The organism is Geoalkalibacter ferrihydriticus DSM 17813 (assembly GCF_000820505.1).
GTDB lineage: Bacteria > Desulfobacterota > Desulfuromonadia > Desulfuromonadales > Geoalkalibacteraceae > Geoalkalibacter > Geoalkalibacter ferrihydriticus.
The window spans coordinates 173,015-230,685 of record NZ_JWJD01000005.1 but is presented as its reverse complement, the minus strand read 5'-3'; the positions used below and the strand labels follow the sequence as shown (position 1 = coordinate 230,685).

52 protein-coding genes and 2 tRNA genes (2 of these 54 running past the window's edge) are annotated in these 57,671 nt (G+C 60.7%); 16 read left to right on the top strand and 38 right to left on the bottom strand.

All coding sequences use genetic code 11. The features are described from left to right. Positions 1–179, top strand: partial view of a cytochrome b5 domain-containing protein gene (locus tag GFER_RS13195; protein ID WP_052446398.1) — the 3' portion only. The gene continues 91 nt to the left of window position 1, outside the view; the window shows 179 of its 270 coding nt (coding positions 92–270); the start codon falls outside the window, past its left edge; it ends in the stop codon at positions 177–179. A gap of 209 nt (positions 180–388) precedes the next feature. Beyond that, the gene (locus tag GFER_RS13190) at positions 389–1,222 is read left to right on the top strand and encodes an alpha/beta fold hydrolase (RefSeq protein WP_040100122.1); all 834 of its coding nucleotides are present in this window, start codon (positions 389–391) and stop codon (positions 1,220–1,222) included. Between the two features lie 220 nt (positions 1,223–1,442). Here GFER_RS13190 and GFER_RS13185 read toward each other — a convergent pair whose 3' ends face one another. Together GFER_RS13185 and GFER_RS13180 are read right to left on the bottom strand one after the other, a co-directional pair. Then, positions 1,443–1,742 (bottom strand): CcdB family protein, encoded by a 300-nt coding sequence (locus GFER_RS13185; protein ID WP_040100121.1) that lies wholly within the window; start codon positions 1,740–1,742, stop codon positions 1,443–1,445. Then, positions 1,742–1,990, bottom strand: coding sequence for a type II toxin-antitoxin system CcdA family antitoxin (locus GFER_RS13180; protein WP_040100120.1), 249 nt, complete (start codon positions 1,988–1,990; stop codon positions 1,742–1,744). The genes GFER_RS13185 and GFER_RS13180 overlap by 1 nt, the downstream gene beginning before the upstream one ends. Positions 1,991–2,226: 236 nt before the next feature. Between GFER_RS13180 and GFER_RS13175 the strand changes: the two genes are divergently transcribed. Then, positions 2,227–2,748 (top strand): NUDIX hydrolase, encoded by a 522-nt coding sequence (locus GFER_RS13175; RefSeq protein WP_040100119.1) that lies wholly within the window; start codon positions 2,227–2,229, stop codon positions 2,746–2,748. A 4-nt stretch (positions 2,749–2,752) separates the two neighbouring features. Then, positions 2,753–3,613, top strand: a complete 861-nt coding sequence (gene nudC, locus GFER_RS13170; protein WP_235264094.1) for an NAD(+) diphosphatase — start codon at positions 2,753–2,755, stop codon at positions 3,611–3,613. A gap of 311 nt (positions 3,614–3,924) precedes the next feature. Here the strand turns inward: nudC and ald are convergent, their stop codons facing one another. Beyond that, entirely contained in the window at positions 3,925–5,028 is a 1,104-nt protein-coding gene (ald, locus tag GFER_RS13165; RefSeq protein WP_040100118.1) for an alanine dehydrogenase, read from the bottom strand. A 173-nt stretch (positions 5,029–5,201) separates the two neighbouring features. Between ald and GFER_RS13160 the strand changes: the two genes are divergently transcribed. From GFER_RS13160 to GFER_RS13135, 6 genes are all read left to right on the top strand, one after another. Continuing rightward, positions 5,202–6,269: an AI-2E family transporter gene (locus GFER_RS13160; protein WP_074669565.1), complete on the top strand. Its 1,068-nt coding sequence runs from the start codon at positions 5,202–5,204 to the stop codon at positions 6,267–6,269. Positions 6,270–6,438: 169 nt separating this feature from the next. Next, the gene (gene rpsA, locus GFER_RS13155; protein ID WP_040100117.1) at positions 6,439–7,659 is read left to right on the top strand and encodes a 30S ribosomal protein S1; all 1,221 of its coding nucleotides are present in this window, start codon (positions 6,439–6,441) and stop codon (positions 7,657–7,659) included. A gap of 117 nt (positions 7,660–7,776) precedes the next feature. Next, positions 7,777–10,284 carry a glycogen/starch/alpha-glucan phosphorylase gene (locus tag GFER_RS13150; RefSeq protein WP_040100116.1) on the top strand — a complete coding sequence of 836 codons (2,508 nt, stop codon included), beginning with the start codon at positions 7,777–7,779 and terminating at the stop codon, positions 10,282–10,284. Further along, complete coding sequence (locus GFER_RS13145) at positions 10,284–11,222, top strand: ABC transporter ATP-binding protein (protein WP_052446397.1); 939 nt, start codon at positions 10,284–10,286, stop codon at positions 11,220–11,222. The genes GFER_RS13150 and GFER_RS13145 overlap by 1 nt, the downstream gene beginning before the upstream one ends. Next, complete coding sequence (locus GFER_RS13140; RefSeq protein WP_040100115.1) at positions 11,219–12,013, top strand: ABC transporter permease; 795 nt, start codon at positions 11,219–11,221, stop codon at positions 12,011–12,013. The genes GFER_RS13145 and GFER_RS13140 overlap by 4 nt, the downstream gene beginning before the upstream one ends. A gap of 110 nt (positions 12,014–12,123) precedes the next feature. Further along, positions 12,124–12,531 carry a bacteriohemerythrin gene (locus GFER_RS13135; protein ID WP_040100114.1) on the top strand — a complete coding sequence of 136 codons (408 nt, stop codon included), beginning with the start codon at positions 12,124–12,126 and terminating at the stop codon, positions 12,529–12,531. A gap of 3 nt (positions 12,532–12,534) precedes the next feature. Here the strand turns inward: GFER_RS13135 and GFER_RS13130 are convergent, their stop codons facing one another. Genes GFER_RS13130 through GFER_RS13120 form a run of 3 tightly spaced genes read right to left on the bottom strand, consistent with a single transcriptional unit; the run spans position 12,535 to position 18,348 of the window. After that, positions 12,535–15,804, bottom strand: coding sequence for an efflux RND transporter permease subunit (locus tag GFER_RS13130; protein ID WP_040100113.1), 3,270 nt, complete (start codon positions 15,802–15,804; stop codon positions 12,535–12,537). Next, entirely contained in the window at positions 15,801–16,955 is a 1,155-nt protein-coding gene (locus tag GFER_RS13125; RefSeq protein ID WP_040100112.1) for an efflux RND transporter periplasmic adaptor subunit, read from the bottom strand. The genes GFER_RS13130 and GFER_RS13125 overlap by 4 nt, the downstream gene beginning before the upstream one ends. Continuing rightward, on the bottom strand, positions 16,939–18,348 hold the full coding sequence (locus GFER_RS13120) for a TolC family protein (RefSeq protein ID WP_139172163.1): 1,410 nt from the start codon (positions 18,346–18,348) through the stop codon (positions 16,939–16,941). The genes GFER_RS13125 and GFER_RS13120 overlap by 17 nt, the downstream gene beginning before the upstream one ends. 312 nt (positions 18,349–18,660) lie before the next feature. Here GFER_RS13120 and GFER_RS17860 point away from each other — a divergent pair, with 312 nt between their 5' ends. The 4 genes from GFER_RS17860 (at position 18,661) to GFER_RS17855 (ending at position 24,282) form a co-directional block, all read left to right on the top strand. After that, complete coding sequence (locus tag GFER_RS17860) at positions 18,661–20,337, top strand: ATP-binding protein (RefSeq protein ID WP_052446396.1); 1,677 nt, start codon at positions 18,661–18,663, stop codon at positions 20,335–20,337. Positions 20,338–20,357: 20 nt separating this feature from the next. Next, positions 20,358–22,040 (top strand): sigma-54-dependent transcriptional regulator, encoded by a 1,683-nt coding sequence (locus tag GFER_RS13110; RefSeq protein WP_040100110.1) that lies wholly within the window; start codon positions 20,358–20,360, stop codon positions 22,038–22,040. Positions 22,041–22,301: 261 nt separating this feature from the next. After that, positions 22,302–22,520 carry a hypothetical protein gene (locus tag GFER_RS13105; protein ID WP_040100109.1) on the top strand — a complete coding sequence of 73 codons (219 nt, stop codon included), beginning with the start codon at positions 22,302–22,304 and terminating at the stop codon, positions 22,518–22,520. Beyond that, positions 22,513–24,282, top strand: coding sequence for a methyl-accepting chemotaxis protein (locus GFER_RS17855; protein ID WP_052446395.1), 1,770 nt, complete (start codon positions 22,513–22,515; stop codon positions 24,280–24,282). The genes GFER_RS13105 and GFER_RS17855 overlap by 8 nt, the downstream gene beginning before the upstream one ends. A 101-nt stretch (positions 24,283–24,383) precedes the next feature. Here GFER_RS17855 and GFER_RS13095 read toward each other — a convergent pair whose 3' ends face one another. Both GFER_RS13095 and GFER_RS13090 read right to left on the bottom strand, forming a co-directional pair. After that, on the bottom strand, positions 24,384–24,728 hold the full coding sequence (locus GFER_RS13095; protein WP_040100108.1) for a hypothetical protein: 345 nt from the start codon (positions 24,726–24,728) through the stop codon (positions 24,384–24,386). A gap of 264 nt (positions 24,729–24,992) precedes the next feature. Beyond that, positions 24,993–27,032: an ATP-dependent helicase gene (locus tag GFER_RS13090; RefSeq protein ID WP_040100172.1), complete on the bottom strand. Its 2,040-nt coding sequence runs from the start codon at positions 27,030–27,032 to the stop codon at positions 24,993–24,995. A 453-nt stretch (positions 27,033–27,485) separates the two neighbouring features. Between GFER_RS13090 and GFER_RS19530 the strand changes: the two genes are divergently transcribed. After that, on the top strand, positions 27,486–27,608 hold the full coding sequence (locus GFER_RS19530; protein WP_268746210.1) for a hypothetical protein: 123 nt from the start codon (positions 27,486–27,488) through the stop codon (positions 27,606–27,608). A gap of 38 nt (positions 27,609–27,646) precedes the next feature. Here GFER_RS19530 and GFER_RS13085 read toward each other — a convergent pair whose 3' ends face one another. From GFER_RS13085 to GFER_RS13070, 4 genes are all read right to left on the bottom strand, one after another. Continuing rightward, the gene (locus GFER_RS13085; RefSeq protein ID WP_040100107.1) at positions 27,647–28,567 is read right to left on the bottom strand and encodes a TIGR01212 family radical SAM protein; all 921 of its coding nucleotides are present in this window, start codon (positions 28,565–28,567) and stop codon (positions 27,647–27,649) included. A 48-nt stretch (positions 28,568–28,615) separates the two neighbouring features. Continuing rightward, positions 28,616–30,067, bottom strand: a complete 1,452-nt coding sequence (locus GFER_RS13080) for an SLC13 family permease (protein ID WP_040100106.1) — start codon at positions 30,065–30,067, stop codon at positions 28,616–28,618. Beyond that, positions 30,067–30,861 (bottom strand): hypothetical protein, encoded by a 795-nt coding sequence (locus GFER_RS13075; protein ID WP_040100105.1) that lies wholly within the window; start codon positions 30,859–30,861, stop codon positions 30,067–30,069. Before GFER_RS13075 ends, GFER_RS13080 begins: the two co-directional genes overlap by 1 nt. Positions 30,862–31,134: 273 nt before the next feature. Then, entirely contained in the window at positions 31,135–31,902 is a 768-nt protein-coding gene (locus tag GFER_RS13070) for a lysophospholipid acyltransferase family protein (RefSeq protein WP_040100171.1), read from the bottom strand. Between the two features lie 138 nt (positions 31,903–32,040). Here GFER_RS13070 and GFER_RS13065 point away from each other — a divergent pair, with 138 nt between their 5' ends. After that, positions 32,041–32,886, top strand: a complete 846-nt coding sequence (locus GFER_RS13065; protein WP_052446394.1) for a formate/nitrite transporter family protein — start codon at positions 32,041–32,043, stop codon at positions 32,884–32,886. Between the two features lie 34 nt (positions 32,887–32,920). Here the strand turns inward: GFER_RS13065 and GFER_RS17850 are convergent, their stop codons facing one another. The 26 genes from GFER_RS17850 to GFER_RS12940 form a co-directional block, all read right to left on the bottom strand. Next, positions 32,921–33,469: a Z-ring associated ZapG family protein gene (locus GFER_RS17850; RefSeq protein ID WP_052446393.1), complete on the bottom strand. Its 549-nt coding sequence runs from the start codon at positions 33,467–33,469 to the stop codon at positions 32,921–32,923. A 173-nt stretch (positions 33,470–33,642) separates the two neighbouring features. After that, positions 33,643–33,840, bottom strand: a complete 198-nt coding sequence (locus GFER_RS13055; RefSeq protein WP_040100104.1) for a hypothetical protein — start codon at positions 33,838–33,840, stop codon at positions 33,643–33,645. 4 nt (positions 33,841–33,844) lie between these two features. After that, entirely contained in the window at positions 33,845–35,071 is a 1,227-nt protein-coding gene (nqrF, locus tag GFER_RS13050; protein WP_040100103.1) for an NADH:ubiquinone reductase (Na(+)-transporting) subunit F, read from the bottom strand. 240 nt (positions 35,072–35,311) lie between these two features. Then, the gene (locus GFER_RS19795; protein WP_082048073.1) at positions 35,312–35,437 is read right to left on the bottom strand and encodes a DUF2845 domain-containing protein; all 126 of its coding nucleotides are present in this window, start codon (positions 35,435–35,437) and stop codon (positions 35,312–35,314) included. Between the two features lie 167 nt (positions 35,438–35,604). After that, a complete protein-coding gene (nqrE, locus tag GFER_RS13045) occupies positions 35,605–36,216 on the bottom strand; it encodes an NADH:ubiquinone reductase (Na(+)-transporting) subunit E (protein ID WP_040100102.1) in 612 nt (203 codons plus the stop codon). 3 nt (positions 36,217–36,219) lie between these two features. Continuing rightward, positions 36,220–36,837 carry an NADH:ubiquinone reductase (Na(+)-transporting) subunit D gene (locus tag GFER_RS13040; protein ID WP_040100101.1) on the bottom strand — a complete coding sequence of 206 codons (618 nt, stop codon included), beginning with the start codon at positions 36,835–36,837 and terminating at the stop codon, positions 36,220–36,222. Beyond that, positions 36,830–37,609 (bottom strand): Na(+)-translocating NADH-quinone reductase subunit C, encoded by a 780-nt coding sequence (locus GFER_RS13035; protein ID WP_040100100.1) that lies wholly within the window; start codon positions 37,607–37,609, stop codon positions 36,830–36,832. The genes GFER_RS13040 and GFER_RS13035 overlap by 8 nt, the downstream gene beginning before the upstream one ends. After that, positions 37,596–38,756, bottom strand: a complete 1,161-nt coding sequence (locus GFER_RS13030; protein WP_052446392.1) for an NADH:ubiquinone reductase (Na(+)-transporting) subunit B — start codon at positions 38,754–38,756, stop codon at positions 37,596–37,598. Before GFER_RS13030 ends, GFER_RS13035 begins: the two co-directional genes overlap by 14 nt. After that, a complete protein-coding gene (locus tag GFER_RS13025; RefSeq protein WP_040100099.1) occupies positions 38,756–40,102 on the bottom strand; it encodes a Na(+)-translocating NADH-quinone reductase subunit A in 1,347 nt (448 codons plus the stop codon). Before GFER_RS13025 ends, GFER_RS13030 begins: the two co-directional genes overlap by 1 nt. 62 nt (positions 40,103–40,164) lie before the next feature. Next, on the bottom strand, positions 40,165–40,620 hold the full coding sequence (locus GFER_RS13020; protein WP_040100098.1) for a ferritin family protein: 456 nt from the start codon (positions 40,618–40,620) through the stop codon (positions 40,165–40,167). A 119-nt stretch (positions 40,621–40,739) separates the two neighbouring features. Further along, positions 40,740–42,155, bottom strand: a complete 1,416-nt coding sequence (locus tag GFER_RS13015) for an NADH-quinone oxidoreductase subunit N (protein WP_040100097.1) — start codon at positions 42,153–42,155, stop codon at positions 40,740–40,742. After that, a complete protein-coding gene (locus tag GFER_RS13010) occupies positions 42,152–43,657 on the bottom strand; it encodes a complex I subunit 4 family protein (RefSeq protein ID WP_082048072.1) in 1,506 nt (501 codons plus the stop codon). Before GFER_RS13010 ends, GFER_RS13015 begins: the two co-directional genes overlap by 4 nt. Before the next feature lie 7 nt (positions 43,658–43,664). Beyond that, on the bottom strand, positions 43,665–45,527 hold the full coding sequence (nuoL, locus tag GFER_RS13005; RefSeq protein WP_040100096.1) for an NADH-quinone oxidoreductase subunit L: 1,863 nt from the start codon (positions 45,525–45,527) through the stop codon (positions 43,665–43,667). 2 nt (positions 45,528–45,529) lie between these two features. Further along, entirely contained in the window at positions 45,530–45,835 is a 306-nt protein-coding gene (nuoK, locus tag GFER_RS13000) for an NADH-quinone oxidoreductase subunit NuoK (RefSeq protein WP_040100095.1), read from the bottom strand. Next, entirely contained in the window at positions 45,832–46,350 is a 519-nt protein-coding gene (locus GFER_RS12995; RefSeq protein WP_040100094.1) for an NADH-quinone oxidoreductase subunit J family protein, read from the bottom strand. Before GFER_RS12995 ends, nuoK begins: the two co-directional genes overlap by 4 nt. Positions 46,351–46,427: 77 nt before the next feature. Further along, the gene (gene nuoI, locus GFER_RS12990) at positions 46,428–46,958 is read right to left on the bottom strand and encodes an NADH-quinone oxidoreductase subunit NuoI (protein WP_040100093.1); all 531 of its coding nucleotides are present in this window, start codon (positions 46,956–46,958) and stop codon (positions 46,428–46,430) included. Positions 46,959–47,155: 197 nt separating this feature from the next. Continuing rightward, positions 47,156–48,151: an NADH-quinone oxidoreductase subunit NuoH gene (nuoH, locus tag GFER_RS12985; protein WP_040100092.1), complete on the bottom strand. Its 996-nt coding sequence runs from the start codon at positions 48,149–48,151 to the stop codon at positions 47,156–47,158. Continuing rightward, positions 48,144–50,555: an NADH-quinone oxidoreductase subunit NuoG gene (nuoG, locus tag GFER_RS12980; protein ID WP_052446391.1), complete on the bottom strand. Its 2,412-nt coding sequence runs from the start codon at positions 50,553–50,555 to the stop codon at positions 48,144–48,146. Before nuoG ends, nuoH begins: the two co-directional genes overlap by 8 nt. Before the next feature lie 317 nt (positions 50,556–50,872). Continuing rightward, entirely contained in the window at positions 50,873–52,207 is a 1,335-nt protein-coding gene (locus tag GFER_RS12975) for a complex I 51 kDa subunit family protein (protein ID WP_040100091.1), read from the bottom strand. Continuing rightward, positions 52,204–52,740, bottom strand: a complete 537-nt coding sequence (nuoE, locus tag GFER_RS12970; protein WP_052446390.1) for an NADH-quinone oxidoreductase subunit NuoE — start codon at positions 52,738–52,740, stop codon at positions 52,204–52,206. The genes GFER_RS12975 and nuoE overlap by 4 nt, the downstream gene beginning before the upstream one ends. A 31-nt stretch (positions 52,741–52,771) precedes the next feature. Continuing rightward, entirely contained in the window at positions 52,772–55,156 is a 2,385-nt protein-coding gene (locus GFER_RS12965; protein ID WP_040100090.1) for an NADH-quinone oxidoreductase subunit B/C/D, read from the bottom strand. Next, positions 55,153–55,614 (bottom strand): NADH-quinone oxidoreductase subunit A, encoded by a 462-nt coding sequence (locus GFER_RS12960; RefSeq protein ID WP_082048071.1) that lies wholly within the window; start codon positions 55,612–55,614, stop codon positions 55,153–55,155. The genes GFER_RS12965 and GFER_RS12960 overlap by 4 nt, the downstream gene beginning before the upstream one ends. Before the next feature lie 149 nt (positions 55,615–55,763). Further along, positions 55,764–56,216 carry a ribonuclease HI gene (rnhA, locus tag GFER_RS12955; RefSeq protein ID WP_040100089.1) on the bottom strand — a complete coding sequence of 151 codons (453 nt, stop codon included), beginning with the start codon at positions 56,214–56,216 and terminating at the stop codon, positions 55,764–55,766. A gap of 70 nt (positions 56,217–56,286) precedes the next feature. Beyond that, positions 56,287–56,364 (bottom strand) — tRNA-Glu (locus GFER_RS12950). A 4-nt stretch (positions 56,365–56,368) separates the two neighbouring features. Further along, positions 56,369–56,444 (bottom strand) — tRNA-Lys (locus tag GFER_RS12945). A 107-nt stretch (positions 56,445–56,551) separates the two neighbouring features. Continuing rightward, a protein-coding gene (locus GFER_RS12940) for an adenylosuccinate synthase (protein ID WP_040100088.1) crosses the window boundary here: on the bottom strand, positions 56,552–57,671 show its 3' portion. The gene runs 176 nt beyond the window's last position; 1,120 of the gene's 1,296 nt are visible here — the last part of the coding sequence; its start codon lies beyond the right edge, outside the window; it ends in the stop codon at positions 56,552–56,554.

The window sequence follows — 57,671 nt, the reverse complement described above, 5'->3', positions numbered from 1 at the left end:
GCGACTGGTGGACGGACGGCGACCATCAGGGCGCCCATCAGGCCGGCGCCGATCTGACCCAGGAGCTGGCCGGCGCCCCCCACGTGCGCGCCGTCATCGAACGCTTCCCCGTCGTCGACCACATCGCAGAACCCGATCCACCAAAAAAGAAGGGGCTGTTTGGGTTTTTGAAGAAATGAATCTGTTAGTTGTCAGTGGTCCGTTGTAAAAACCTCACCGACAAACCGGCCCACATTGTTACCCGCCTCTAATTCCACTGACAACTGACAACTGACAACTGACAACTGACAACTGACAACTGACAACTGACAACTGACAACTGACAACTGACAACTGACAACTGACAACTGACAACTGACAACTGACAACTGACCAAAGGCCCCCTCCTATGCACACAACCATAAACAATCTGCGCATCGCCTACACCGACGAGGGCAGCGGTCCGGCGGTGGTTTTGATTCACGGTTTTCCCTTAAGCCGCGCCATGTGGCAGCCGCAAGTCGCGGCCTTGAGCGCGGCGGGCTTTCGTGTCGTCGCACCGGATCTGCGCGGGTTCGGCGACAGCGAGGCGCCGCGTGAAGGGTACTCCATGGACCAGTTCGCCGACGATATCGTCGCCCTGATGAACCATCTCGGCATCGGCCGCGCGGTGGTGGGCGGCATGTCCATGGGCGGATACATTTTGCTCAACCTGCTGAAACGCCATCCCCGAAAAGTCGCCGGTGCTGCCTTTCTGCTCACGCGCTGCAATGCCGACGATGCTGCGGGCAAGACCCGCCGCGCAGAACTGGCCGCCAAGGTGCGCGCCGGGGAGCGTGCTCTGGTGGAGAAGGCGTTTGCTGACATCCTTTTCGCGCCGCGCACCCTCAAGGAGCAACCGCAGATCGTGGACACAGTGCGCTCCTGGATACAAAAGACCTCCATCGCGGGGCTGGCCGGGTCCCTCGAAGCTATGGCACAGCGCCCCGACTACTGCGCACGCCTGGGGGAATTCGACCACCCGGCCCTGGTCATGGGCGCCGACGACGACCAGATCGTGCCGCCGGAAACCATCGGACCTTTTGCCACCGCGTTGCCCAACAGCACCAGCTGCGTCATCCCCGGTGCCGGACACATGGCCAATCTGGAGCAACCGCAGAGCGTCAACGCCTGCTTGCTGAAATTTGTGCGCCTGTGCAGTCAGCGGTTTGACCTGCGTGACAATAACGGCAGAGATGTCTAAATTTTTGGCATGAGCCCTGGGGGGAGAGAAAAAGAACTAGGCAATGGGACACAGATCAAATCTGATCAAGGCGGATTTTAAGGGCGGGGAAAGCAATCCAGCCAAAAGCCTTAATTCGGCACAACTATTGCTTAACGAAAACCAAGGCGATTCACGCCTTACTCACTTGATTGGGGAGTTTCGCCGGCCGCGAAGCTCCCTCTTTTTTTGTTTGCGACGATTAAAAACCCTGCAGGAGAAAGTCGATGGCTGCGACGATTTCATGGCGATGCTGACGTAGATCGGTCAGGGGCGTATCAAGAATGCCCGCGGGGACAGCAGCCATGAATTGGGTGGCCATAACCAAGCTTTCCCCTGCAATAGCAAAACAGGGATTGAGATGTTGTGCGGGTTGAGGCGCCTGCGCCTGAGGCAGCAATGGAACAACGAGCCGCGTATTGAGATGACAAAGAATGTCAGCTTGCACGTCCAGCAAACAGCCCTGCCCTTCCTTGTTCAGATAAACATCAAATCGCGCCATTAAAACCCCCGGTATCGCGCCAGGGGAAGACCATGCCGTTCGACGTAGTCATTCGAACTCTCCAAAGCCGCGCGGTTTTGTTCCAGCCACAGCTCGCCGCGCCGCGCCGCGACCGCACGCGCCAAACCATCTTCAGCCGCGCGCGAAATATTCACTTTCAAATCTCGGGCCTCGGCCAGCAACTGCTCATTGATCGACACATTGGCGGCACGCCGCAAAACGCGTGACGTCTTTTCGACAACAGACATATTCACCCTCCATCCCTTATACACTTAAACATACCCATATCCCATGCACATATCAACAAAGAAAACCAACCGGGGACGTTGTTGCCACGTTTACCTATGTGCTGCCGAATTTCTTCTTTTCCTCGGTCTCAATGGAAAACGGCTGAAAAACCATCGAGATCCGTTTATACTTTGGAGCGCTTGTTTCTCTCGGCGTTAATGACCTCTCTCATCACTTCTCATCAGGTTGCTTGCCTATGCCCCGCATGGTCGAAAAGATATTTGAAGGACGCATCCTTTCCCTGAATCGCGAAGAACACGAACTGCCGGACGGACGCCGCGCGGTGTTCGAGATGGTGCGCCATCCCGGCGGCGCGACCATTTTGCCGGTGCTTGGGGATGGCCGGGTGCTACTCATCCGCCAATTTCGCCCGGCGGCGGGCGGCATGGTGTGGGAAATTCCCGCCGGACGCCTGGAGCCCGGCGAAAGTCCGCGGGAGTGCGTTGCGCGCGAGATTCAGGAAGAGATCGGTTATCGCGCCGATAAGATTGAGCCGCTTGGGGAAATGCTCACCGCCGTAGGGTTTTGCGACGAGGTGGTCTATCTCTTCCTGGGCTCGAATCTCGAACCGGTGGAGCGCGCCTTGGAGCCCGATGAGTACATCGAGGTGGTGCCGACGGAGTTCAATGAGGCGCTGGCCATGGTGGCGCGCGGCGACATCCCCGACGGTAAAACGCAGCTCGCTCTGCTGCTGGCGGCGCGACGCGGTGGGGAGTAAACCCGTGGCGCCCCTGCCCGATGCCTACCCATCCCCAGCCCACCTGCCCTTCAACGACACCTGCATCGGCGATTTCACGCGCGGTGCGCCCGACTGCGATCCCGGCGGCGACACCGGCTGGTGGCTGGCCCTGAACGGCACCGAACTCTTATTACGTGAGGAAAACGGACTCATCCAACTGCCCGCGGGGTCCTGCCCCATGCCGGCCGCCGACCCTCCCCTGTATCTGGGGCGTCTGTGCGGCCAGCCTCTGCGTGCCTTGCGTTTAGACCGCGATGCGAGCGTACCTGCGGGATTTTTTCTGGAAAGCCTGCTCGGAGCGCAGCCGCGCATGGACATCGCCCAACTGACGCTGGGCGGCATCGCCGCGCAGGTCCTGCACTGGCGCGACAACAGCCACTTCTGTTCCCGCTGTGGTCAGGGCAACCAACCCGTGCCCGGCGAATGGGGCATGAAATGCAAGAGCTGCGGCTACGCTCACTACCCCCACATTCACCCCTGTGTCATCGTCATCGTGCGCCGCCCCGGCGAGGTGCTGCTCACCCGCAAGGCCGCCTGGCCGCCCAATCGTTACAGCCTGGTGGCGGGATTTCTGGAGTTCGGCGAATGCCTGGAAGAGGCGGTGGCGCGCGAGGTTCTGGAAGAAACCGGCATTCGCGTGCAAAACATCCGCTACGTCGGCAGCCAGAGCTGGCCTTTTCCCAGCCAGCTCATGGCCGGTTTTGTCGCCGACTACGCCGGGGGCGAGATCAAAGTGCAGGAGTCGGAACTGGAAGATGCCAGGTGGTTCAGTGTCGACGACTTACCCGTTCTGCCGCCGAAGCGCAGTATTGCGCGGTATTTGATTGATGAATATTGTCAGTAGTCCGTGGTCCGTTGGAAAAACCAAACCCACAAGCCGCCCCACACAGTTAACTTGCCTCAATCCACCTGACACCTGACATCTGACGATTTTTCCAAAAAAAATCCCCCGAGTGGGGAGCTCGGGGGTCGCAATATCATATCTCTTATTTAGGGAATTGCCGTTTTGGAGGAGGTTTAATGGCAACAAAGAGATATCTGCGTATAAAAATCTTTTTTTTACCGCTGAGCCCGCGAAGGGCGCAGGGAAAACACCTGGAAAAAACCCTTATCCTCCCTGATCTTCCTGGAGTTTTCCGCGAACTTTGCGTTTTTTCAGGGCCAGTATTCCTGAAATTCCAGGTTTAGGGCCTCGGCTACCGGCCGGTTGCGCACAGTTCCACCCAGGGTGTTGACGCCGCGGCGCAGGGCTTCATCCTTGCGGCAGGCGGCGGCCAAACCCTGGTCGGCGATTTTGCGCAGGTAGGGCAATGTGCTGTTGGTCAGGGCGAAGGTGCTGGTGCGGCTCACCGCGCCGGGCATGTTGGCCACCCCGTAATGGATCACGCCATCGACCTCGTAGACCGGAGCGTCGTGGGTGGTGGGACGGATGGTTTCAACACAGCCCCCCTGATCGACGGCCACATCGACGATGACGCTGCCCGGATTCATGCGTGCCAGCAGCTCACGCCCAACCAGGCGCGGGGCGCGGGCGCCCGGCGTCAGCACCGCACCGATGAACAGATCGGCGTCGAGGATTTCGTCCTCGATATTCTGTGAATTGGACATCAGCGTACTGATGCGGTTGCCGTAATGGTCGTCGAGCCAGGCCAGGCGCGCCGGACTCACATCCATCACGCGCACATCGGCGCCCATGCCTGCGGCAATGCGCACCGCGTTGCGCCCGACGGTGCCGGCGCCGACGATGAGCACTTTGCCGGGTTTGACGCCGGGGGCTCCGGCCAGAAGTACGCCGCGCCCGCCGTTTTCTTTTTGTAGATAATGGGCGCCGACCTGCACCGCCATGCGCCCGGCGACTTCGCTCATGGGTTGCAACAGCGGCAGGCTGCCGTCGGCCAGCTCGATGGTTTCGTAGGCGACCCCGGCCACCTCGCGTTCGAGCAACTTCTGCGTCAGTTCGCGCGCCGGCGCCAGGTGCAGGAAGGTAAAAAGAATCTGTTCCGGACGCAGCAGGTCGTATTCAGCTGCCAGCGGTTCCTTGACCTTGACCATCAACTCGGCAGCGAAAACATCGGCGGCGCTCTCCACCAGTTCAGCGCCGACGCGCCGGTACTCCTCGTCGCCAATGCCGCTGCCAAGCCCGGCGCCGGCCTGCACCAGGACTTGGTGACCGTCTTCGACCAGGGTGCGTGCGCCGGCGGGTGTCAGAGCGACGCGGTACTCATGAGTTTTGATTTCCGTGGGAACGCCGATGACCATTTTAATTCTCGGTAAATTTTTTAAGCAAAAATAACGCCGTTCGCATCTGCCGTCAAGGGAAGACGCGCATCGAAGCCATTCTCTTCCTCGTGCTTCCTTCGGGAACACATTGACGTCCGTGCGCTTTTGTTGTCCAATGGCGGCAATTTCCAACCGACGAGGCGCTTTTCATCATGTCCGATCAAATGGCCTGGGGCCGCGGTTCGCGTTTTCTGCTCACGGCTGCCGCTTTCATCGTGGTGGTGGCGGGTATGCGCGAGGCGGCAACGCTTATTGTGCCTTTTCTGCTCGCTGTCTTTCTGGCGGTTGTCTGCAGTCCGACTTTTTTCTGGCTTACACGCCGCGGATTTCCGCCGATTGTCGCCGTGGCGACGATCATTCTGATCATCCTCTTTATTGAACTGCTGCTGGGCGCCATTGTCGGCGCCTCTATCGATACGTTTATCGAAAAGCTGCCGAGCTACCAGGAACGCCTGAGAGAAGAAGCGGCCGCTCTGCTTGCCCTCTTCGCGCACTTCGGCGTCGATCTTCCCCGCGAGCGCTTTCTCGAACTCATCGATCCCGGCGCGGCGATGGCCCTGATCGGAAAGATGCTGACCGGTCTCGGCGGCATGCTGACCAATATGTTTCTGATTCTGATCACCGTAATTTTCATGCTTTTCGAAGCTGGAAACTTTCCCGCCAAACTGCGCACCGCCTTTCCTCAGGCACAGACTCCGGTACAACAACTGTCCCGCGTAGCCGCAGGCATCAAGCGCTACCTGGCCATGAAAACTTTGATCAGCCTGGGAACCGGTGTCGCGGTGGGCATCTGGGTCGCCCTGCTCGGCGTCGACTTTCCCGTACTCTGGGCACTGCTGGCCTTTTTCCTGAATTATGTGCCCAACATCGGCTCGGTCATCGCCGCTATACCGGCGGTGCTTCTGACATTTATTCAGTTCGGCTTCCTGCGCGCCCTTATCGTGGTCGGCGGCTATGTCCTTATCAACGTGATTTTCAGCAATTTCATCGAGCCCAAAATCATGGGGCGCAGGTTGGGACTCTCGACCCTGGTGGTGTTTCTTTCCCTGGTCTTCTGGGCCTGGGTTCTGGGGCCGATCGGCATGGTACTCTCGGTACCCCTTACCATGACGGTCAAAATCGCACTGGAAAACACTCCGGATACGCGCTGGATCGCGGTGCTGCTGGGCGATGAACCGCGCACGGCGACAGCGAGTGAGAAGAAAGGTTCAAAAGCTTGACGGAAAATCAATGGGACGCAGATTTGCAGGATAAATGCGGAAAAAAACAACCCATCAACCCCCTCCTGCTGAGGGGAGATGATGTTTCAAGAAAAACAAAGATTTCAACCCCGTTTTTTCCGCTCTTATCTGCGTTCCCTTATTCTTGTTTTGAGTGAAGGAGTTCTCCATGACCGAAGAGACCAAAGACAACCACGACGCCGAGGAGCCCGAAGAGGATTTCGCCGCCATGCTGGAGGCAAGTCTCGGCGGCAAGGCCGCGCCCAGGCTCGAACCGGGGCAGAAAATCCGCGCTAAAGTCCTTGCCTTCAGCGGCGACTGGGCGTTTCTCGATGTGGGGCAGAAGGGCGAGGGAGTTCTCGACCGGCGGGAATTGCTCGACGATGAGGGACAACTGACCGTGGCTCTGGGCGACATGCTCGATGTCTACTTTCTCAGCCGCAGCGGCGGCGAATTGCGCTTTGCCCTGCGCATCGGCGGCGCGGCCGGCCGCAGCGACCTGGAAGAGGCCTGGAAGAGCGGTATCCCGGTGGATGGCCAGGTGGAAAAGGAGATCAAGGGTGGTTTTGAAATCCGTCTCGCCGCCCAGACCCGCGCCTTTTGCCCTTTCTCGCAAATGGGCTTGCGACGCAGCGAATCGTCCGCGGAATGGATCGGACGCACCCTGCCCTTTCGGATCAGCCAGTACGGCGAACAGGGCCGCAACATTGTGGTTTCACACCGGGCAGTGCTGGAAGAGGAGCGCGAGCAACAACGCGCGAAGCTGCGCGAAACCCTGCGCGAAGGGCAGACGGTGCGCGGGACGGTAACCTCCCTGCGCGATTTCGGCGCCTTTATCGATATCGGCGGCGTGGAAGGGCTGCTGCCCATCTCCGAACTCGCCTGGGGCCGGGTCGCGGACATCCGCGACGTGTTGCACGAGGGGCAGGAAATCGCGGTGTGCATCAAAAGCATCGATTGGGCTGAAAACCGTTTTTCCTTCAGCCGCAAGGACACATTGGACGACCCCTGGGCGCTCGTGGCCCGTGACTTTCCGGAAGGCTCGCTGCATACGGGAAAAGTGTCGCGCCTTGCGCCTTTTGGCGCCTTCGTCACCCTTGGGGAGGGCATTGACGGGCTGGTACACATTTCCAAAATCGGCGGCGGCAAACGCATCAATCATCCACGCGAGGTTCTTAAGGAGGGCCAGGATCTTGCCGTGCGGGTGGAAAAAATCGATAGCGCGGAGCGGCGCATTTCACTGGTTCCGGCGGCGCAAGAAAGCGCGGAGGCCGGCGAGGCGGATGTCCGCTCCTATCTCCAGGAGGAGCGTGGCGCGGGATTGGGCACGCTTGGCGATCTGCTGAAAAAGCCGCAGGAAAAGAAACAAAAAGGAAAGAAAAAGAAATAAGCCGCAACCGAAATTCATGGGCGTTGTCCCTTGACCTCATGCCCTTTTGCAGTAGGGTGTTATTTCGACATTTCGCTCCCTTATTACAAACGGATCAAAACAAAGGAAAAAATCGCCATGCCCCGACGCCATCTTGAATTGAGCCATCCGCAACCGGCGTTGACCGACGTACCGCCTCTGGGCAACGACGCGCAGAGTCTGGCGGATGATTTTCGCCGTTACTACGTCCATCACCTCGGTCGCGACCGCTATTGCCGCACCCCCCACTACCTTTACGAGGCCCTGACTCTGACTCTGCGCGAGCGGCTTCTGGAACGCATGCGCAACACCCGCTATGCCCAACAGGAAAGCGGCTGCCGCCAAACCTATTACATTTCCCTGGAATATCTCATGGGGCGCGCTCTGGGCAACGCTATTCTCAACCTGGGCTTTAACGGCGAGGCCGAAGGTGCGTTGCGCCGCTACGGACTCGAACTTGCGGAACTGGCCGAGTGCGAGGCCGATGCGGGCCTCGGCAACGGCGGCCTGGGGCGGCTGGCAGCCTGCTTTCTCGATAGCTGCGCGACACTGCAACTGCCGGTGCGCGGCTACGGCATCCGCTACCACTACGGCATGTTTCGCCAGAAATTCCGCAACGGCGAACAGGTCGAAGAACCCGACCACTGGCTGCGCGAGGGCAACCCCTGGGAAATCGAGCGCCCCGAGTTCGCGCAACGGGTGCGCTTCGGCGGGCGCAGCGAAGTCAAGCGCGGGCCCGAAGGGCGGCTCAACGCGCGCTGGATCGACACCACCGATGTGCTGGCGGTGCCCTACGACATTCCCATCCCCGGCTACCGCAACGGCACGGTAAACACCCTGCGCCTGTGGAGCGCGGCGGCCACCGACGAATTCAATCTCGGCGAATTCAACGCGGGCGCCTATCCCGAATCGGTGGCGGCCAAAAACGACGCGGAAAAGATCACCATGGTGCTCTATCCCAACGACGCCTCGGAAAGCGGCAAGGAGCTGCGGTTGCGCCAGCAGTACTTTCTCGCCTCGGCCAGCCTGCAGGACGTGCTTCAGCAGTGGATCGGCACCGTCGGCATCGACCTGGCCGATTTTTCCGCGAAAAACGTGTTCCAGCTCAACGACACCCATCCGGCAGTGTGCGTGCCCGAAATGATGCGCCTGCTTCTCGACGATCACGTGCTGAGTTGGGATGAGGCCTGGGAGATCGTTACCCACACCATGGCTTACACCAATCACACGCTGCTGCCCGAAGCCCTCGAAAAATGGCCGGTGCGCATGTTCGAGCGGTTGCTGCCGCGCCTGCTCGATATCATTTACGAAATCAACGCGCGCTTTCTCGCCGAGGTCGCCCAGCGCTGGCCGGGGGACAAGGAGCGTGTGCGGCGCATGTCCATTATCGAGGAGGGCGTGGAACCCATGGTTCGGATGGCTTATCTGTCCATTGTCGGCAGCTTCTCGGTCAACGGCGTGGCCGCGCTGCATTCGCGGCTGCTGACGCAAGGCCTGTTCCGCGATTTCTACGAAATGTGGCCGGAGAAATTCAACAACAAGACCAACGGCGTCACCCCGCGCCGCTGGATCGCCTCATCCAACCCGACGTTGACCAAGCTGCTACGCACCACCCTGGGCAACGACTGGGTGGCCGACCTCGACCAGCTGCGCCAACTGCAACCTCTGGCCGAGGATAGTGCCTTTCGCAAGCAATGGCTGGCCATCAAACGCGGCAATAAGGAGCGCCTGGCCGAGCTGGTGCAGGCCCGCTGCGGGGTCCGTTTCAATCCCGATGCAATGTTCGACGTCCAGGTCAAGCGCATCCATGAATACAAGCGACAACTGCTCAACGTGCTGCATGTCATTCACCTCTACGACCGCATCAAGCGTGACGATGCCCAGGATCTGGTGCCGCGCTGCGTGCTGATCGGCGGCAAGGCGGCGCCGGGCTACGCCATGGCCAAACGCATCATCAAGCTGGTCAACAACGTGGCGCAAGTGGTCAACAATGACCCCGCGGTGGGTGATCTGCTCAAAGTGGTGTTTTTCCCCAATTACGGCGTCACCGCCATGGAAACCATCTGCCCCGGAACGGATCTCTCGGAGCAGATTTCCACGGCCGGCAAGGAGGCTTCGGGCACCGGCAATATGAAGTTCATGATGAACGGTGCGGTGACTATCGGCACGATGGACGGCGCCAACATTGAAATCCGCGAAGAGGTCGGCGAAGAAAATTTCTTCCTGTTCGGCCTCAACGCCGAAGAGGTGGTTGAAACCCGCAGGCATTACGATCCTGCGGCGATCATCGCCGGGGATGAGAACCTGGCGCGAGTGCTGCAACTTCTGGAAAGCGGCCATTTCAACCAGTTCGAGCCCGGCATCTTCGACCCGGTTCTGGCCGCCGTCACCAGCCGCCACGACCCTTGGCTGACACTGGCTGATTTTAGCGACTATGTCGCAGCCCAGCAGCAGGCCAACGATGCTTTCCGCGACCGTGAAGGCTGGGCGCGCATGAGCATTCTCAACACCGCGGCCAGCGGCAAATTCTCCACCGATCGCACCATGCGCGAATACAACCGCGACATCTGGAAGCTTGAACCGATGGAGGCACTTGCAGTGAAGTGATGGCTGACGCCGGGGAACGTCCCGATGAGCGCTGGGTCATAGAAGCCGAAAACCTGGAGAAATACTACGGCACGTTCAAGGCGGTGGACGGCTTGTCATTCCGCGTGAAGCGCGGCGAATGCTTCGGGCTTCTCGGCCCCAACGGCGCCGGCAAGACCACCACCATCCGCATGCTCTACGGCTACAGTCCCATGGGCGGGGGATGTCTTAGAATCTTCGGGCGGGATTTGGCGACCAACCTGCGCCACATCAAGCAGCGCATGGGCATCTGCCAGCAGGAGGACAATCTCGACCCCGACCTTTCGGTGCGCGAAAACCTGCTGGTTTACGCCCGCTATTTCGATCTGCCGCGCGGCGAAGCGAAGGTGCGCAGCGAGGAATTGCTGCGCTTCTTTGCTCTCGACCACCGCGGCGACGCCAACATCCGCGAACTCTCCGGCGGCATGAAACGGCGGTTGATGGTGGCGCGCGCCATCATCAACCGCCCCGACCTGGTGATTCTCGATGAACCCACCACCGGCCTCGATCCGCAATCGCGCCACCAGGTGTGGCAGCGCCTGGAAGACCTCAAAAGCCGAGGGCTGACGATTGTTCTGACCACGCACTACATGGATGAAGCGGCGCGCCTGTGCGACCGGTTGGTGATCGTTGACCAGGGCAAGGTGCTGGTAGAGGGAGCGCCTGCGGCTCTGATCGGCGCTCACGTCGGTCGTGAAGTCATCGAAGTGAATCACCCTGACGAAAATTTACGCGACTTTTTGCGTCGGAAAAATTGCGCCTTTGAAGACCTGGGCACGCGCCTGCTGGTTTACAACCACGGCGCCGACGATCTTTTTCTCCATCTGACCCGCGACTTCTGCCCGGGCGGCTGCACCCTGCGTCAGGCCACCCTGGAAGACGTGTTTCTGCGCCTGACCGGCCGGGAGCTGCGCGAATGATCCGCTTTCCTTCACCTGGGCGTTTCAGCCGCCGCTTTGTCCGCGTCTGGCAGCGCAACCTTTCGGTCTATCGCAAGACGTGGAAGATCAGCTTCCTGCCGCCGCTGCTCGAGCCCCTGCTCTATCTTCTGGCCTTCGGTGTGGGCCTGGCGGTCATGGTCGGCACCCTCAGCTATGCCGGACGCGAAATATCCTACCTGGCCTTCATCGCTCCGGCCCTGCTGTCGGTGGCCATCATGTACAATGCGTTTTTCGAAACCACCTACAACTCCTTTGTGCGTATGTACTACCAGAAAACCTTCGATGCCATGCTCGCCACGCCGCTCAACCTCGAAGAAATCATCCTCGGCGAACTGGTGTGGGCCGCCACCAAATCGGTCATTGCCACGCTGCTCATGGGGAGCGTGATCAGCGCTTTCGGCCTGCTGGCGTTTCCGAGCGCTTTGTGGCTGCTGCCCCTGGCCCTGCTCGGGGGACTGGCGTTTGGCGCACTGGGGATGATCTGCACCGGACTGATGCCTAATATCGAAACCTTCAACGTGCCGATCTTTTTGATCATCACCCCCATGTTTCTGTTCAGCGGCACCTTCTTTCCCCTGGCCAACCTGCCGGCCTGGGCCCAGGCCCTGGCGCAAATCCTGCCCCTCACCCACCTGGTGGCTCTGGCGCGCGCCTGCGCTCTGCATGCCTGGCACCCCGAGCTGTGGTTGAGCCTTGCCTACCTGATTCTTTTCACCGCCTTGGCCGCCCCTCTGGCCATTGCTCTCATGGTACGACGGTTGATTCATTGACAGGTGGCTCGCGAACGCCAATCCCTGATCCGGTTTTCTTTGACAGCTAATCCAAAATCTGGTGGAATTAAGAAATTCAAACCACCGTGTCAAAGGAAAAGGAGTCCGCCGTGCCGGCTATTGAATGGAAAGCAGACTATAGTGTCAACATCGACAAGATCGACAGACAACACCAGCACCTCTTCCACCTGTTCAACCAACTGCAAGAGGCAATCATCGACAAAAAAGCTCAGCACACCCTGGCGCTGTTCGTCGATGAAATGGTGGATTACACCCTCACCCATTTCTCCACGGAAGAAAAATACATGCTTGCCTATGAGTATCCTGAACTCCGCGAGCACAAGGCAGAGCACCGCATTTTCACCGAAAAGGCGCTGGACCTGCAACGCCGCATCCGCAACGACGAGTTCATCCTCTCCCTGGAAGTCCTGCGCTTTCTCTGCAACTGGATCGCCGAGCACATCTGTACCAGCGACCAGAAATACAGCCGCCATTTCAATGAGGCGGGCCTGGTCTGAGATTTACCCTTCATAGCGCTTGCGATAAACCGCATAAAACGCCACCGGCACGACGATCAGGGTAAACAGGGTCGAGGAAAACAGGCCGAAGATCAGCGCCCAGGCCAGACCCGAGAAAATCGGATCGAGGGTGATGGGCCAGGCGCCCAAGGCGGTGGTCATGGCGGTGAGGACAATAGGGCGCAAACGTGTGGCGCCGCTCTCGAGGATGGCTTCGCGCAGGGCCAGACCTTCATTGAGAGAACCGCGAATGAAATCGATAAGCACCACGGCGTTGCGGATGACGATACCGCCCAGGGCAATCATGCCGATCATGCCCGTGGCGGTGAAGAATACCGGATCGGCAAAACCGCCCACGGGGCGGTCGAGGAGCAGATTGAGCAGCCAGAATCCGGGCATGATGCCGATGACCGTGAGGGGCACCGCCAGGAGAATGAGCAGGGGCAGGAAAAATGACCCGGTCTGCAAAGCCAGCAGAATATAGACGCCCACCATGGCCGCCCCGAAAGCCAAGCCCAGATCACGAAACACCCTTAATGTGATTTCCCACTCGCCCTCGCCTGCCCACTGGACCTCGACGCCGGCCGGCAAGGGCTCGTCCCGCAGGCGCTTCTGCATGTCGAGAATCGCCTCGCCCGGCGCCTGCCCTGCCATTTCGGCGGTGACATAGACCACCGGACGCAGATTCTTGTGGTAAATGGTCTGCGCCTCGGACACCTTCTCAAATCTTCCCAGTTCCACCAAGGGCACGGGTTTGCCGGCGGCACCGACCAGCGAGAGTTGCCCCAGGGCTTCGGCGCCGGAACGCTGCTCGCGTGGCAGAATGACATTGATGAACAGGGGCTGGCGCTCGCCGTCGAGGTGCAGGGTGGCCGGAGCGAAACCACCGACCGCCAGGGCCAGAGTTTGCGTGAGGGCGGCGGTGCTGATGCCGTGCAGGGCAGACTTTTCCTTGTCGGGGGTAAAATCCAGGCGCGCGCGCGGCGTTTCGATAATGGTATCCACATCCACAACGAAGGATTCGTCCTCCATGAGCCTGCGCACCTGCTGCGCCGCAGACATCAATTGAACGTATTCGACACCCGGTGCGCCGTAGATTTCCGCCACCACCGTGGCCAACACCGGCGGCCCCGGAGGCGTTTCGACGATTTTCAGAGCGGCGCCGTGGCGCTGCGCCAACTCTTCGAGATCGCTGCGCAGGCGCAGAGCCAGAGCATGGCTTTGCATGCGCCGCTTGTCCTTGTCGGCCAGATTGATCCGAATGTCTGCCAGATGGGGTTCCTGGCGCAGATAATAGTGGCGGACCAGGCCGTTGAAATCCATGGGTGAGGGACTGCCGACATAGGAGACAAAATTTGTGACCTCGGGAACGCCGCGCAGATAGGCCTCAAAATCGCGCACCACCCGGTCGGTGGCTTCCAGAGTGCTGCCCTCGGGCAAATCGAGCACCAGTTGCAGTTCGTTCTTGTTGTCAAAGGGCAGCATTTTCAAAGGCACCAGGCGCAGCAGGGGCAACGCCAGAGCCACGCCGAGCAGGAGCAGAATGCCCCCGACCAGAGCCCAGCGCCACACACGCGCGCCGAGAAACGGCGAGACCATCCGTTCATAGCCGCGCCGCACCCAGCCAGGCACGACATCTTCACCCTCAGCTTGGGTACCGGCGGCATTTTCCACCCGGCGGCGAAGCAGAGTATAGGCCAGCCAGGGCACCAAGGTTAGGGACGCAAGCGTGGAGAAGATGACGGTCAGGGGTACGTTGGCGGCCATGGGCGCCATGTAGGGCCCCATCATGCCGGTGATGAAAAACATCGGCGTAAAAGAAATAATGATTGCCAGGGTCGAAAGCAGCACAGGCGGCAGCACTTCGCCGATGGCGAACAGCGTGGCCTCGCGTGGCTTGCGGCGACGACCGAGAATATGGCGCTGAATGTTGTCGACATTGGTGATGGGATCGTCAACCACCAGGCCCAAAGAGAGAATCAAAGCAAAGAGGGTGACGCGATTGATGGTAAAGCCGAATAGATAATTGACGAACAGCGCCAGGGAAAAGCTCACCGGCACAGCCACGGCGACGATCAGGGCTTCCCGGCGACCCAGTGTCATGCCCAGCAGCACAACCACCGTGGCCACGGCGAAAAACAGCGAGGTGAGAAGTTCGTTGACTTTCTGCTGGGCGGTTTGGCCGTAGTTGCGCGTCACCTCCACCACCACGTCGTCGGGAATGACCGTTCCCTTGAGCTCTTCAAGCCGCTCGAGAATGGCGGCGGCGACATCCACGGCATTGCTGCCTTTTTTCTTCGCCAGAGCCAGGGTAACCGCCGGGAAAGCGCCCAGAGCCGCGGCCGGGGAGATTTCATCCGGGGCAAGGACGGCGGCGGGGTGATCGGGATTGTCCTCCAGAAACAGGGCAGAAAAGCCGATGCGCGAATAGTTCCAGGACTCTTCGGGGCCGTCCAGAACGCGTGCCACATCGCGCAGGTAAACGGGACGCCCGGCATGTACGCCGACCACCAGCTCCTCAACCTCGCGGGCGCTCTGCAAAAAGGCGCTGCCCGTCACGCCGATGCGTTGGTCCACCAGATCGAAGCTTCCCGCCTGCACCGCCGCATCGGCCGCGCGCAGGCTCTCAAGCACCTGCAAGGGCGCAACCGAGCGGGCGGCAAGCCGCGATACGTCAAGTTCGACGCGCAGCTCACGGTCGCGCCCGCCCACCAACTCCGAACGTGAAATGTCCTCGACCTCGGTGAGGTGCGCCAACGCCTCCTGTCCGATGCGACGTAACTCAAAGTCGTTGTAATGCCTGGAATAGAGGGTCAGGTTGACGATGGGCACGTCATCAATTTCAACCGGGCGGATCACCCAGCCGGTGACGATGGGCGGCGCCTGGTCGATGTTCATACTGATTTTATTGTGCAGTTTGACGAGGGAGCGCTCGCGGTCCTCGCCGACATGAAACCGCACGGTGACAAGGGCCTGACCATCGCGCGACATGGAGTAGACGTATTCCACCCCGTCGATCTGCCAGAGCAGCTTCTCCAAGGGCGTGGCCACCAATTGCTCGACTTCGCGGGCCGAAGCGCCCGGAGCCTGGACAAAGACATCGGCCAGGGGCACGACGATCTGCGGTTCTTCCTCGCGCGGCGTCAGAAACAACGCCGCCAGGCCCAGACTCAACGCCAGGATCATGAACAGCACGGGCGGCTGGGGGCGCAAAAAAGGCGCCACCAGGCGGGCGATCAGGCCCTCGGGCGCGGCTTCGGATTGCCGGCTCATGGCTGGGCTCCACCCATCAGCAAGGTCTCCCCACCCTTGAGACCCGAAAGAATCTCCACCTCCCCACCGATTCGCGCGCCGGTCGTGACCAGCAGGGTCCTTACCTGAGCGTCATCTTCGATTCGCACCATCTCCAACTGGCCGACGCGCTGCACCGCCTGCGCCGGCACCAGCACCGCCGGGCGTGGATCCAGGGGTACGCTCAGGCGCCCGAACATGCCGGGATAGAGCGAAGCGGTCTGGGGCAGGCTCACTTTGACGAGAAAAGTACGGGCTTGGGGATCGGCGGCCGGTACCACTTCATCCACCCGACCGATCAAATCCTGTCCGGCAATCTCGACATCCACCTCCTGCCCCAGGGCCAGCCGTCCGATCAAGCCTTCGGGAACCAGTGCCTCCAACCGCAGGGCGGTACCGCTGTGCAGCGTCAGGAGGATTTTGCCCGGCAGGGCCAGGTCGCCCGGATCAACATGCCGCTCCACCACCTGCCCGGCCAGGGGACTGAGAATGCGCGCGTGCCCGAGCGCAACTTCGGCTTCGTCAAGACGCTGCCGAGCCTGCTCAATTCCCGCCCGCGCCTGGTGCACGGCGGCTTCGGCCTGGGCCTGGGCGGCCTGGGCCTGGCGCAGTTCGGCTTCGACCTGCTCCATGTCCTGCGTGGTCGCGGCACCAGCCGCGAGAAATTGACTGATGCGCTGATGCTGCGCCAGCGCCCGTTGATAAACGGCGGCCGCCGCCTCGACCTGTCGCTCGGCCTGAACCTGTTGCTGTCGAGCGGCATTGAGCGCCTCACGCGTCTGCTGCCGGCGGGCGCTCAATTCGCGATCATCGAGCTCCATCAGCAGTTGCCCGAGGGTCACCGCTTCTCCCGAACGCACCGCGACACTTTGCACCCGGGCCATGACCTGCGCCGCGACATGCCCCTCGGTGCGCGACTGTACCGTGCCCACCGCCGCATGACTCTGGGATCGTTGGACGAGGCGCGCCTGCACGCGCTGATCCCCTTCTTGCACTCTAAGCGGCTCCAGAGTGCGGCTATCCTGCGGACCGATGAGCCCCGTGCGGAACACCCCACCCATATACAGGATGAGAAGGATGAGCACCAAGCCGCCGATCAGCACCGGCGCCAGCCGTTTAAGGGTTTTGCCCATCGCTTGTCCTTTCTGTCGAAGAAGATTGGGCGCCTTGCGCACCCTGCGAGGGCCCCAACTCTCCCAGGGCGCGGGCCAATTCCGCCAGGGCCCTCTGCCGGTCCCGGTTTGCCGCGGCAACATTGACGCGGCTGCGCTGAAGCGTCAGCTCGGCATCAAGATAGCGCGTGACCGCCACGGCGCCACCGGAAAACTGAGTCCGTACCTGGTCAAAAGCCTGCTCCGCATGAGCCGCCGCCGTCTCGGCAAGGGTTTGGTTGGCGCGGGCCTCGTCCAGGGTCAGCCAGGCCTGGCGAACCTCCAGCTCAACCTGCTGTCGCAAACGTCGCTGGGCGGACCGGCTTTCCTGGGCCTGCCCCGACACGCGGGCCGCACGTGCGCGGGTGGCAAACCCCGAAAAAACATTCCAGCGCAGTTGGGCACCCAGGGTCCAGTTGATCTGGTCATCGTCGTAAGCGAAATCCGGGTCGTCATGATAAAGACGCGCCTGCAAATCGAGTCGCGGCAGAAATTCGGCCCGCACCACAGCCTCTTCCAGGCGGGTGACCTCGCGCTCCTGGGCGGCCGCAGCCAACTCGGGCCTCTGGCGCAGAGCACGCTCAAGCGCCTCGGAATACGCAGCAGGAATGGAAAAATCCCATGCGGCGCCCACGGGTTCGAAAGCGGCCTCGGCGCCGCGCCCCAGCAGCACCGCCAGAGCCGCCTGCAAGCGCTGCTCGACACCTCGTGCCCGCACCTGAGCGGAACGGGCCTCAGCCAGGCGCACGGCAAGGGACAACAGGTCGGAACGCAGAAGACTGCCCCCTGCGTAGCGCACCTCGGCCAGCTCGACCTCTCGTTCCAGGACGGCGGTGCTCTGCCTCGCAATGGCCACCCGATCCCGGGCCGAAAGCAGAGCGAGAAAGGTATCGATCACCGCCGCGCTCAGATCATTTTCCACACTGGCGTGGACACTGCGGGCCTGTTCCAGGCGCACACCGGCCTGTTCGTAGCGCAGCTTGTCGCGGCCGCCGGAAAAAAGGTTGAGACGCGCTTCAAGAAAGGTCTCCAGGTTGTCGAAACGACCGGGATTGTTGAAATCCACATCTTCGGGCAACTGGCGCGCGTCGATGGTTTTGAACAGGTAGGCCGAGGGCGCGTCGCCGCGCACATATTCAAGCCCGACATCGAGCTGCGGCCAGAATGCGGCGCGGCTTTCGTCGCGAACCGCTCGGGCCTGAGCAATGCGGGCGCCGGCTTCCGCCAGAGCCGGATTGTCGGCGCGGGCCAGAGCCAGGGCCCGCTCAAGGGTCAGGGTTTCGGCTCCGGCTCCGGCGGGGATCAGACTGACCGCCAGCCACAGGTAAAAGCCCGCCCGGATCCAAGGTCGAAACCTGCGAATAAACGTCTTCATATTTTTCCCACCGCGCAAAGCCTTCGGAATGACAAACAAATCCAGCACAAATTGTAAGGCAGCACAGCCTCTTGTCAAGGCGAAGACAACCACCACATGAAGGCAACCACTTGAAATTGAAACACTTTAAATCTACGGCGACCTAATGTTGTTTTTTTTCTTCCAAAGTCGCAAAGTTCGCCTAACTTTTCATTTACGGTGGGTGCTGAAACAGCATAAACCTTTGGCACAAAAAGTGTAAAAACCAAGCCGCCCACCTGATGAATCCAGGGACAAGGTCAAAATTTTGAATGAGCGAAAAATGACAACCCTATGAACACCTGGCTGATTCCTTCCCAGATTGCCTCCCTGTGCGGCAGCACGGTTTTGGTTCTGGTTTTTGCATCTCTGTTCGCCCGGGACCGTAAACCTCACCTGGCGCTCTGGGCCTGGTGCTGGGCGCTCTATGCTCTGTGCTTCGTGCTGGCCCTGACCGCCGGTCTGTTCCCCGAGGCGTCGACATTGCCTCTCGCCCGGGAATTCTGTCTGCTTGCCAGTTCCCTTTTGCTGGTGGCAGGAGGATACGCCTTTGTCGAGGGCCGGCAGCCGCGGATCTGGACGGCAGGTGCTCTGTTATGCGCCATCTGGGTACTGCTGTTCAGAGGTGGAGATTCCTGGCTTTTTCTTATGCCCTCCTATCTATTTCATGCCTTGGCGGCCATCACCACGGGGATCATCATCCTCAGACAAATCGACGTGTACCCGCTGGGGCGCCACCTCACCGGTTGGACATTTATCCTCTGGGGTCTGCATCGGGCCAACTATCCGCTTCTTTCCACCATCCCCGAGATTGCGCCCTGGGGCTTTCTCCTCGGTGCCTATTTCAGTTTTGCCGCAGCGGGAGGGGTGATTTTGATTCATTTTTCCCGCACCTGCGACCTGGCCGAAGAGAACCATCGCCTCAGCCAGACCCTGCTCAATGCGATTGCGGACCCCCTGGTTCTGATCGGCCCCGACCTGCGCATCCGCTGGAGCAACCAGGGTGCCCGGCACCTTGCCCCGGCCCTCGAAACGCTGCCTGAAAGTCATTGCTTTGAAACCTGGCGCAACCGCAGCCACCCCTGTGAACCCTGCCCGGCGCGCGACAGCTTTGCCTCTGGAACCGCCGCCGCCATGCACCTGGACACCAAGGACGGCCGAGCCTGGGAAGTACGCTCGTTTCCCGTGCCCGGAAGTGCTCCCGGCCAGGTCTCCGGCGTCATTCTGCATTTCGAGAATCAAACCCCCAAGAAAGAAAACTCCCGCCAGGCGCATTTGGCCGCCCTGGGTGAATTGTCAGCGGGGGTAGCGCACGAGATCAACAACCCCATCAACGGCATCATCAACTATGCCGAACTACTCGGCGACAGCCTGCCGAAGGCCGGAACCGAAGTGGATCTGGCTCGCCGTATCGGCCATGAAGCCGAACGCATCGCCACCATTGTGCGCAATCTGCTGAGCTTTGCCCGCGACAGCCAGGATGAAAAAAAACCGGTGTTGTTGTGTGAAATTCTTCTGGACGCTCTGGTGCTGGTCGAAACGCAATTGCGCCGCCATGGCGTTGAAACTCTGATCGACCTGCCGCTGGATCTGCCGCCGGTGCGGGTGCATCCGCAACAGATCCAGCAGGTGTTTCTCAATCTGCTGAGCAACGCTCTCTTTGCCCTCAACGAGAAATTTGCCGCAGGCGCGGCCGGCAAGCACCTGGAAATTTCCGCCGTGCTTGTCGAAGAACAGGGACAACCCAGGGTGCGCACCTGCATCTTCGATCGCGGCACGGGCATAGCCGCCGCTCATCTCGACAAAGCCATGAACCCCTTTTTCACCACCAAGCCCTCAGGCAAGGGCACCGGGCTCGGCCTCTCCATCAGTCACGGCATCGTGCGCGACCATGGCGGGCGCCTGACCATCGAAAGTAGCCAAGGCGAGTGGACGCGCGTTACCCTTGATTTGCCTTGCAGTGCATGCTGAACAGCGACAAAGGAACGACTATGCCCCAGCACATCCTTATCGTCGATGACGAGGAAAGCATCCGCTACACCTTTTCGCGCTTTCTGCCGGCACCGGAGCGCGTGGTGCATGTGGCGGAAAGCTATGAAGAGGCTCTGGAGAGACTTTCCTGCACAACTTATGATCTGGTTTTCTGCGACATCATTCTCGGGGGGCGCAACGGCATCGAGCTTCTGGAGGAAATTCGCCGCCGTGGGCTAACGCTGCCGGTCGTCATGATCACCGGCGCGCCCGAGGTGAGCAGCGCCGCCGAAGCCTTGCGTCTCGGTGCCTACGATTATCTGTCCAAGCCGGTGCGGCGCGAGGCGCTGTTGCGCATCGCGGACAAAGCGCTGCAATACAAGGCGCTGCGCGACGAAAAGGAGAAGCTTCAGGCGGATCTGCAAGCGGTCTTTCGCAGTGTCAAGGACGCCATCCTCACCACCGACCATCAACTGCGGCTGGTTCAGGCCAATGAGGCGGCGCGCCATATATGCGGTATTTCGGGAGAACTGGCGGGGCGCAAGCTTGAGGATCTCGGCCTGTGCGGCGGCACCTGCTTCGATCTGCTGCGGCAAAGCCTCGAGCGCCGCCGCCCCCTGGAGCGCGAACGGATCGAGTGCGTTCACGCCTGCCACGGCCGCCGCATTGTTTCCCTGTCGGCGGCACCGTTGCGCGGCGCGCACAACGAGCATCGCGGGGCGATGCTGGTCATCCGGGACGAAACCCGGTTGGACAATCTGGAGCGGCGCATGCAGGAACGCCCGAGTTTTCACGACCTGGTGGGCGCCAGCGCCGCCATGCAGGACGTTTACGAATTGCTGGAAACCCTGGCCGAGGTTCCGACCACGGTACTGATCACCGGTGAAAGCGGCACCGGCAAGGAGTTGGTGGCGCGCGCCCTGCACGAAGGCGGTCCGCGCCGCGAAGGACCGATGATCCGCGTCAATTGCGCCGCACTCTCGGAAAATCTTCTGGAAAGCGAATTGTTCGGTCACGTGCGCGGCGCGTTTACCGGGGCGGTCAAGGACAAAATCGGACGCTTCGAGGCGGCTCAGGGTGGGACTCTGTTTCTCGACGAAATCGGCGACATATCCCCCGCCCTGCAACTGCGCCTGCTGCGCGTTCTTCAGGAAAAGGAAATCGAGCGAGTTGGAACGACAACTCCCATCCCCGTGGACGTGCGTGTGGTCGCCGCGACCAATCAGGATTTAACGGAGCGGATTCGCCGCGGCGAGTTCCGTGAAGACCTGTTTTACCGTCTCAAAGTGGTGACGGTAAAATTGCCGCCACTGCGCGCACGACGTGAGGACATTGCGCCTCTGGTCAGCCATTTTCTGCACCAGTTCAACCAAAAGCTCGGCCGAGAGGTGCAAGACGTTGCGCCTGCCGCCATGAACCTGTTACTGGCCTATCCCTGGCCCGGCAATGTGCGTGAATTGGAGCATGCCCTCGAACATGCCTGCATTCTCTGCCGCAACGGCCGCATCGAGGTCGAGCACCTGCCGGCTGAGATGACCGCCGGAGAGAACGCGTCCGCGCCCGATGAGGCAACCAGTCTCGCCTGCATCCGTCGGGCACTCTCCGCCGCGGGCGGCAACAAGACCAAGGCCGCGCGCATGCTCGGGATCAGTCGCCGCACGGTCTATCGCAAACTCGACGAAGGGAGCGCGCCGAAGGATTAGAAACCGTGACATGGCACACTTTGACCGGTCACGCTTGTGTGACATGGCACAAGCCGCGCACGGCACGCATTGGCGCACCTGCAACCGAAGATTGCCCTGAATCTCCTGTTTTTCAAATGTTTTTCTTTCTCTTTAAAGAGCGCGACGGTTTTTCTGCACGACCCTCTGGACTGGCACAAAGCTTGATATGTCAGAGTAGCGAAAGATCCGGTCGCCGACCAAACCGCTCAGCTTTTGCCCGAAGTACAGGAAAACCTTGTGATGGAAAAAAAGCCCTCGACCAAACTTGCATCAAATCCGCCGGAGGTCGCGATTCGCTGCCCTTTCATCCCCCGCCCCCTGCTCCAATGTTATTGCTATGAATCCAACAGTACCAACATCGAAGCCATGATCCTTTATTGCGGCGGCGATTATCTTCAATGCCGCATCTATCTTCAGAATCTGCCGTCCCACACGACCAAAGGAGACAACCTTGAATAATCTGCGCATGGGCACCAAAATTTATTTACTCAGCGCGCTGATCATGCTGGCCTTTACCCTGGCCATTGCCTGGGTCTATATGCAGGCGCGCGACAATTTCTACCAGGCCAAGCAAAACGAAATCCGCCATATCGTCGAATCCGGCTGGGGCGTGGTCAACCACTACGCCAAGCAGGCCCAGGCCGGGCACCTGACGCGCGAAGAGGCCCAGCAGCGCGCGCTGGACGCCCTGCGCGACGTGCGCTTTGAGGGAGACAATTATTTCTGGATCAACGACCTGACACCACGCATGGTCATGCACCCCATCAATCCTGCCCTGGATGGCCGAAACCTGGCGGAGAGTCGCGATCCCAATGGCAAAGCGCTGTTTGTGGAAATGGTCGAAGTGGCGCGCAGCGCCGGCGAGGGTTATGTCGATTATCAATGGCCGGTCCCCGGATTTGATGAACCCGTGGACAAAACCTCCTTCATCAAGCTGTTGCCTGAATGGGGCTGGATCATCGGCGGCGGCCTGTATATCGACGATATCCAGGCGCTGCTCAGCCGCATGTTCTGGACTGCGGCGGCGGTGATCGGGGTGACTATCGCCGTCATGCTGGTTCTGGTGACGCTGGTGGCGCGCAGTGTCGCCACCCCCCTGAAAAAAACCCTCACCATGATTGAAGAGATGGAAAAAGGGCGTCTCGATACGCGTCTCAACCTGAACCGGCGCGACGAAATCGGCCAGATGGCCCGCGCCATGGACACCTTTGCCGAAAATCTCAAGCAGGAAGTGATCGGCTCTTTACAGAAACTTGCCGCCGGCAACCTCGACCTGAGCATTCACCCCCGCGACGGCCAGGATCAAGTGCGCGGAGCGTTGAAAAAGGTGAGCGATGACCTCAACCTGGTTATGGGCCAGATCCAGTCGGCCGGGTTGCAAATCGCCGGGGGCGCGGGGCAGGTGTCCGACACCAGCCAGTCACTCTCCCAGGGTGCCACCGAACAGGCCAGCTCTCTGGAAGAAATCGCCGCGTCGATGAACGAAATGGCCGCGCAGATCAAGCACAGCGCCGACAATGCGGTCCAGGCTGATCGCCTGGCGGGGGAGATGAAACAAGCAGCTCTGGAGGGCACGGGGCAGATGCGCCAAATGGTCACCGCCATGGGCGAGATCAATACCGCCGGTCAGAGCATTTCAAAGATTATCAAAGTCATCGATGAAATCGCCTTCCAGACAAACCTGCTGGCCCTTAACGCCGCCGTCGAAGCGGCACGCGCCGGGCAGCACGGCAAGGGCTTCGCGGTGGTGGCCGAAGAGGTGCGCAATCTGGCGGCGCGCAGTGCGCGGGCGGCGCGGGAAACCGCCGAGCTGATCGAGGGCTCGGTGGATAAAACCGCCAACGGCGCCGGCATCGCTGAAAAAACCGCTGCAGCCCTGGATCAAATGGTAATCGGGGTCACCCGCGTGAGCGATCTGGTAGGCGAGATGGCCGCCGCCGCGCGCGAGCAGTCCGAGGGAATCTCGCAGGTCAATGTCGGGCTGAACCAGATCGACCAGGTCACCCAACAGAACACCGCCAACGCCGAGGAGTGCGCTGCTGCCGCGGAGGAACTCTCCAGCCAGTCCGAGCAATTGCGGCAGATGCTGGCCCGCTTCACCCTGCGGCAGGCGAGCGCAACGCCAGAGAGTGGCGTCTTGAAACGACCCTCTGCACCGGCGGCCTGGGGTTCACACGAAAAGTCCCGGGCCCTTCTGGATCAATCCTCCTGGGCGAATTGACCGCGCGCCCTGCGGCGTATGCTCAGCAGTTACAAAAGCCGAAGGCCAGGTCTGCTCAGACCTGGCCTTCGGCTTTAAATTCATGTGGAGGACAATGTGGCTTAGCGGCGACCGCGGGCGGGTGCATGGGCAGGCGGTCCGGACTGCTCCACGACCTCTTCTTCCACAACAGGCGGAGCAGGAGCAGGGGCAGGCTCAGCCACCGCACCACCACCCTCGGTACAGGCTTGCAGACACGCATTCAGCTGTTCCCCTCCCTGAAAAACACGGGAACGGCGTTCGCTGTAGGTGGCCCGGCTGTCCTTGGAGGCCTGATCAATGGACGGTCCATAGAGATCCACGCACCTTCGTTCACAATCACTCATGTCCGGCCGGGCGACAATTTCGGCAAATGCGGCAGGTGCGATCAACAGCAGGCAGGCAAAAAAAAGCATAATTCCCTTCATCGGACTCTTCCCCTTTTCTCGACCAATCGTTGAATTTCGGTTGAATTTCGCGGTTCAGATCTCACGACTTCCGGCAACCGGAAGCACACCGCTTCTGCTAAACATACGCTGTTTTTTGGCGAAAAATCAAGGGCCAAGGCAAATCGTTCGCGGCAACGCCCCATCGCGAGGCAAGGCGGGGCGGTCGACCAAAACATATCCGCGCTAGTCACATTTCGACAGATCACAAAAAAAAACCGGAACTGAAGGACCAACGGCCGTTCGTCAATCCCCCAGGATATCCATGATATTGGCAAACGCCTTGGAAGCGCGCTGCTCCTTTTCTTCGGCAGGAAGTTCGGGCGGCTGCTCGCTGCGGCAGGAATTGAGGAGTTCGGTGGGGATTTCATCAAGAAAACGGCTAGGTACGCGCGGTTGCATTTCGCCGTACTTTTTGCGGCGGCGCGCGCCGGTGAGCACCAGATTGCGGCGCGCGCGAGTAATGCCGACGTAGCACAGGCGGCGTTCTTCGTCGAGGTTGAAGGTTTCCGTGAGGGTCTTTTTGTGGGGCAGGAATTCCTCCTCCATGCCCACTAGAAATACCTGGGGAAATTCCAGGCCCTTGCTCGAATGAATGCTCATAAGCACCACTGCGTCGCGCTGGAGTTTGCGCTCCTTGGAATCGCGACCCGGTCGATCATCGTCGAGCAGCGAGACTTTCTCCAGGAAACCCGGCAACGAGGGGCTTTCGTCGCGTTCCAGATAGGAGGCCATGGCATTGGCCACTTCTTCCATGTTTTCGACGCGGCGGCGTGCCTTCTTGGGATCATCGACGGTGCGGTAGATTTCCTGCTCCAACCGCAACTCGGCGACAAGTTCGCGCAGGGTTTCGACCATCAGGCCGTGACGGTTGAAACGTTGCCGGTAGCGCTCCATGAGGGTCACGAAACCCGCGATGGATTCCTGTGCCTTCTCGCCGAGATCTTCCAGGCCGGCTGCCTCTTTGAGCACCTGCCACAGGGGCAGGCTATGTTTGGCCGAATGGCGGATGAGACGGTCGGCGGTGGTTTCGCCGATGCCGCGCTTGGGATAATTGAGGATGCGCAGCAGATTGACCTCATCGCGGGGGTTGACCAGCACTTTGAGGTAGGCGATGCAGTCCTTGACCTCCTTGCGGTCAAAAAACTGCTGGCCGCCGATAAGCACGTAAGGGATGTTTTCGTAGCGTAGTTGCTCTTCAAAGGAGCGTGACTGCACGTTGGTGCGGTAGAGAATCGCGAAATCGGAGTAGCTTAACTCTTGCCGGAAACGTTCGCCGTGAATGCGCTCCATCACCGCGCGCGCCTCGTCCTCCTCGTCCTCGCAGAGCAGATAATCGACCTTGGGGCCGGCGCCGTCGGAGGTCCACAGAGCTTTCTCGCGGCGTTTTGTGTTGTTCTTGATCACGGAATTGGCGGCGGCGAGAATATTGCCCGTGGAGCGGTAGTTCTGCTCGAGCTTGACGACCCGCGCAGCGGGAAAATCCCGTTCGAACTCAAGAATGTTACCAAGATCGGCGCCGCGCCAGCCGTAAATGGATTGGTCGTCGTCACCGACCACGCACAGGTTGTGGTGGCCGCCGGCGAGCAGCTTGAGCAGCAGATACTGGGCGGCGTTGGTATCCTGATACTCGTCGACGAGAATGTAACGAAAGCGCTCGCGGTATTTCTCGAGCACAGCGGGATATTCGCGCAGCAGGCGCGCGACAAGCATGATCAGGTCGTCGAAGTCCACCGCGTTGAACGCCTTTAGCGACTTCTGGTAGCGGGGGTAGATTTCGGCGGCCATATACTCGTAATCGTCGTGGTACTTGACGGCGAACTTTTCCGGCGGCACCAGACGGTTCTTGGCGTCGGAAATGGCGTAGAGCACGCGCTCAGCGTCAAACTTGCGGCCGTCGATATCGACCTGCTGCATGAGATCTTTCACCAAGCGCACCTGATCGGCCGTCGAATAGATGGAAAAATTTTTTTTATAGCCCAGCGCCTCGATATCTTCACGCAGAATGCGCACACACAGGGAGTGAAAGGTGGCGATCACCATGGCCTTGCAGCCTTTCCTGCCGAGCATCTCCTCGACGCGCTCACGCATTTCGCGTGCCGCCTTGTTGGTGAAAGTCACCGCAAGAATATTGTGTGGCGCCACGCCACGCTCCGCGCTGAGATGCGCGATGCGGCAAGTGATGACACGGGTCTTGCCCGAGCCGGCGCCGGCGAGAATCAGCAGAGGGCCTTCGCCGTGACGAGCGGCTTCGAGCTGTTGTGGATTGAGCAGGGACAGGTCCATGGAGAATGCGAAATCAGGCTTCCAAAATCGGGGGTAACTGTTCAGCATGCACCGCAGGGTACGGCGGCATCGCGTGCGGCAAAAACTCACCTGCGGCTCAAACATTTGCCGCAGCACTCAACCGCCNCGGCGGCATCGCGTGCGGCAAAAACTCACCTGCGGCTCAAACATTTGCCGCAGCACTCAACCGCCGCACCCTGCGGTCCTGTCGGACGTTGCCGAATAGTTACAATCGGGGGTTGGGGACGGACTATGAGAGGTGCAGGCTACCACGAAGCGCGCGGCAGCGGCAAGCTGTTGTCGTTTGGCGACAATTTTGTTTGGAAAAACAAAGACTTTCCTCTTGATTTTCCATCAGTGATTGTGTATTTTTTTAACCACTCGCCCACGACTCATTAGTCGAATCTTAAACTTTCATTTAACCGCCGAACAATACTTGCGGATGTGGTAGATATGACAAAATTCATCGTTCTTCTGGTCGGAATCGTCTGGGCCTGCCTGCTGTTCATTTCCTGGGGCCAAGCCGACGGCATCATCCCGCCGCAGCCTGAAACCAGTCGCGCGCAGCAACGTTAGGATTGCCGCCAAAGCATCTTTTTCCCCTCACCGCCGCCCTATAAAAACGCGCAGCGCGCGCCCTGTCGGACTCCCCGCCGCGCCAGCTCTGCATCAATGGCATTGAGTACTTCCCATTTGTTCAAGGACCACAGCGGCGCCAGCAGCAGATCGCGCGGGCCGTCCCCGGTCAGCCGCTGGATGAGGGTTTGTGGATGCAACCGCTCAATGAAATCGGCAGCCAGCCGTACATATTCATCCTGCCCTAGCACCGCGATTTCCCCCTGCTCATAAAGCGCTCCCAAGGGCGTTCCCGCCAGTACGTGCAGCAGATGAATCTTGATGCCCGCGACCCTCAGCCGCGCCATTTCATCAGCGGTGGCGAGCATCTGCGCGCGACTTTCCCCCGGCAGACCGAGAATCACATGCACACAAACCCGCAGCCCGCGCGCAACGGCGCCCGCATAGGCATCGAGAAAGGTGCGATAGTCATGGCCGCGGCGCAAAAAAACAAGGCTGGTTTCATGCACCGTCTGCAAGCCCAGTTCCAGCCACAAATAGGTACGGCGATGGTAATCGGCAAGCAGATCCAGGACTGCGGGCGGGCAGCAGTCCGGACGGGTACCGACCGCCAGACCGACCACATCCTCCACAGCCAGAGCCTCATCGTAGAGAGCGCGCAGTCGCACGGGCGCCGCCGCAGTATTGGAAAAGGGCTGAAAATAGGCAAGAAAGCGCGAGGCTTTATATTTGCGGCGCATCACTTCCTTGCCCGCCTCGATCTGCTCACCGATGGGCAGGGCGCGCTCGATACCCACCGCACCCGAACCGCCAGGGTCGCAGAACAGGCACCCCGTGCCGCTACGGCCGCCGCCCCGATTGGGGCAACCCAGACCGGCATCCACGGAAATCTTGTGGACGCGCCCGCCGAAATGCTCCTTAAGGTGCGCGGATAAAATATTATAACGCTTGGGGGTCATGGCGGCATCATGCCAGCTTCGTCGGTGTCAGGCAAGCTTGCACCTGATTCAGGGCAGGACAAAGCCCATCCACGGCCAGACAAAGCGCACGGTGAGCAGAAACAAGAGCATCGCCAGTGCCTGTATCATGAGGCCCGGCAGCACCATCTCACGCATTTTGAGATGCCCTGAAGCAAAGACGATGGCGTTGGCCGGGGTGCCCATGGGCAGGCAGAAAGCCAGTCCGGCCGGCAGGGCGATGACCAGGGTCATGAGCCGCGGATCGAGCCCCATGCTCCCTTCCAGGCTGATGGCGATAGGCATGAGCATGGCGATGACCGCGGCGTTGCTGATGCACTCAGTCAAAAACAGTGAAAGCAGCGCAATCACCGCCAGCACCAGAAGGGGCGAATCCGCCAGCCCCGAAAGACCGGTATCGGCGAGATAGCGCGCTGCGCCGCTGCGTTCAAGGGAGGCAGCCAGGGCAATGGCACCACCGTACATGAGTATCACGCCCCAGTTCACGTAATCTTCGATCTGCTTCCAGTTCACCACGCGAAAGGCAAAGAGCACCGCCACCGCAACAATGGCGATGTTGGCCAGACCCAGGGTGCGGCCGAGAAAAATCCAGCAGGCAATGGTCGTCACCATCACAACCGCCACGATCATTTCGCGGTGGTTCATGCGCCCCATCTCCAGGCGGCGTTGCTTTAGGTATTGCTGGCCCTTCTCTACCGTGTCGATATCGATGGGAAACAAGCGCCGCAGCAACAAATAACCCACCAGCAGCAACGGCAAGACGATGGGCAGAGCGGCGGCGCTCCATTCGACGAAGGTAAAATCCAGGTCGGTGGCCTCACGCAACATACCCACCGCCAGCGGGGCACGCGCGCCACCGAGAAAGGTGGCGATGCCACCAATGACGCAGCCCCAGGCGATGCTCATGAACAGCAACTTGCCGTAATTGCTGCGCCCCGGCTCCAAGCCCAGGCTGCGAACAATTTCCGCAACCATGGCAAACATCATGGCGGCCACCGCATGCTCGCTCATGGCAAAGGAGAGCAGCGCCGAGAGCAGAAAAACGGTCAAAGAGAGGCTGCCGGGCGTTTTGCCGAAACGCGACAACATGGCGCGAGCCAGGCGCGCGGAAAGACCTGAGCCGCTCATGGCGGCCGCGAGAATAAAGGCGCTGAGAATGAAGAAGACCGCCTCGTTGCCGAACAGGGCATAGGTTTCGCGCCGCCCGAGAATGCCGAGCAGCGGGATGGCGGCCAGGGCGAGCAGGGAAGTCACCGCCAGGGGCAACAGGCCGCTCACCCAGAGAAAGGTGCAGGCACCGAACAGAACCAGAGCGCGATAACCTTCCCGCGACAGTTCGGTCGGTGGCTCAAATCCAAAAAAGAGCGCTGCCAAAACCAGCAATGTGATGATGATCTGATAACGCCGAGTGCGCTCGGAAAGGATCACCCACATGGGGCGACGATCGATCTTGAGGGGTTTGTCGAATTCGGAGGGATCCATCACAGCCCCGCCGAGTCGAAGGATTGCTCGACCTGGCGCACCCGCAGCAAGCGCCGCAGATCGCTGCCGGCACGCAGGCGCGCCCCCTGTGCTCGCCCGAACAGGCTTCCGACCAGAGTCCGCGGCGCCGGGTGCCGCAGAGGGGTGGTCAGTTCGATCAGGGGCAGCAGGGGCCGCAAGGTGACGCCGCCACGTCGCCAGCAGTCAGCCAGATGACGAAAAATCCGGGGGACTTCTTCGGCCGCGACCGCGCCGCTGCTTGCATCCAGAGCCGCAAGGGGTACCACCTGCCGTCGTATGAGTTCATCCATGGCTGCCATGCGCGCGGTGAATGCAACCTCGTCCGCAGGCAGGGTTGCGGCCACCGCCCAGCGAGGAAAGGTCGCCTGTGCCGTTTCCAGGGCGTGCAGGTGCTCAGTGGATAGCCGGGTGCCGGTTTCTGCTAGAGGCGGGGCGACAATATCAACCAGATCAATTCCTTGGGCGTAGGCGAATTCCAGTTGCCGGTGGTCGGGAAAGAATCCGAAGCGCGCCAGGACGAAGCCGCGCAGATTTTTCTTGATCAATGCGACCAGTTCCGCCGCCTGAGTTAGAGCAGCGGGGGTATCAAACGCAAAGCAGAGCAATTCAACGGGCTGCTGGCAATCGCTGTCGAATATCGTTTCGAGAGTGGCCTCCGCCGGCAGGCCGGCCCCCACCAGGAACACCGCGCCTTCGCGGCGCAACTCTAGGGGGCGCGCCGCGAGGACGGGGCGACTCAGCAATTCGGCTATGCGGGAAACTTCCAACTGCATGGCTCGAGACCTAAGGGCTGCGGGACAAAAAATTTCCGTAACTGTTCAGCATACACCGCAGGCCGCGTCGGCGTCGCTTGCGGTGAAAACTCGCCTGCGGCGTGACAGGGCATTCCAGCTAAATAGTTACGAATTTCAAAGAAAAAACTAGATTTTCCCCAAAACAAACTTTATTGATCTTATGTGCTCTTGTATTTTTTTTCAACAAAAAAGATAGGGTTTGTGAATTGGCCTAACCACAGCAACTTGCAGGTGTTTTGCGGGGCGAGATTATTAGGTCCAACTTTCGAGCTTTTCCTGGATAAATCCGATGATCGTCTCCTGCTCCGCCTGGCCGTTGCCGGTTACCTCGAGCGGCGCGCCAAACGCGATATGCACCATCTTATCCGGGTTAATGGGGCCGAAATCCTTAAGAAAACGGCCATTGGACCAGGCATCGGTTTTCAGCGCCACGGGCAGAATGGGTACTCCGGCGCGCTTTGCGAGCTTGACCCCGATGCTGTTAAATTCCTCTGGGTCAAAGCGCGTGGTGCGGGTCGTTTGGGGAAACACCACCACGGAAAGCCCAGCGCCAAGCCTCGCCTTGCCCTCTTCCATGACCACCTTGAAATCCTCGCGAGGATTGATTCGCTCAACCAGAACCGGCTTGCGGCTGACCATGACATGACGAAACACCGGATACTCGACCAGACTGCGCTTGACGACAAAGGTCACTTTGGTGAACGGCCAGATCAGGCAGGGGAGAACGAAGGTTTCCAGAGTGCTCATGTGATTGCCAACAATAACGCAGGGGCCATTGAGATCGCGCAGGTACTCGCGCCCCTCGATGGAGAAGCGCACCCCGACGCGCTCCAGGGCCTCCACGATCCGCCAGCTGTCCAACACCCAGAGGTCATCACCATAGGCGTTGCGTTTCGCCAGGCGACTGGCGCGCAGGACAATGCCGGCCATACGACTGTAATAGAAAAGGCTGGGAAAAAGGCGGCAGATTCGTGAAGCGGCCTGCGGATCGGTCAGATAGCGATCATCGATCAGTGTCATTTTTTCCACAGGATTCTGCTCCGAAAAAGAAAAAGCGATCAGTCGATCGTCGTTGTGGGCAAGATTTGAAGCCTATGTTAGACTTTGCGGCAAAAAAAACTCGCTCCGGTGAGTGGAATGCTCAAGGAAAGGCGCCCGATGAACTCATCCCCCCCCTGCCCTCTACCGGAAAAACCTTCGGAAAAACGGTTTTTAACCCCCGCTGAAACCACCTGCCTGATTGCGGAAAACGGCAAGCGGGTGCTCAATCAATCAACCTCGCGCACCCTGGTGCTGAGCCTGTTGGCGGGATTCTATATCGCCTTCGGTGCCCAGCTCGCCACCATCGTCACCCATGATGCCGCAGGAGTGATCGGCGACGGTCTGACACGGTTTGTCGCCGGCAGCGTCTTTTCCCTGGGACTGATTCTGGTGGTCATCTGCGGCGCGGAACTCTTCACCGGCAATTCCCTGCTGACCAAAGCAGCCCTGCACGGACACATAACCTGGTCGAACATTGCGCGCAACTGGGTGGTGGTACTGGCCGGAAACCTGGTGGGATCGCTGCTCTTCGCCTGGATGATGTTCCACTCGCAACTCTGGGAACAGGGCCAGATCGCCGAACGCGCCATTGCCATCGCCCAGGCAAAGGTCGAACTCTCCTTTTCGGCGGCGCTGATCCGTGGCATCCTGTGCAACTGGCTGGTATGCCTGGCGGTCTTCATGGCTACCGCCGCGCGTGACGTCAGTGGGAAAATTCTTGCCTGCTACGTGCCGATCATGGCCTTTGTCGCCAGCGGGTTTGAGCACTCCATCGCCAACATGTATTACATTCCAACCGGCCTGCTGCTGAGCGGGGTTTCAGGGCTTGAGGCACCACACATAACCTGGGGCGGCTTTTTGGCCAACCTGGTACCGGTCACTCTCGGCAATATTCTCGGCGGCGTAATCTTCGTTGGGTTTGCCTACTGGTACATCCACCTCAGGGGGACGAAAAAAGCCTGAGGCTCAGCACCCTTGCGCAATGGGATGCCGACTTTCATCGACCGATTTTGGCGCTGTCCTCGCTCGCGGCGGAGGCATCTTTCTTCGGCTCCTCCGTCGTGTCTTCTTCCATCTCACCGGGCAACGGAGATTCTGATTTTTCGGGTTCGGGTTGGGCTTCGCCCGGCCCCTTCTCCGAATCTGTCCCGGCGTCATCAGCCTGATCCTCGGTGCTTGTCTCGGACAGATCCTGGCGGACACCTGCCACGGCATCTTCCTCGACAGGCTTCGCTCCTTCCAGCTCGGCCGGGGTGCCTGGAAAAAGTTTTTCCGAGGGGATTTCGGCAAGTTTTTCACAGCCCTGGGCAAGATGATGATAGAGGTCGCGATAGGAGCCGGTCAAGGTCGCAAACAGGGTGCCCGTGCGATCAAAGTGCCGAGTCACCTCGGCCCGGTATTCTTCCAGCTCTTTCTTGCGGGCCTCGAGTTCGACCTCCATCGCCTTGACCCGGCCGGAGCGCCCTTCCGCCCAGCGTCCGAGAAAAAAAGCCGTCACACCAACGCCAATGACAATCACCACCACCAGCAGGATCCAAATTTCCATAACATTCAACCTCCCTGAAAATTCAACGTATCGTTGAGGTGCTCACCAGCACTGCCGGTATCCACAAAAAAAGAAAACACGCCTGCGGCTCAGGCATGCCCTGCGCAATCAGCTGTTTCCACCGCTGAAGATTTACGCTTGAACAACAACTTAAAAACCCTGTTTTTCTGACTTTAGCGCGAGCAACGATCCGGCCCGGCGGCGCCATCCCGACTGCAGTATTCAGAGGGCTGCCGCCCTTCATCGGCGCATTTGCAGTCGTCGGGATCGCCGCAGGTGCGGCGCAGGGGGGGGCGGCGGAAAAACAGACCCACGGCTAATGCGACAAAAGCCAGCAGAAACAACAGAAAGGCGGCGAAGAAGGTCGTCACGACATCACACGCCGAAATCGTCGTAAAAGATGCTCTCGGGCAGGACGCCGAGGTTTTCAAGCATTTCCCGTGCCGCCATCAGCAGCATCGGCGGACCGCACAGGTAATATTCACAATCTTCCGGTGCCGGATGATCCTTGAGATATTCTTTGTAAAGGACTTCATGAATGAACCCGGTCAAACCCTCCCAGTTGTCTTCCGGTTGGGGCTCGGAGAGTGCAACGTGCCAGGAGAAATTGTCATGCTCGGCTTCGAGCTTCTTGAAATCTTCGTCGTAAAAGAGTTCCTTAAGACTGCGCGCGCCATACCAGTAGCTGATCTTGCGCCGGGTTTTCACCCGCAGCAACTGATCGAAGATAATCGAGCGCAAAGGCGCCATGCCCGCGCCACCGCCGAGGAAAATCATTTCGGTTTCCGTCTCGCGGGCGTAGAAATCGCCGAAGGGCCCGGAAATCTCGACTTCGTCGCCGGGCTTAAGACTGAAGATGTAGGATGACATGGCGCCGGGTGGAACCTTGGGGTGGTGCGGCGGCGGCGTCGCGACGCGCACGTTGAGCATGATGACGCCCTTTTCACCGGGATGGTTGGCCATGGAATAGGCGCGTTGCAACGATTCGCTCACCACCGAATGATATTGCCAGATATCGAAACGATCCCAGTCGGCTCGAAATTTTTCCTCGATGTCGAAATCGCGATACTGCACCTCGTGGGACGGCGCTTCGATCTGGACGTAGCCGCCGGCACGAAAATCCAGAGCTTCGCCCGCGGGCAACTCCAGCACCAGTTCCTTGATAAAGCTGGCCACGTTGCGGTTCGATTTCACCCGACACTTCATCTTGCGTGCGGAGAAAATCTCGGGCGGCAACTCAATCTGCATGTCCTGCTTGACGCTCACCTGGCAGGACAGGCGCAGCCCCTCGCGCTCGGCGCGGCGATTGATATGGCTGGTTTCCGTGGGCAGAATGGCGCCGCCGCCTTCCTTGATTTTCACCACGCACTGCCCGCAGGACCCGCCGCCGCCGCATGCCGAGGGCACATAGATGCCCTGACTTCCAAGGGTTTGCAGCAACTTGCCGCCCGGCCGCACATCGAGGGCCTTGTCCGGATCATCGTTGATGGTGATTTTCACCTGGCCGCGCGGCACGAGAAAATAGCGCGCGGTGACAATGATGGCCACGAGCAAAAGGATGATGCCGGTAAACAGCGAAACGCCTAAGATGACTTCAAGCATTTAAGATCCCGTTTGTATGATCGCATGCACGCCAAAATCCGTTTTTCACCGCTGAGGACGCCGAGAACGCAGAGCCAAAACCTTATGACCCTAAAATTGTTCGTAACTGTTCAGCATGTACCGCAGGGTACGGCGGCATCGCGTGCGGCAAAAACTCACCTACGGCTCAAACATTTGCCGCAGCACTCAACCGCCGCACCCTGCGGTACTCTCGGACGTTGCCGCTGAATAGTTACAGCATCAGAACCCGTAGCCGCCGGTTTCAATCTGCCGCAGGCGGCCGTTTTCAAAGATCAGATGCAGTAAAAAACGCCGCGGTCCGAAATTGTAGGTCCACTCATCCACNACCGCAGGGTACGGCGGCATCGCGTGCGGCAAAAACTCACCTACGGCTCAAACATTTGCCGCAGCACTCAACCGCCGCACCCTGCGGTACTCTCGGACGTTGCCGCTGAATCGTTACAATTGTTCTTGCCAGGAGTTTCTCTGCGCCCTTTGCGCTCTCGGCGGTGAATCGATCCTTTTTTTCTGCGTTACAACTGAATGCCGGAAAACGCCATGAAGGCCAGGGACATCAGTCCCACCACGATGAAGGTCATACCGAGCCCGCGCAATCCCTCGGGCACCTTGCTGTATTTGAGTTTGGTGCGAATGCCGGCAAGGGCGACAATCGCCAATGCCCAACCGAATCCGCTGCCGAAGCCGAACACCAGGCTTTCGCCAAAAGCATAGCGCCGCTCGACCATGAACAGCGACCCGCCGAGGATCATGCAGTTGACGGTGATCAGGGGCAGAAACACGCCCAACGCCGCGTAGAGACGCGGCACGTACTTGTCGAGAAACATTTCGAGAATCTGCACGATGGCGGCAATCACGCCGATGTAGCAGATCAGGCCGAGAAATGTGAGGTCGACATTCTCCAGCCCCGCCCAGGACAGGGCGTCTTGCTGCAGCAGGTAGCGGTAAATGAGATTGTTGACCGGCACCGTGATGGTCTGCACGACAATAACCGCCAGCCCCAATCCCATGGCGGTATCGACCTTTTTCGACACGGCAAGAAAGGTGCACATGCCGAGGAAGAAGGCCAGAGCCATGTTCTCGACGAAGACCGAGCGGATGAAAATACTCAGATAGTGCTCAAGCATGGCTCATTCCTCCACCTGCTCTGTCTTCCAGGTGCGCAACAACCAGATCAGCAGCCCGATGATGAAAAAGGCACTGGGCGGCAGCAGCATCAGACCGTTGCTGACATACCAGCCGCCGTCCTGGGAGAGAGTCAGCACCTGAAAATTGAACAGGCTGCCCGAACCCAAAAGCTCGCGCGCCGTCGCCACCAGCAACAGAATCAGACTGTAACCCAGGCCATTGCCGAGACCGTCGAGAAAACTCAGCCCCATGGTATTTTTGCTGGCGAAGGCTTCGGCGCGGCCGAGCACGATGCAGTTGGTGATGATCAGGCCGACAAACACCGACAACTGGCGACTGATGGCTGGCAGAAAGGTCTGAATGATCTGGTCGGCCATGATGACCAGAGAGGCGATGATGGTCATCTGCACGATGAGCCGGATACTGTCGGGGATATGCTGGCGGATCATGCTGACCGCGGCATTAGAGAAGGCGACCACGAAAATCACCGCCGCCGACATGACCAGGGCCGTCTCCAACCGGGTAGTAATGGCCAGCGCCGAGCAGATACCGAGAATCTGCAGGGCGATGGGATTGTTGTCGAATACGGGCCCGAACAGGGTTTTGCGTATATCAGCCATTAAAGCCCTCCGCGCGCAACCGCTCCAGATAGGGGCCGAAACCGTCCTCGCCCAGCCAGTAACGCACCAGGTTGGTCATGCTCCGCATGGTTGCCGTCGCCCCGGAAACACCATCGACCTGAAATTGCGCCTGGGGACTAGCGGGATCGACACGACCGCGCACCACTTCGAGGAGAGGATTTCCATCTTCATCAAAGGCCTGAGTGCCCGGCCAGTTGTTTAACCAGCGCGGGCGCTCAATTTCACCGCCCAACCCGGGGGTTTCGCCGTGGTCGTAAATGGTCAATCCGGCGACGGTGGTCAGATCCGATTCCAGGGCAAGGTAGCCATAAATCGTTGCCCAAAGGCCTTGGCCACGCACCGGCAAGACCAAGTAACGCACTTCACCCTCTTCGCGCACCAGAAAGACGGGCGCCAGACGCGAGCGGGTGCGCAGACCGGCCAGATCCTTATCCGAGGGGATGGTGTAGCGCAGTTGCGGATCGCGCGCGGCGCGCTCCTGATCAAAGGTCTCGGCATCGAAGGCGTCGCTGTATTCGCCGCTTTCCAGATCCACCAGACGGGCTTCGACCCGCGCATTCCAGACTTCGAAAACATCCTCTCCGCGCGCAGGCAAATCAAGGGCGCCGAGAACATTTTTGTACATAATCCCCAGGGCGTCGCGCTCTTGCTTGGCGCGCAGTCCCGCAGCCGTTGCCGACACCATCAACGAACAGACAAAGCAGACCAGAAAGGCGACGAGAAAGGTGCGCCCGACACTATCCTTGGCCATAACGCAACCTCCTGCGCCGCATCTGCGCCTTGAGCACGAAGCGGTCGATGACCGGAGCGAGCACGTTGCCAAAGACGATAGCGAGCATGGTGCCTTCGGCAAACGCGGGGTTGACCACCCGCACCAGGATGATCATGGCGCCCACCAGCAGGCCGTAAAACCATTTGCCGGCATCGGTCATGGCCGAGGAAACCGGGTCGGTGGCCATGAACACCAGCCCGAAGGCCAGACTACCCAGGACCAGGTGCCAGTGAGGCGGCACGGAGAACATGGGATTATCGGCGCTGCCCACCACATACAGCAGGGTGGAGAGGCCCAGGGCGCCGAGCAGCACCGCGCTCATGGTGCGCCAGGACGCCACCCCGGTGAACAGCAGAATCGCCGCGCCGAGCAGACACGCCAGCACGGAGGTTTCAGCGGGCGAGCCGGCAATGAATCCGAAAAACGCCTGGCTCCAGGTAATGCTGCTTTCCAGCGCCGCCATGCCGCCCTCGGCGGCCAGGGCCAGGGGGGTTGCGGCGGAGATCCCATCCACCGGCACAAAAGCATTGTCGGCACTGAAGTTGGCGGGGTAGGCGAAAAACACAAAAGCGTAGGCGGCCAGGGCGGGATTCATGAAGTTGCGCCCGGTGCCGCCGAAGATTTCCTTGCCGAGCACGATGCCGAAACTCATACCCAGAGCGGCCTGCCACAGGGGCACCGCCGGGGGCAGGATCAGGGCCAGCAGCAGGCCGCTCACCCCCCAGCCTTCGCTCATCTCCATGCCGCGCACCGCGGCGAACAAGGCCTCCCAGAAAAACGCACTGGCCCAGCACACCAGCAGCACAGGCACGAAATACAGGGCCCCGAGCAGCAGGTTATCCCCCAGGTACGCAGGATCGTTGCCGACGTCGAGCAAACGAAACACCGCTTCGCGCCAGGTGAACAATTCGTTGATGCCATGGGCCTGCATGGCCAGATGCATTTGGTAGCCGGTATTCCACATGGCAAACAGCGCACAGGGTACCAGCGCCACCACCATCACCAGCAGGATACGCTTGAGATGCAGGGCATCCCGCACATGGGGGCCATTACGCGTGGCGCCGCCGGGAGCCCGCCAATAACCTGCCAGGGCGCGTTTTATGGTAGCAAGCCGTTCTGCGGCCATCAACCCTCCTTCTCGATCTCGTCCAATACGGCCCGCAACTGCGGGGCAAAGTCGTTCTTCCCGGGGCAGACGAAACTGCACAGGGCCAGGTCTTCCTCGGCCAGTTCCAGGCAACCGAGGGCGCGCGCCTCGTCACTGTCGCCGACGGCCAAGGCGCGCAACATGTAGGTGGCGGAAAAATCAAAGGGCAGCACCTGCTCATAGGTGCCGATCGGATAGATTGCCCGCGGTCCCCCGCCCAGGCTTGTGTCCATGGGGCGCGGCTTGTTGCGCAGCAGGGCGCCGGCAAACAGCCGCCGCGCGGAAAACTTGGAAAAACCCGGACGCAGCCAGCCCAGGGGCGGCTGCGCCTGGTCAGCCTCGGGCAGCGCACAGGCCTGAAGGTGGTAGCGGCCGAGAAATGCCAGAGCGTCAAGCGCGGCGTGCCCGCTCAAGGGCGAGCCGGAAACGATGCGCTGCGCACCCTCGTGCAGGTCGTCACGCAGCAGATCTCCCAGGTGAGCGCCGACGCGCGTGCGCACCAGGCGCGGCCGACGCACTCCCGGACCGCCCAGAGCGATGACCCGCTCATTGAGCAATTGCCCGGTGGTGAACAGATGGCCGATAGCGATGACGTCCTGATAGCCGATGTGCCAGGCACAGCGGCGTTCATGCACCGGTTGCAGAAAATGCATGTGGGTGCCCGGCAGCCCGGCCGGATGAGGTCCGGCAAAGGCCACGGTTTCAGCGCGCCCGGCACAGGGGATCTCGGCGCCAGGCGCCTGACAGACAAATAACGGCCCCTCGCTCAGGTGTCCGAGGACACGCAGGCCGTCGGCAAATTCCTGTTTGCGCTCGGCGATGACCACGGCTGGGTCAGCGGCAAGGGGATCACTGGCTATGGCAGTAACAAAAAGGGCCGCGGGCTTTTCCTCGGGATCGGCAACCAGGTTGAAGGGGCGACGGCGCAGGGCCGTCCACAGCCCCGAGGCCAGTAGATTTTCCACCACCTCGTCACCCGCGAGACTCTCCAGGCGTCCCTGGGGATACCTGGCGAAGCTGAGCTCCTCCTCGCCTTCCAGGGCAATCTCCACCGCGAGCAACACGCGCTTGGGACCGCGGTGAATGGCGGTGACCCGGCCGGCGGCTGGAGCGGGATAGTGCACTCGCGGCCAACGCTTGTCGGTAAACAGCGCCTGTCCGGCACGCACCGAGTCGCCTTCGGCCACTTCCATGGCCGGTTTGATCCCGGGAAAATCCGGACCGAGGACCGCCACGCGGCGAACATAGGGTCCCGAATGGATAACTTGCTCCGGTGCTCCGGCAAGGGGTATGTCGAGGCCGCGGCGTATGCGAATCGTTTTCATGGTCTACAGGGTCGGTGAAAGGGTCAACGATACAGGCATCACAACAAATTGAGGGGGAAACCTCAAATGTCAAGCAGGCCCAGGGCGCTCCGGATCAGTTTCTGCTTTTCCTTCATCTCTTTCAGCAGCAGGCTGCTGAACAACTCCTTGACATCGGGAGAAGTGCTGCGCTCGACCATTTCCTGATAAAGTTCGAGCAGCTTGGCATCGTTGTCGACAGCGAGATCGAGGACATCGTCGAAGCTTGGATCGCGGTCCAGGTCGACCGCGGTCAGGGGTGCGAAAATATCCTGATCATGGGTGTACTTGAACCAAGTCGACAAGAGTTGGGGCGAGCATTCCGTTTTGTAGCTGAAGACACTGTTGGCCAGGCTTTCTTCATGACGCACGATGTAATCGAGCAGCATTCGCACCCGTGGGTTGCTCGCGCGCTCACTGAGTTTGCGAAAGACCTCTCCGGCCTGCTGGTGAAAAAGCCCGACATGGTTCAAGACATCGCTGGTTTGCTCAAAGCGCATGCATCGCCTCCCGAATCGCTGTCGACCACTCATTGGGCCGATGCGGCCTACAAAGTATAACGATGAACGCCCACATGTCCACCGTGGATTGACCAGTCAGGGTGTGCGCAATCTTCCCGTCAAGAAATCAGCGATCCGATCAATTCCAGCAAGGGCCCCGGAAAAAGACCGAGCACCAGGGTCGCCGCCACACAGAAAGCAATGACGAGGCTTTCCTCGCGCCCGCAAAAACCCAAGTTCGCTCCTTCGCCGGTGCTCATAAAAAGAACGACCACCACCCGCAGATAATAATAGACCGAAATCAGCGAGGCGATCACCCCGCAGATGGCCAGGATGATGAGCCCGGCATCCAGGGCGGCGACGAAGATGGCGAACTTGCCCATGAACCCGGCCGTGGGAGGAATTCCCGCCAGCGCCAGAAGAAACACCGTCAACGCCGCGCCGCGCAGGGGATAGCGATAGCCCAGGCCACGATAGTCTTCAAGCTGCTGGGGTTCACCGGCGGCCGTGGACCAGGAGGAAATGAGGGCGAAGACGCCAAGGTTCATGGCCGTGTAGGCGCAAAGATAGAAAACCACGGCGGTGCGGCCGGCGCTGCTGTCGGCCAGCAACGCCATGAGCAGATAACCCATGTGTACCACGGCTGCGTAGGCCAGCAGGCGCTTGAGATTGTCCTGCCGCAGGGCACACAGGGTACCGACCAGCATGGAGAGAGCACAGAGACTCCACAGCAGCGGCCGCAAATCGTCCCAGCCGGGCCCCACCCCCGCGCCTAAAGTCAGCAGTGCGGCAAACACCGCGCCTTTGGCGCCGGTGGCAAGCAGCCCGGCGATGGGCGCCGGGGCACCCTGATAGACATCGGGCGTCCACAAATGAAAAGGCGCCAGAGACAGCTTGAAGCCGATGGCAACCAGCAGCATGGCCCAGCCAAGCAACGCGACGGGGCGCATGCCCGAGGCGGGATCGAGCCCGGCCAGGGCCTCGGGCAGATGAAAGGTGCCTGTTGAGGTATAGAGAAGGGCGATACCGAAGGCGAGAAAGCCGGTAGCCACCGCACCCATCACCAGGTATTTGAGCCCGGCCTCGGCCCCGCGCTCGTCCTCGCGGTGAAAGGCGATAAGAATATAGAGCACCAGGGTAAAGGCTTCCAGACCGAGAAACAGGCCGACCAGTGACGTCGCGCTGGAGAGCAGTGCCATGCCGGTTGCGGCGAACAACACCAGGGCGGTGTATTCGCCCCCTGAAAAACCTCGCTGCGCCCCATAGCGCCGGGACAGAATCAGGGTCAAGGCCGCAACCAGGGACCAGAGGACGGTGAAAAACCGCGCGTAGGCGCCAGTGCCGAACAGGGCGCTGACTTCGGCCACGGGCGAGGTCAGGCAAACGGCTGCCACCGCCGCAGCCAGGGCAACCAGGCTGCCCAGACCCATGAGAGCACGGTGCCGCGGCCACCAGGCGCCAAGCATGAGCAGGGCAGCCGAACCCAGGGCGAGAATCAGAATGGGGAGCAGAGCGATGACATCGTTCCAGGTCATGGCGCTCCTCCTGATGCGGCAAGGGGCGTCAGCTGACCAAGCAATTCAGCCACCGGCGCCTGCAAAGGCAGAAGAAAAGGCGCGGGGTAGAGCCCCAGCCACAGAACGCAGAGAGCCAGGGCGGTCAGCACCACGGCCTCGCGCAGATCGAGATCGGGCCAGAATTCCTTGCCCTGCGCAGGCCCCCAAAGCACTCCCTGTACCAGGCGCAACATGTAGGCGGCCGCGAACACCACTCCGGCAAAGGCCGTTGCGCCCCACCAGGGACGGGTCTGAAAAGCTCCGATGAGGATCAGAATCTCGCCGACGAAATTGTTAAGGCCCGGCAACCCCAGGGAAGCCAGGGAAAAAAACAGGAAGAAAAAAGACAGGCGCGGCACCCTCCCCCATAATCCGCCAAGGTCGCTAATCCGGCGCGTATGGGCGCGCTCGTCGATCATCCCCACCAGTGCGAACAGCGCCCCGGTGGTGACGCCGTGGTTGACCATCTGCAGAATACTGCCCTCCAGGGAAGTCTGATTCCAGGCCGCCAGCCCCAGCACCACAAACCCCATGTGCGCGACCGAGGCATAGGCCACCAGGCGCTTGGCGTCGGACTGCGCGTAGGCGATCCAGGCGGCGTAGAAAATACCCGCCAGAGCGGGCAACGCCAGCCATGGCAGGCTTGCGGCCGCCGCGTTGGGGAAAAGGGGAAAACCGAAGCGGATCAGGCCGTAAACGCCGGTCTTGAGCAGCAGCCCGGCAAGAATCACCGAGCCGGCGGTGGGCGCCTCGGTGTGGGCGTCGGGCAGCCAGGTATGCAGGGGCAACAGCGGCACCTTGAGGGCAAAGGCCAGCAGAAAGGCCGCGTAGAGCCAGGCTTCTAGGTGCGGCGGCAGGGGGGTGCCGCGCAACGCCTCAAGGGCGAAGCTGGGCGTGCCGCCCGCAGCGCCATGCAGCAGGTGCACACCAATGATGGCAAGCAGCATCAGCAAACTGCCGGCCAGGGTGAAGAGAAAGAATTTGACGGCGGCATACACACGCCGCTCGTGCCCCCAGATGCCGATGAGAAACAGCATGGGGATCAGCATCAATTCCCAGAACAAGTAGAACAGCACCAGGTCGAGGGCGAGAAAGACTCCGAGGATGCCGGCCTCCATGAGCAGCAGCAACGCAAAGAACGCGCCCGAATGTCGTACGACCCGCCAGGAGACCAGCACCGCCACCAGCATGAGAAATCCGGTGAGCAGCACCAGCAGCAGGGAAATGCCATCGAGACCCAGAGTGTAGCGCACGCCGAAGCGTGCAATCCAGGCGTGATCCTCGTACAACAGCCACCCGGCGCCACCCTGGCGAAAAGCGGCAAACAGCCCCGCCGTCAGGGTAAACACCCCCCAACTGGTGGCCAGAGCCAGCCACCGGCAGAACACCGCGCTGTGCCCCACGAACAGGCACAGCAATGCGCCCGCCAGGGGCAGAAAGACGAGAATCGAGAGCCAGGGTATGTGAGTCAATTCCGCCATAGTTGCGTCACAAAGCCCGGAAAAGGAAATACACCAGAATTGCCGCCGCACCCCAGGCAAGGGTCGCCAGGTAGGTGCTCAGGCGCCCCGTGCTCCAGTGGCGCAAACGCTCTCCGCCCGCCATGCACAGGCGTCCCGCGCCCTCCAGGGCTGCGTCGATGAGGCGGCGATCTCCCCAGTGCCACAAACTCTCCCCCACAACCCGAAAGGGCCGCACCACCAGAATTTCCGCCACCTCGTCAGCCCGCCAGCCCCGGTAGAGAAAGTCGCCGAGTCGACCGCCGGGCACTCCCGCGGCGTAACGAAAGTGCCAGTGCACCAGTGCCCAGCCGAGCAGAAACAAGGCTGTCGCCACCAGGACCAGCAGCCATTCCATCCCAACGCTCACATGCAGTTCGGCCCCGGCCAAGGGACCGAGAAAGTTTTTCAGGAGTTCGTTGCCGCCGATCAAAGGCGGCAGGTTGAGCAGCCCGCCGCACAGCCCCGCCAGAGCCAGGGGCGGCAGAGTCCAGCGCATCAGACCGGGCAGGTAAGGGCTTTTTCTGCGGCGACTGCGCGGCTCACCGAGAAACACCAGATAGAGCACGCGGAAGGCATAAACGGCGGTCAACAGGGCGGTCAGGCTTCCCACCAGCCAGATCGCCCAATAAAAGGGCGTGGCTCGGGCAAAATCAGCGAGAAGAATGCCGTCCTTGGAAAAAAATCCTCCGGTCAGGGGGGCCCCGGCCAAACAGAGGACGCCCGCCAAAAACATCCAGAACAGAAACCGCGACTCTTTGCGCATCCCGCCCATTTTCGACATGTCGTTTTCCCCGGCGGCCAGATGGATCACGCAACCCGCGCCCATGAACAGCAACGCCTTGAAAAATGCGTGGGTGAAGAGGTGAAAGAGGGCGGCGGAAACACTGCCCACCCCCACCGCGAGCATCATGAATCCGACCTGACTCATGGTCGAGAAGGCCAGCACCCGCTTGATCTCGGTCTGAACCAGGGCGCAGGTGGCGGCATAAAAGGCCGTCAGGGCTCCGACCAGGGCGATAACCGCCATGGCTTCAGGCGACAAAGACACCAGGGGAAACAGCCGACACAGCAAGTAAACCCCGGCGGTGACCATGGTCGCTGCATGAATCAGAGCCGACACCGGAGTCGGGCCGGCCATGGCATCGGGAAGCCAGGTCATCAACGGCAGCTGCGCCGACTTGCCGCAGGCGCCGCCCAGCAGCAACAGACTCAATGCCAGCAGGGTGCCGCTGCCGAGGGTCGCGGCCTGCGCGTTGACGGAACTGATGCTCAGCGTGCCGAACAGGGCGAAAAGCCACAGCAGTGCAATACCGAGGAAAACATCGCCGATCCGCGTGACAAGAAACGCCTTGCGCCCGGCGGAAGCATTTTTGGTCCGGGCATACCAGAATCCGATAAGCGCGTAAGAGCAGAAGCCCACCCCTTCCCAGCCGAGAAAGAGCAACAGCAGGTTGTCCGCCAAAACAATGAGGAGCATGGCGAAGACAAACAGATTGAGCAGGGCGAAAAAACGCGCCGTATCGACTTCTTCCTCCATATAGCCGACGGCGTAGAGGTGGATCAGGGTCGAAACCGCCGTCACCATCAGAGTCATGCTGGCCGAAAGGGGATCGAAAAGGATCTCCACCGGCACCCGAAAGCTGCCGCTTTCAAGCCAGGTGAACAGGGTCGCGCGGGTGCCGGCGCCGGCCGCCAGGGGCCAAAGAACAAGGGTGGCCGCCAGGCTCGCCGCCACCGCGCCCACCGCCAGACCGGCGCGCAGAGCGCGCGGCAGCAGGCTACCGAGCAGCACGTTGGCCAGGGCACCGGCGAGGGGAAAGGCAAGGATCAAGAACAGCAGATTTTCCATGCTCAGCCCTTCATCCCGGAAAAGGCATCGGCCTCAAGGGTGGCCTTGCGCCGCCGTAGGTAAACCACCAGGGCCAGGGAAATGGCAACTTCCGCCGAAGTGACGGCCATGAGAAAAATCACGAAGATCTGCCCGTCGACCTTCTGCCACAGGGCCGAGGCGCCCACCAGGGTCAATCCCACGGCGTTGAGCATGATCTCGAAGCCGATCAGAATCATGATCAGATTGCGCTGCGCCAACACGCAAGCCAGGCCCATGACGAACATCACGGCGGAGATGGCGAGAATGTGCGACATGGGCACGATCATGACGCATCCTCTCGGGAACGGCGGCGCAGAGCGCCCTTGCCGAGGTAATAGGCACCCACCGCCGCGTACAACAGTTGAAAGGAAATAACCTGCACGCCCAGGGCGTAGCGGTCGAAGAGGGCCGCACCGAACTCACGCGGCGACACCCAGAAAGCGGGTACGCCCTGCGGATCGGCCTCCAGGCCCAGCAATGCCAGGGTACAGCCGAGAATCACCAGAGACAGCAGCACCACCGGCCCCCAGCGTCGCCAGCCTGGTCCCTGGGTTTCAGGGCTGTCGGGCGAAAGTTCAAACATCATGATGATGAACAAAAACAGCACCATGATCGCCCCGGCATAGATGATCACCTCCCAGGCCGCCACCAGGGGCGCGCCGAGCAGGTAGAACATCAGGGCCAGAGCGAACAGGGCATTGACCAGGTAAACCACCGCGTGCACCGGATTGCGCCGGGTGATGCACATGGCGGTCGCCGCCAGGGTGGTGAAACCGAGAATGTAGAAAATGATCGATGCCATAATAATGATCCCCGTAGGGGCGACGCATGCGTCGCCTTGGGCAAGGCATGCCTTGCCCCTGCACCATCACCGATTTTTCACGGCAAATTGCTTTTCGCATCCAGCGGCGGATCCTCGTCGTCGTTGCCGCCGCGCGGGTTGACTACGCCGATTCCGGCGTGGCGGTAGAAATTGTACTCTTGATCCTTACCGCCGTGGTCGATGAGGAGATTTTCCTTCTCATAGACCATATCCAGGGGGTCGTCCTTGCAGAAGGCGAATTCGGGCGTCATCTGAATGGCCAGGGTCGGACAAGCCTCGGCGCACAGCCCGCAATAGATGCAGCGCGCGAAATTGATGCGGAACCAGACGGCGTAGCGACGTCCATCCAAAGCCTCGGCGGCCTGCATGGAAATGCAGTCGACGGGACAGGCGGCGCTGCACAGATAGCAGGCCACGCAGCGCTCGCCACCGTCGGGATCGCGCGTCAGCACAATCCGCCCACGGGTACGCACGGGCAGCGCGCGCTGCTCTTCGGGGTACTGCACCGTCACCGGCCGCCGCAGCAGGTTGCGCAGCGTCACCCAAAAGGGCTGGACGGTGCCTTTGATGTCGCGCCAAAGAATCATGTCCGTTGTCCGTTGTCCGTTGTCCGTTGTCCGTTGTCCGTTGTCCGTTGTCCGTTGTCCGTTGTCCGTTGTCCGTTGTCCGTTGTCCGTTGTCCGTTGTCCGTTGTCCGTTGTCCGTTGGGGATTGTACCGGACCGGCTAAAAGATCGGCGATTTGATTCTCAACAACTGAGGACTGACCACGGACTACGGACCCATCAGTTCTGCATCGCCAACAGAACCGCCCCCGTTATCAGCACATTCACCAGCGACAGGGGAATCAGTACCTTCCAACCGAAATGCATGAGTTGATCATAGCGCAGCCGCGGCAGGGTGGCGCGCATCCAGATGAACAAAAAGGCCACAGCCAGCACTTTGAGCAGAAACCAGAGGATGGGTGGCAGCCAGGGACCCTGCCAGCCGCCGAGGAAAAAAACCGTGACCATGGCCCCGAGAATCATCATATTGATGTATTCGCCGACAAAAAACAGGCCGAAGCGCATGCCTGAATATTCGGTGTGGAAACCCGCGACCAGCTCATTTTCGGCTTCGGGCAGATCGAAAGGGATGCGTTTCGATTCAGCCGCCACGCTGATGAGAAAAATGAGAAATGCCAGGGGGTTGAGAACAGCGAAGGGCAGGTTTTGTTGGGCCAGAACGATGTCGGTGAGGGAAAAAGAGCGCGCCATGAGCACCACCGGCACCAGGGACAGGCCCATGGCCAGTTCATAGCTGAGCAACTGCGCCAGGCTGCGAATGCCCCCGAGCAGGGCGTACTTGGAGTTGGAGGCCCAGCCACCCAGGGCCACGCCATAGACCGCCAGGGATGAGAGTCCGAGAAAATAGAGCACGCCGATGTTGAGATCGCACACCACCAGGGGCACCTCGCGCCCGAACACAGTCATGGGCGGGGCGAAGGGCACCACGGCAAAGGCCAGCAGGGCAGTCAATGTCGCCAGCCCTGGGGCGACGAAAAAGATGACCTTATCGGCCTGGGCGGGGATGAGGTCTTCCTTGGTGATCAGCTTTATCGCATCGGCCAGGGGCTGGAACATCCCGCCGGGCCCAGCCCGGTTGGGACCATATCGCAGTTGCATGCGTCCCAGGAGTTTGCGCTCGATCAGCACCAGGTAGGCCGCGCCGCTGAGCAGCACGAAGAACACCATGCCGAGCTTGACCAGAATTAGCGCAAGCGTGATCAGCCCCTCAGTCATGGCGCGCCTCCGGTTCAATACGGCAGGACCGCGCCCTGCTGCCGGGAACGAAGTTCTCAACGGCGCTGCCGCGCACCCGCGACAACAGAGCTACGCCCGGTGCGCTCTCCGTGCTGAGGACGACGGGCAGGACGACCTCCTGTCGCCCGACGATCAGGCGCACCTGCTCGCCATTGCCAACGCCGAGGCGCGCGGCATCTTCGACATGCAACCCAATCCGGGGTTCGGGGCGCACCGCATCCAGGGGCGCGGAGAAGAAGGCAATTTCCTCCGCGCCGAAAAAATCTTCACAAATCAGCAGCGCCAATTCCCCGTTGCGGGGAATGTCGTCCTCCTCTGCGCCGCTCGTGGCCAAGGGCGGCGCGGCAGCCTCGGCGGTGCGAACGCCCTCTCCCTCGGTCTGCAAGGCGGCCAATCCGGAGAAACAATCCTCAGCGGATTCGATGGCGCTTCGCAAGTCGTGCAGGGACGGACGCGTGCCGGCCAACTCAGCCAACACCTCCCAGGCCGGGCGCGGCTGATCGCCGGGCGTCTCGGAAGAAAAAGCCCGCGGCGGATGATCGCCCGCGGCGCTTTCACACAAGGCAATACCCGGCGCCAGGGCCGGAGCAAAAGCCTGCATGCGCCCTTCATTGTTGACGAAACACCCTTCGGACTCCGCCGATGCGGTGGTCGGCAGCAGGATGTGAGCGGCCTGCGCCGTTGGCGTCGGCAAGTAATCGAGCACCGCCAGCAGTTCCAACCCCTGCAGCGCCTCGGCGGCCCGCTCCGGATCGGCGGCATCGCTCAGGGGATCGACCTCCAGGCAGATCAAAGCCTTGATTTCTCCGGCGCGCATTGCCTCAAGCAGTTCGTCACAATCGGGGCCTTTGCCCGCCAGCAGCGCCGCGCCGTAACTGTTGGGGCCGGCCGTCAGGCCCATGAAGCCGCAAGGGCGCTCGGCGCTGCTCAATGCTTGCGCCAGGGCCGCCAACCGCGCCAGTCCGGCAGCGCCAAGCAGATCACCGCCACCGATGAGCACCGGGCGGCGCGCCTTGCCCAAAGCCTTGTGCACCCCTTCGAGAAAGGTTCCCTGCTGAGAACTCAAGGACGAGAAATCATCGCGTTCCAAAGCGCCTGGAACATCGCCCAACCGCCAGGGCGGCAGGGGCAGATGGGTGAAGAGACAGGGAAAGCTGATGGGACGGGGATCGATGAACACGGCCTGGGCTCCGGAGCGCACCGCTTGACGCACGGCCAGGGCCAGCAATGGCGCCTCCGCGAGAGGGTCGGCGCCGACCATTAAGATGAGATCGCTGCTGCGAACAGCCTCCAGGCTTCGCCTTAGGGAGCCGGGCACGGCCGTCAGAGCCCGCGCCGCACGGTCTCGCCCTGCATGGGGGGAAAAGGCGATGCGTTCGCTGCCCAACTGCCGGGCCCAGCGCTGAAGCTGGGCGTTAGCCTCCAGAGAGGCGCGCGGCGAGCCGAGAAAGGCCAGGGCCTGGGCGCCGTGGGCAGCGACAAGTCCGGCGAGGGCTTGGTTAAGAGCCTGCACAGCCTGGGGCCAGGACACTTCCGCAGCGCCATGGCGCGGGACGCGTGGTCGTTCGGGGTGATTGACGTGGCCATAGCCGAAGCGGCCGCGATCGCAGATAAAAAAGCCGTTGGTTCGGCGATTGATCCCGGCGCGGATGCGTTGCAGCTCGCGGTAGCGCCCACCGGGAATGGTCGCGCAACCCAGGGAGCAGTGGGGACAGATGGAGGGTGCTTCCTGCAGATCCCAAAAGCGGCTTTTAAAGCGGTAGGTTTTGTCGGTCAGCACCCCGGTGGGGCAGACATCCACCAAATTTCCGGAAAAAGGGCTCTCCAGTCGCCCGTCCCGAAAGCGGCCGAAATAGACCCGCTGGCGGCTGCCCAGGGCGCCGAAGTCGTTGCCGCCGCAATAATCCTGGTAGGTGCGCACGCAGCGATAGCACTGGATGCAGCGATTCATTTCGTGGGCGATGAAGGGGCCGAGGTCCTGGTTGAGGTAAGTGCGCTTACGCCCGGCATAGCGCCGCTGCGTATGCCCGCCCGCCAGGGTCATATCCTGCAATTGGCATTCGCCGCCGGCATCGCACACCGGGCAGTCATGCGGATGGTTCATCATCAGCCATTCGATGACGTGGGCACGCAGTTCCACCACCGTGGGATCGCCTGTCGAAACGACCATACCGTCCTGCGCGATGACCATGCATGACATCTGCACGCCCTGCACCGGCCCGTCCTCAAAGCTCATGGCGCACAACCGGCACGCCCCCACCGCCCCCAGCGCCTCATGGTAGCAGAAGTGAGGAATGACGATCCCCAGCTTCTTCGCCGCCTCGAGCACACTGGTCCCATGGGGCACCTCGACGCTGCGGTTGTCGATGGTCAGTTTGGGCATGGCGGGCGGTCCTTTGTCCTTTGCAACTGTTCAGCATGCACCGCAGGGTACGGCGGCATCGCGTGCGGCAAAAACTCACCTACGGCTCAAACATTTGCCGCAGCACTCAACCGCCNAGCATGCACCGCAGGGTACGGCGGCATCGCGTGCGGCAAAAACTCACCTACGGCTCAAACATTTGCCGCAGCACTCAACCGCCGCACCCTGCGGTGCTCTCGGACGTTGCCGCTGAATCGTTACTGTCCTTTTTCCTTTGTCCCTTGGTTCTTGGTTTTAAACAAAGGACCAAGGACCAGGGACAAAGGACGATTTTCTCCCTAAAACGGGCACCGGCCCTGCTTCACATGATCTTCCACTTCGTCCCGGAACAGGCGCAGCAGAGCCTCCACCGGTGCCATGGCGCCGTCGGCCAGGGGACAGAAAGCGCGGCTGCCGACCTTGAACACGTACTCTCCGCGCATGGGTCCCCACATGGCCCCGGTCATGGCCTGACCGCTGATGTTGCGCATCTGATCCTGCAGCATGTAAACGTCATCCATGCTTGCCGTGCCGCCTTCGATCTTCTCCAGCAGCCAGGTGACCATGACCAGGCCATCGCGGCAGGGAGTGCACCAGCCACAGCTTTCCCGCGCAAAAAATCGGATGAGGTTGAGAGTCGCGGCCAGCATGCAGGTGCGGTCATCGAAAACAGTGATGCAGGCGGTACCCAAACGGCTGCGCGCGCCTTGCACGGCATCGAAGTCCATGGGCAGATCGAGATGCGCGCGGGTCAGATAAGGCGTCGACGCGCCGCCCGGCAGGCAGGCCTTGAAACGCCGCCCGCGCCAGACCCCGCCGCCGTAGTGCTCAATGATCTCGCCCAAAGGCACTCCCAGGGGCAGTTCAACGCAGGGGGTGGCTTCCAGGTGCCCGGAAAGACCGAAAATCTTGCTGCCCGCGCCCTCCGCGGTCAGCGCCACGCCCCGGTACCAATCGGCGCCGCCATTGATGATGTGCGGCACGTTGGCCAGGGTTTCCACGTTGTTGATAACCGTCGGCCGATCGAACAAGCCCTGGTTGACCGGGAAAGGCGGCTTGGCGCGCGGATTGGGACGGCGCCCCTCGAGACCGTTGAGCAGAGCGGTTTCCTCGCCGAGAATGTAACGCCCGGCGCTGCGATGCAAGCGCAGGTCACAAAAAAAGCCCGAGCCGAGAATGTCGTTCCCCAAATAGCCCGCCTGCCGGGCCTCGGCTATAGCGCGCTCGACGCGCCGTGCGCAATCCTCGTAGGCATAACGCAAAAAGATATAGCCGATATCGATCTGCAAAGCATAGGCGGCGATGATCATTCCCTCGATGAGCTGATGAGGATCGGCCAACAGCAACTGCCGGTCTTTATAGGTACCGGGCTCCATTTCATCGCCGTTGCACACCAGGTATTTGACCCCGGCCTTTTGGGCGGGAAAAAACGCCCACTTCTGCCCGGTGGGAAAACCCGAGCCGCCGCGCCCGCGCAGTCCGGCGTTCTTCACCTCGTCGATGACCTCTTGCGGCGTCATCTGCGTCAGGGCCTTCTTCAACGCCCCATAGCCGCCTGCCGCGCGATAACCGTCGAGAAACAGGGTCTCCCCCGGGCGGCGGTTTTTGAAGAGAATTTGCGGATAATCCTTCATGGACGCGCCTCATCGGCCTCTGCAGAGAGGATCTGGTCGATACGCTCCGGACTCAGATTGCCGTAGGTCTTAAGGCCGATCATCATCGCCGGCGCGTCGCCGCAGGCGCCGAGGCAGCAGCTCGGCAGCAAGGTAAAAGCTCCATCGGCGCTGGTCTCGCCCAGGGCGATGCCCAATTTGTCCTGAAGATAGACAGCGAGTTCCACCCCCCCGCGGCTCCAGCAGCAGATCGAGTCGCACAAGCGAATCACCCGACGCCCCACCGGCCGGCGATAAATCTTGTCGTAGAAGGTGGCCAATTCCTCCACCTTGAGGGGCGTGGTTCCCAGGATTTCCGCCGCCAACTCCACCCCCGCGTCGGGCACCCAGCCGTGATGTGCCTGAATCGCACGCAACAAATCGATGGCAAACTCCATGGGATGAGCATGCCCCGCAACCCGCTTTTTCCAGACATCGACCTGATCTTGAGGCAACAGTTCCACCAAACCAACCCCTTCGCTTTTCCGCTTGAATCCGCCCTGATCGATGTTCATCCGAGTTGATCCGTGTTGGCGGATTTGGCTCCTAACGGTCCAAATCCGCCAACACGAAATCGATGGAACCCAGGATTGCAATGAGATCGGCCAGCAACCAGCCGCGGCTCAACAGCGGCACCATTTGCAGGTGGGCAAAGCTTGGCGTGCGGATGCGCAGCCGATAAGGAACGCTCTCGCCGTCACTGACCAGATAGTAGCCGCACTCACCCTTGCTCGATTCGATCCCCCGGTAACACTCACCCTGAGGCGGCGCGGGACCGCGTGAAACGTTGACAAAATGGGCAATGAGGCTTTCGATATCATTGAGCCCGTCCTCGCGCCGCGGGTAGGCGTAGCGGTAATCGTCCGTCATCCAGGCGCCGGCAGGCATGTTCGCCGCCGCCTGTCTGACAATACCGAGGCTCTGGCGCATCTCGCCGAGGCGGACCTGATAGCGGGCGAAACAGTCGCCGCCCGTGGCAGTCACCACCTCGAAGTCGAACTTTTCATAGCCGCCGTAGGGCATTTTGCGCCGCAGGTCCCAGTCCAAACCGCAGGCGCGCAAATTGGGACCGCTCATCCCCCAGTCCACAGCTTCATCCCGGGACACCACGCCGACCCCCTCGGTGCGAGCGCGGAAAATGGGGCCGTCGCTGAGCAGTTTGTCGAATTCGTCGAGCCTCTGGTCAAAATCGCGGGTGAAGGAATCCACCACGGCCTGCCAGCCCTGGGGCAGGTCCTCGGGCACCCCGCCGATGCGCAACCAGGCGGGGTGCATGCGCCCGCCGGTAATCATTTCGACAATGTCGAAGATTTTCTCTCGCGATTCGAAGGCGTAGAACACCGGGGTCATGGCGCCGACGTCATGGGCGAAGGTGCCGAGCCACACCAGGTGATTGGCAATGCGGAACAGTTCGCATAAAAGAACGCGGATGTACTGGGCACGCTCGGGGACTTCGACACCGAGCAGAGTTTCCAGAGGATAGAGATAGGCCAGGTTATTCATGGCCCCGGAGAGGTAGTCGATGCGGTCGGTGTAGGGAATAAACTGGTTCCAGTGCTGGCGCTCGCCGATTTTTTCGGCAGCGCGGTGGTGATAGCCGATATCGGCATCGACATCCCGCAGCTCTTCTCCGGCGAGCTTGAGAATCAGCCGCAGCACGCCGTGGGTGCCGGTATGCTGGGGGCCCAGGTTGAGCAGCATGGTCTGCTCGTCATCGGCGAGGCGGCGTCCCTTGAAGAACTCCGTTGCGTCGGCTGGAATCATGGTTGCCGCGGTCGCGGCCGTGTAGGCCGGCATGTCCGTACCACGGGCGGGATGCTCTTTGCGCAGGGGGTGCCCCACCCAGGAGGTCGGCATGAGGATGCGATGGAGGTTGGGGTGGCCGGCAAAGCGCACACCGAACATGTCGAACACTTCGCGCTCATACCAGTTGGCCGAAGACCACAGAGGAGTCAGGGAAGGAACTTCGACGCCCTCTTTCACCGGCACCTTGACCCGTGCATAGCCGGGCTTATCAAAGCTCAGAAGATGATAAACCAGGGTGAAGCGCTCTTGCGGGGGAAGCTTGCGCGCGCTCTCGTCAACGGCGCTGAGATCCTCCAGACGTTGGAAACGGGTTGGCGCCTCCTGTTTGAGAAAACCCAGCAAAGAAAGCGCGACCTCGGGCGCGGCGACAAAGGTCGGCATATCCGCCGCCGCCTCGTCAATGCGCACCCGCGCCCCGAAACGTTCATGAACCGCGCGGCACACATCGGAGGTGCCCGGCGCGAACGCCACCCGCGGTTGCGGCGGCCGCCACATGAGAGAGGAGCGACTCTGCCAGAAACGCGGGGACTGCATGGAGGTGCCGCGCACCGCGCTGTTACCGTAGCCGGGACCGCGCGGATCGCGGCTTTTGCTCAGCCCGTCGACCAGCACCGGGCGGGTGGTCCCTTCGCTGCCGCCCTTGAGGCCGAGGATGCTGCGTGTCGGGCGCTCCTCGCGGCGGATCTTTTCCTGCAACCTCATCAGCCCCTCGATGAATGCTTCGGGGCGCGGCGGGCAGCCGGGAACATAGACATCCACCGGCAGAATCTGGTTGACGCCCTGGATGACGCTGTAGCAGTCGTACATGCCGCCCGAGTTGGCGCAACTGCCCATGGACATGACCCATTTGGGATTGGCCATCTGCTCGTAGAGGCGCAGGATGGTCGGGCCCATTTTTTTAAATGGCGTACCGGAGATCACCATCAGGTCGGCCTGCCGCGGGCTGCCACGCAACACCTCGGCACCGAAGCGCGCCAGATCGTGACGCGGCGTCATGCTCGTCATCATTTCAACGAAACAGCAGGACAAGCCGAAAAACATGGGCCACAGGCTGTTGCTGCGCGCCCAGTTGACCGCCTCATCGAGATTGGCGAGCCAGATGTTGTCGGGCAGTTCCTCCCTCACTCTCCGCCTCCCCTGCCACGCATACGCCCCTGTGCGCTAGGGTGCCAGTCAAGCCCCCCGGTTTTCCACAGATGCACCAGGCCCAGAAGCACTATGGCGATGAAAAAGCCGACCTGTGCGAGCCCCGCCCAGCCGAGAATATCCCAGGCCACCGCCCAGGAGAGAATGAACACCGCATCGACGGCAAAAATGATGAAGAAGATGGCCACCAGGAAAAAAGGTGCGGGCGCGCGCAGATACGCACCGCCGGTCGGTGCCACCCCTGATTCATAGGGCGCTTGCTTCAGAGAACTGTGCGTCCTGTGCCCAAGCAGCCAAGACAAGCCCATGAGAAAGGCGACGAGAAGCACCGCCAACAGCGCATAAAGCCCCAGAGCCGCCAAGGATTCGGCGGCGGGGGGCAGATCCCCGGTTGGCGGGGAAAGGGCGACAGCGGATGCGGCCAGAATCAGAGGCATGAGGATTCCACCGAAAAAGAAAGTCAGTGCGGGAGGCGCAGCGTGAGGGAAACGGCGCCGAAGGCAAAAACAGCCCCGCTGAACGGGTCAGGGGGCTGTATAGAAGAGATGATAGCACAAGATCGGGGGGTGTCCAGCGGGGTCGGATTTCAGCGCGCGCTTGCCTCGGCTATGGCCCGGCGCGCCAGTTCATCGCAGCGCTCATTTTCCGGGTGGCCGGTGTGACCACGCACCCAATGCCATTCCACCTGATGCTTGGCGCACAGAGCCAGCAGCGGCTCCCACAGGTCGCGGTTGGCAACATCCTTTTTTTGCGAGTTCTTCCAACCGCGCCGGATCCAGGCCGGCGACCACTCGGTGATGCCCTTTTTGACGTATTCCGAATCCGTGGTCAGACGCACTCGGCAAGGCCGCTTCAGGGCCGCCAGAGCCTCGATGGCCGCAGTCAGCTCCATGCGATTGTTGGTGGTTTGCGCCGCGTAACCCGAAAGTTCCTTCTCATGGCCATTGTAGCGCAGCACCGCGCCCCAGCCACCGGGTCCGGGGTTGCCCGAGCAGGCACCATCGGTGAAAATATCGACAAAATTCTCAGATTCGCTCATAACTTAGATTTCGGCACATTTCCAAACGGAAACAGCCCCGTCGCCGAAGGGGCAACGGGGCTGTTAATGTTGGCGTCCCCAGGGGGATTCGAACCCCCGTCGCCGACGTGAAAGGCCGGTGTCCTGGGCCGGGCTAGACGATGGGGACTGAGTGGTGAGCCGCGTAGGAGTCGAACCTACGACCATCTGATTAAAAGTCAGATGCTCTACCAACTGAGCTAGCGGCTCGCGCAACGGAAGCCTGTTATATATGAACCGATTGTGCGCGTCAACTTTTTTTTTACTTTTTTTGCTTTTTTCGTTTTTTCTGCCGCTCCCGCGAATTTTCCGGAAGGTCAGGCCCCGTCGAAGGGGTTTTTCAACTGGATGGTCTGGTCGCGCCGCGGCCCCACCGAAACCAGCACCACCGGACAGCCGCACAGCTCTTCGATCTTTTTGAGGTAGCTGCGCGCCTGCGGCGGGAAGTCTTCGAGGCGACTCAGGTCACAGGTATCCTGCTGCCAACCTTCGAATTCCTCGTAAACCGGCTGGCACTTGGCGAGGACCTCGAGGTCATGGGGATAATCCGTCAGCAATTCTCCCTGGCAGCTGTAGGCAGTACAGATCTTAATGGTTTCCAGCTCGTTGAGCACATCCATCTTGGTAATGGCCAGTCCGGTCATGCCGTTGAGGCGCACCGCTTCCCGCAGTGCCACGGCGTCAAGCCAGCCGGTGCGTCGCGGCCGTCCGGTGGTAGCGCCGAACTCCTGCCCGATCCGGCGCAGGCGATCACCCATTTCATCATTGAGCTCGGTGGGAAAAGGACCTTCCCCGACCCGCGTCACATAGGCTTTGGAAATGCCGATGACTTCGTCGATAAAGCGCGGGCCGATGCCGGCACCGGTGCAGGCGCCGCCGGCAATGGTCGAGGATGAGGTGACATAGGGATAGGTGCCGTGATCGATATCGAGCAGGCTGCCCTGGGCACCCTCGAAGAGGACATTGCGGCCGGCACGAACGCTTGCGTTTACCAGCACCGAGGCGCTGCCCAAATATTGCTTCAGGCGTTCGCCGTAAGCTGTGTATTCGGCAATAATGGCCTCTTCGGAAAGAGGCGGCTGTCCGAGAAATTTTTCCAGAAGAAAATTCTTTTCGGGCAACTGTTCACGCACCTTGCGGGCAAAAACCTCAGGCTGGACCAGATCGGCGAAACGGATGCCTCGCCGGCCGATCTTATCCTCGTAGGTCGGACCGATGCCGCGACCGGTCGTGCCGATCTTGCGCCCTGCGCCGCTTTCGCGCGCCTTGTCGATCGCCACATGGTAGGGCATGATAATGTGCGTATTGCCGTCGACCACCAGTTGCCGATCGTCCTTGAGATAACCACGCGCCTTGAGCCGATCGATTTCCTCGAGAAAGACTTTGGGATCAAGGACCACGCCGTTGGCGATGATGCAGCGTTTGCCCTCGTGCAGA

Bases quoted from the DNA above. Each gene is read 5' to 3' on its own strand.
- nqrE (WP_040100102.1), bottom strand. From the start codon at position 36,216: ATGCTTGAGCACTATCTGAGTATTTTCATCCGCTCGGTCTTCGTCGAG.
- GFER_RS13190 (WP_040100122.1), top strand. From the start codon at position 389: ATGCACACAACCATAAACAATCTGCGCATCGCCTACACCGACGAGGGC.
- GFER_RS17860 (WP_052446396.1), top strand. From the start codon at position 18,661: ATGAACACCTGGCTGATTCCTTCCCAGATTGCCTCCCTGTGCGGCAGC.
- GFER_RS13030 (WP_052446392.1), bottom strand. From the start codon at position 38,756: ATGGCCGCAGAACGGCTTGCTACCATAAAACGCGCCCTGGCAGGTTAT.
- GFER_RS13025 (WP_040100099.1), bottom strand. From the start codon at position 40,102: ATGAAAACGATTCGCATACGCCGCGGCCTCGACATACCCCTTGCCGGA.
- nuoH (WP_040100092.1), bottom strand. From the start codon at position 48,151: ATGACTGAGGGGCTGATCACGCTTGCGCTAATTCTGGTCAAGCTCGGC.
- GFER_RS13010 (WP_082048072.1), bottom strand. From the start codon at position 43,657: ATGGCGGAATTGACTCACATACCCTGGCTCTCGATTCTCGTCTTTCTG.
- ald (WP_040100118.1), bottom strand. From the start codon at position 5,028: ATGGTCATCGGCGTTCCCACGGAAATCAAAACTCATGAGTACCGCGTC.
- GFER_RS13020 (WP_040100098.1), bottom strand. From the start codon at position 40,620: ATGCGCTTTGAGCAAACCAGCGATGTCTTGAACCATGTCGGGCTTTTT.
- GFER_RS13145 (WP_052446397.1), top strand. From the start codon at position 10,284: ATGGCTGACGCCGGGGAACGTCCCGATGAGCGCTGGGTCATAGAAGCC.
- GFER_RS13180 (WP_040100120.1), bottom strand. From the start codon at position 1,990: ATGTCTGTTGTCGAAAAGACGTCACGCGTTTTGCGGCGTGCCGCCAAT.
- rpsA (WP_040100117.1), top strand. From the start codon at position 6,439: ATGACCGAAGAGACCAAAGACAACCACGACGCCGAGGAGCCCGAAGAG.
- GFER_RS13160 (WP_074669565.1), top strand. From the start codon at position 5,202: ATGTCCGATCAAATGGCCTGGGGCCGCGGTTCGCGTTTTCTGCTCACG.
- GFER_RS12960 (WP_082048071.1), bottom strand. From the start codon at position 55,614: ATGCCTCTGATTCTGGCCGCATCCGCTGTCGCCCTTTCCCCGCCAACC.
- nuoK (WP_040100095.1), bottom strand. From the start codon at position 45,835: ATGATCGTGCCCATGTCGCACATTCTCGCCATCTCCGCCGTGATGTTC.
- GFER_RS13105 (WP_040100109.1), top strand. From the start codon at position 22,302: ATGGAAAAAAAGCCCTCGACCAAACTTGCATCAAATCCGCCGGAGGTC.
- GFER_RS13140 (WP_040100115.1), top strand. From the start codon at position 11,219: ATGATCCGCTTTCCTTCACCTGGGCGTTTCAGCCGCCGCTTTGTCCGC.
- nuoL (WP_040100096.1), bottom strand. From the start codon at position 45,527: ATGGAAAATCTGCTGTTCTTGATCCTTGCCTTTCCCCTCGCCGGTGCC.
- nuoE (WP_052446390.1), bottom strand. From the start codon at position 52,740: ATGAACATCGATCAGGGCGGATTCAAGCGGAAAAGCGAAGGGGTTGGT.
- nuoI (WP_040100093.1), bottom strand. From the start codon at position 46,958: ATGATTCTTTGGCGCGACATCAAAGGCACCGTCCAGCCCTTTTGGGTG.
- GFER_RS13090 (WP_040100172.1), bottom strand. From the start codon at position 27,032: ATGGACCTGTCCCTGCTCAATCCACAACAGCTCGAAGCCGCTCGTCAC.
- GFER_RS13125 (WP_040100112.1), bottom strand. From the start codon at position 16,955: ATGGGCAAAACCCTTAAACGGCTGGCGCCGGTGCTGATCGGCGGCTTG.
- GFER_RS13085 (WP_040100107.1), bottom strand. From the start codon at position 28,567: ATGACCCCCAAGCGTTATAATATTTTATCCGCGCACCTTAAGGAGCAT.
- GFER_RS13150 (WP_040100116.1), top strand. From the start codon at position 7,777: ATGCCCCGACGCCATCTTGAATTGAGCCATCCGCAACCGGCGTTGACC.
- GFER_RS13070 (WP_040100171.1), bottom strand. From the start codon at position 31,902: ATGACACTGATCGATGATCGCTATCTGACCGATCCGCAGGCCGCTTCA.
- GFER_RS13065 (WP_052446394.1), top strand. From the start codon at position 32,041: ATGAACTCATCCCCCCCCTGCCCTCTACCGGAAAAACCTTCGGAAAAA.
- GFER_RS13015 (WP_040100097.1), bottom strand. From the start codon at position 42,155: ATGACCTGGAACGATGTCATCGCTCTGCTCCCCATTCTGATTCTCGCC.
- GFER_RS13080 (WP_040100106.1), bottom strand. From the start codon at position 30,067: ATGGATCCCTCCGAATTCGACAAACCCCTCAAGATCGATCGTCGCCCC.
- GFER_RS17850 (WP_052446393.1), bottom strand. From the start codon at position 33,469: ATGGAAATTTGGATCCTGCTGGTGGTGGTGATTGTCATTGGCGTTGGT.
- rnhA (WP_040100089.1), bottom strand. From the start codon at position 56,216: ATGAGCGAATCTGAGAATTTTGTCGATATTTTCACCGATGGTGCCTGC.
- GFER_RS13130 (WP_040100113.1), bottom strand. From the start codon at position 15,804: ATGAGCCGGCAATCCGAAGCCGCGCCCGAGGGCCTGATCGCCCGCCTG.
- nqrF (WP_040100103.1), bottom strand. From the start codon at position 35,071: ATGCTTGAAGTCATCTTAGGCGTTTCGCTGTTTACCGGCATCATCCTT.
- GFER_RS19530 (WP_268746210.1), top strand. From the start codon at position 27,486: ATGACAAAATTCATCGTTCTTCTGGTCGGAATCGTCTGGGCCTGCCTG.
- GFER_RS13175 (WP_040100119.1), top strand. From the start codon at position 2,227: ATGCCCCGCATGGTCGAAAAGATATTTGAAGGACGCATCCTTTCCCTG.
- GFER_RS13035 (WP_040100100.1), bottom strand. From the start codon at position 37,609: ATGGCCAAGGATAGTGTCGGGCGCACCTTTCTCGTCGCCTTTCTGGTC.
- GFER_RS13185 (WP_040100121.1), bottom strand. From the start codon at position 1,742: ATGGCGCGATTTGATGTTTATCTGAACAAGGAAGGGCAGGGCTGTTTG.
- GFER_RS13110 (WP_040100110.1), top strand. From the start codon at position 20,358: ATGCCCCAGCACATCCTTATCGTCGATGACGAGGAAAGCATCCGCTAC.
- GFER_RS12995 (WP_040100094.1), bottom strand. From the start codon at position 46,350: ATGGCATCGATCATTTTCTACATTCTCGGTTTCACCACCCTGGCGGCG.
- GFER_RS13075 (WP_040100105.1), bottom strand. From the start codon at position 30,861: ATGCAGTTGGAAGTTTCCCGCATAGCCGAATTGCTGAGTCGCCCCGTC.
- GFER_RS13120 (WP_139172163.1), bottom strand. From the start codon at position 18,348: ATGAAGACGTTTATTCGCAGGTTTCGACCTTGGATCCGGGCGGGCTTT.
- nuoG (WP_052446391.1), bottom strand. From the start codon at position 50,555: ATGCCCAAACTGACCATCGACAACCGCAGCGTCGAGGTGCCCCATGGG.
- GFER_RS12975 (WP_040100091.1), bottom strand. From the start codon at position 52,207: ATGAAGGATTATCCGCAAATTCTCTTCAAAAACCGCCGCCCGGGGGAG.
- GFER_RS13095 (WP_040100108.1), bottom strand. From the start codon at position 24,728: ATGAAGGGAATTATGCTTTTTTTTGCCTGCCTGCTGTTGATCGCACCT.
- GFER_RS13040 (WP_040100101.1), bottom strand. From the start codon at position 36,837: ATGGCTGATATACGCAAAACCCTGTTCGGGCCCGTATTCGACAACAAT.